Raw genomic sequence first — 44417 nt, 5'->3', positions numbered from 1 at the left:
CGGCGATGTTCTTGACGTCGCCCTTGTAGATCCAGACCTTCACGCCGATGGGCGCGATCGGTATGCGGGGAGTTTGCCGGGGGTGTTCCGGACCGTTACCCCGGACGGCTATCCGGGGGCTCCGGCCGCCCGCGGTCAGTGGATGATCCCGGTCCGGAGGGCCACGGCGACCATCCCGGCCCGGTCGCCGGTGCCCAGCTTGCGGGCGATCCGGGCGAGGTGGGACTTGACGGTCAGGGCGGACAGGCCCATTGAGACGCCGATGGCCTTGTTGGACTGGCCCTCCGCGACGAGGCGCAGGACCTCGACCTCGCGGCCGGAGAGCTCCCGGTAGCCGCCCGGGTGGCTCGGGGCACCCGGGGGGCGGCGGTGCATACGGGCGGCGGCAGCGCCGATGGGGGCGGCGCCGGGCCGGGTGGGGAGCCCGATGTTGGTGCGCGTACCGGTGACGACGTAGCCCTTCACACCGCCGGCGAGGGCGTTGCGTACGGCGCCGATGTCGTCGGCGGCGGACAGCGCCAGGCCGTTGGGCCAGCCCGCGGCACGGGTCTCGGAGAGCAGGGTGAGACCGGAACCGTCGGGCAGGTGGACGTCGGCCACGCAGATGTCGCGCGGGCTGCCGACGCGGGGACGGGCCTCCGCGATGGACGACGCCTCGATCACGTCACGGACTCCGAGGGCCCACAGATGGCGGGTCACGGTGGAACGGACGCGCGGGTCGGCCACGACGACCATGGCCGTCGGCTTGTTCGGGCGGTAGGCGACCAGGCTTGCGGGCTGCTCGAGAAGAACGGACACCTAGGCCTCCTGGGGGAGTGGCGGGACGAGCCGGCTCGGGGAAGGCAGCCGGTGCGAACCGTGCGGATGGTCACTGACTCCTTCGGCACGTCACCCGCCCGGCTTTAGGGAATGATCACGATTTGGTGAGTAACAATTCGGGCAATTCGGACGCACGATCGATCATCGGGTGATCAGAAGCCGCACCGGATGCTCCGAACTGCCACGCGGATGCGGGTCCGATCGGTCGTGACGTGCGCGAAAGCCGGCCGGACGCCCCGTGAGGCCTCCGCCGGGGGCCGTACGGCGCCCCGCCGGGCTCCGCCCGTACGAGTGGTGCCGCGACCGCTCTTACGGGTGGTGCGGACCGCGCCGCTGCGGCAGGGAGACCACGCCCGTGGCCGAGTCCGTCGGCCCCACCGGGGGCAGCCCCGCGATCTGGCACAGCAGCTCACACCACGCCGCCAGGTGCGCCGAGGTGTCCGGCACCCCGCCCACCCCCTCGCGCGGCGTCCACGAGGCTCTGATCTCGATCTGCGTCGCCGGCCGCCGCTCCCCGAGCCCGCCGAAGTAGTGCGAGCTCGCCATGGTCACGGTCCCGCTCGCCTCCCCGTACGTCAGCCCGCGCGCGTCCAGCGCCCCCGTCAGCCAGGACCAGCACACCTCGGGCAGCAGCGGGTCCGCGGCCATCTCCGGCTCCAGCTCCGCCCGTACGAGCGTGACCAGCCGGAACGTGCCCTGCCAGGCGTCGTGCCCGGCCGGATCGTGGAGCAGGATCAGCCGGCCGTCGGCCAGGTCGTCCTCCCCGTCGACCACCGCCGCCTCCAGCGCGTAGGCGTGCGGGGCCAGTCTCTGAGGCGGCTTCGTGGGGTCGATCTCGATCCCCGGACGCAGCCGCGCCTTCTTCAAGCCGTCGACCGCCCGCCGGAACGGGAGCGGGACGGAGCTCTCCTTCGCGCTGTCCATACCGTCAGCGCCATCTGAAAATCGTCCCTGAGCCGCAGCCATGCGGGGAAGACTAGGCGGTATGTGCGCCCGTACGGCGCAGGGACACCCGCGCCGGGCCGGGCACTTCTTCATACGTGCGAAGATTTGGGTCGTGAGCGCCAACGACCGCCCCCAGGGCACGCCGAGTCAGACGTACGATTCCGCCTTCCTGAAGGCGTGCCGGCGGGAGCCGGTGCCGCACACCCCGGTGTGGTTCATGCGGCAGGCGGGGCGTTCGCTCCCGGAGTACCGCAAGGTGCGCGAGGGCACGCAGATGCTGGAGTCCTGCATGCGGCCCGACCTGGTCACCGAGATCACGCTGCAGCCGGTGCGCCGCCACAAGGTGGACGCGGCGATCTTCTTCTCCGACATCGTGGTCCCGCTGAAGGCCATCGGCGTCGACCTGGACATCAAGCCGGGCGTCGGCCCGGTCGTCGCCCAGCCGATCCGCCGCCGCGAGGACCTCGCACAGCTGCGCGACCTCACCCCGGAGGACGTCTCGTACGTCACCGAGGCGATCGGCATGCTCACGGGTGAACTGGGCGCCACGCCGTTGATCGGTTTCGCGGGTGCGCCTTTCACCCTCGCGAGCTACCTCGTCGAGGGTGGCCCGTCGAAGAACCACGAGCACACCAAGGCCCTGATGTACGGGGACCCGAAGCTGTGGGCGGAGCTGCTCGACCGCCTCGCGGAGATCACCTCCGCCTTCCTGAAGGTCCAGATCGAGGCCGGCGCCTCCGCGATCCAGCTCTTCGACTCCTGGGTCGGCGCGCTCGCCCCGGCGGACTACCGCCGCTCGGTGATGCCCGCGTCGGCGAAGGTCCTGGAGTCCGTCGCCTCCTACGGGGTCCCGCGCATCCACTTCGGCGTGGGCACCGGCGAGCTGCTGGGCCTCATGGGCGAGGCTGGCGCCGACGTCATGGGCGTCGACTACCGCGTCCCGCTGGACGAGGCCGTCCGCCGCGTGGGCCCCGGCAAGGCGCTCCAGGGCAACCTGGACCCTGCCGTCCTCTTCTCCACCCCGCAGGCCGTGGAGGCCAAGACCGACGAGGTCCTCGCGGCCGCCGCCGGCCTGGAGGGCCACGTCTTCAACCTGGGCCACGGCGTCCTCCCGACGACGGACCCGGACGCGCTGACCCGCCTGGTGGAGTACGTCCACACCCAGACGGCCCGCTGAACCCTCCCCGTTCCGCGCACGTCCGCCTTCGGCCAACATCCGGCGGGATCGCGCGGCCCCGGCACGTCGCGGCGCGCGGTTCAGTAACCTGACCCGCCCCCGGACAGCAGGAGGCGGACATGCGGGGCGGAACGGTCGCCGTGGTCGGCGGGAGCATCGCGGGTTGCGCCATCGCCACGGCGGCGGCGCGGGCGGGCGCCGGTGAGGTGGTGGTGCTGGAGCGCACGAACGGGCGGCTCCAGGACCGTGGCGTGGGACTGTGCATCCACGACGAGCGGGCCGCGGAGCTCGGCGCGAACGGGGCCCTGCCCGAGGGGATCGCGGCGCACCGGCTGGAGCGGCGCCGCTGGGTCGTCCGGGACGACGCCGGCGGGCCGGGCGGCCGGGCGATCTGGGAGCAGCCGTTCCCCTTCCACTCCTACCACTGGGGCCTGCTCTGGCGGGGGCTGCGGGAGTCGGTCCCGGACTCCGTGGTCTACCGGCAGGGGGAGACGGTGACGGCCGTCGAGGCGGCCGGAACCGAAGGCGCCGAGCTGCGGCTCCCCGACGGCTCGGCCGAGCGGTACGACCTGGTCGTCGGCGCGGACGGCTACCGGTCGGTGGTGCGCGCGGCGCTCTGCCCGGAATCCCGGCCGCACTACGCCGGATACGTGTGCTGGCGCGGGAACTTCGACGCGGCCCGGCTCGCGGAGCTGGGCAGGGACGCGGACTCGGTGCCGGAAGCGGTGACCACGGTCTGCTTCCCCGGCGGCACGTGCGTCGTCTACCGCATCCCCGGCCCGGACGGCCCCCGGGTGAACTGGGTCCTCTACGCCCCTCCGCCGCAGGACGGACAGCTGCGCTTCGACGACCCGACGAGCTTCCCGCCGGGCGGCCTGACCCCCGAACTGGCGGGCCACCTCGCCGCGCTGCTCGACCGCGAGTTCCCGCCGTACTGGGGGCGGGCGCTCGCGCTGACGGACCCGGCGGACGTGTTCGTCCAGCCCATCTACGACCTGGAGACCGCGCGCACCGCAGCGGGCCGGCTGCTGCTGGCGGGGGACGCGGCGAGCGTCGTGCGGCCGCACAACACGAGCGGCGCCGCCAAGGCCCTCCAGGACGCGGCCGCCTTCGCCGAGGGCTGGCGCCGTGCCGACTCCGTCGGGGAACTGCTGCGCGCCTACGACGCCGCCCGCGGCGCCGCCGGCCGCGAACTGGTCGCGCTGGCCCGCCGGCTGGGCCGGGCCCAGGTCGAGCGGACCCCTGCCTGGGCCGCCATGTCCGGCCCGGAGATGGGCGTGTGGTGGCAGTCCCAACTCGCCGGCGCACCGGGCATCGGCGGCCAGGCCATGCCCCGGTAGCCGGGCCTGGATGTGGCCCGCCCGAGTGCACGCGTGCGGCTCAAGGACCGGGGCTCCGCCCCGCGCCCCGCTCCTCAAACGCCGGAGGGGCTGAATTCGGTGCGGCTGTGTGGGCTCGTGCGGCTCAAGGACCATGGCTCCGCCCCGCGCCTCGATCGCCGGCGAGGCTGGATTTGGCCCGCCTCAGGCTGCACGTCCGCGTGGCGCGACCTTGGGCCCAGGCGGGCTGGATTGCCCGGAGGGCAATTTCAGCCTCGCCGGCGTTTGAGGCGCCGCCGGAGGCAAACCCAGCCCCGCCGGGGTTTGAGGCGCCGGGTCAGACGCCCGCCGCGCGGACCGCGGAGACCGCCTTGCGGGCCGCCACCAGGATCGGGTCCCACACGGGGGAGAACGGCGGGGCGTAGCCCAGGTCCAGTGAGACCATCTGGTCCACGGTCATGCCCGCGGTGAGGGCGACCGCCGCGATGTCCACCCGCTTCGCGGAACCGGCCCCGCCAACGATTTGGACGCCCAGGAGGCGGCCCGTGCGTCGCTCCGCCAGCATCTTCACCGTCATGTCCGCAGCCCCCGGGTAGTAGCCCGCCGTGTTCGTCGAGCTGATGGTGGCGGTGACGAACCGCAGCCCCGCCTCCAGCGCGTCCCGCTCGCGCAGCCCCGTGCGCGCGATCTCCAGGTCGCACACCTTGCTGACCGCCGTGCCCACCACCCCCGGGAAAGTGGCGTAGCCGCCGCCCACTCCCGAGCCGATGACCTGGCCGTGCTTGTTGGCGTGCGTGCCCAGCGGGATGTGCCGGGTGCGGCCGGCGACCAGATCCAGGACCTCCACGCAGTCGCCGCCCGACCAGATGTTGTCGTGGCCCCGGACCCGCATCGACAGGTCCGTGAGGATGCCGCCCGACGGGCCGAGGGGGAGGCCGGCCGCCCGGGCGAGGCCGGTGCGCGGCTCGACGCCGATGCCGAGCACGACCACGTCCGCGGGGTACTCCTCGCCGTCCTCCGTGGCCACCGCGCGGACCCGGCCGTCCCCGTCCTCCAGGATCTTCGTCACCTCGGCGCCGGAGACCGTACGGATCCCCATGCCGTTCATCGCGCTGTGCACCAGCCCGCCCATGTCCGGGTCCAGCGTGGCCATCGGCTGCTCGCCACGGTGCAGCACGGTGACCTCGTAGCCCCGCCCGATCAGGGCCTCCGCCATCTCGACGCCGATGTAGCCCGCGCCGACCACCACCGCCCGGCGGCCCTCCGTACGCTCCAGCGTGCCCATCAGGCGCTGACCGTCGTCCAGGCTCTGGATGCCGTGGACCCCGTGGGCGCCGATGCCCGGGAGCCTGGGGCGGACCGGGCGGGCGCCCGTCGCCAGCACGAGCTTGTCGTAGTCCGTCCAGAATTCGGAACCGCTGTCCAGATCGCGGGCGCGGACCCGGCCCCCCGCGAGGTCCAGCTCCACGACCTCGGTGCGGGTGCGCAGGTCGATGCCGCGGGCCCGGTGCTCCTCGGGGGTGCGGGCGATCAGGTCGTCGCGCTCCTCGACCAGGCCGCCGATCCAGTACGGGATGCCGCACGCGGAGTAGGAGGTGAAGTGCCCGCGCTCGAAGGCGACGATCTCCAACTCCTCCGGGCCCCTGAGCCGCCGGGCCTGTGACGCGGCGGACATTCCCGCCGCGTCACCGCCGACCACCACCAGTCGTTCCCTCGCCGCCGTCGCCATCGCCCGTACCGCCCCTTCACCATCCGCCGGTTGGTGAACACGCTACGGCCGAACGTGCGTTCATTCGTGTACGTCGGCCCCGGCGGCCTCGTCGGCGGGGGTGTCCGAAGCCGCCGCCCGGGCCGCCGGCACCGGCGGCCGGACCGGCGCCGAGGCGGCCCGCTTCCGCGGGATCAGGCCCGCCCCGGCCGGCGCCGGACGCAGCCGCCGGTACAGCCGGTACCCGAGGGCCACCAGCACGGCCGCCACCGCGAACGGCAGCAGCGCGCCCACCGCCAGCGTCACGATGCGCACGATGGCCATGAAGACCGCCCAGCCGCCGCGCAGGGCGTCCATGAAGGAGGAGTCCTCCTCCTCCTTCTTCTCCTCGGCCACCGGCTTCGGCGCCGGTTCGGAGACCTCCAGCGTGATCGTGCCCAGCGAGGTCTGGTCCTTCAGCGCCGTCTGCTGCGCCAGCAGCGACTCCAGGTCGGACTGGCGCCGGCTCAGCTCGCTCTCCAGCATCACCACCTCGCTCAGGGCGGAGGCCTTGCCCATCATCTCCCGCACCCGGGCCACGCTGGCCTGCTGCGAAGCGACGCGGCTGCCGATGTCGGCGACCTTCTCGGTGACGTCCTGCGCGTCGACCTTGCGGTGCAGGAGCTTCCCGCTGCCCTCCATGGCGCCGAGCACCGCGTCGTAGCGCTCGCCCGGCACCCGCATGGTCAGGGTCGAGGTCATCCGGCCGTCCTGGCCGCGTTTGGTGGACTCGTTGCCGACGTAGCCGCCGGCGCCGTCCGCGGCCGCCCGGGCCGCGGAGAGCGTCTTCGGGACGTCGGTGGTCTCGATGCCGAGGGTCGCCGTACGGATGACGTTGGGGCGGACGACGACCGGCTGCTGCGCGCCCTTGTCTCCCGTGGCGGGCGCCGCGGACGGAGCCGCCGCCCCCTGGGCGCCCTCCTGGGACGTCCCGTTCCGGGCGGGCGCGACCGCCGCCTTGTCCGCCGCGCGCTCCGCGCCGTCGGCGCCGCAGCCGGTGAGCGCGAGCGCCCCGGCCAGGGAGAGGGCGGCCAGGGCCGCCGCGGAGCGCTGTCTGTTCCGGGTGTGCATCGCTGTAAACCCCCGAGTTTCGGCTGGTGTTGCCGTTTCGACGTCCACGGTCCCCTCGCGGGTTTCACTTCCGCGGTCCCGGGCCGGTCCCGATGCGGTCACGGTCCGGCCTCGGTGATCGGCCCGCGTGCGGTCTGAGACGATGTGTCCATGCACGAAGCGGACAAGCGTACGGACGGCCCCGCCGGCCCCGGCCCCGGCCACGTCGTCGTCATCGGCGGCGGCATCGCGGGCCTCGCCGCGGCCCACCGGCTGCTCTCCGACGGCGTCCGCGTCACGCTGCTGGAGGCCGGGCCGCGGCTCGGCGGCAAGCTGCGGGCCGGCGAGCTCGCCGGCGCACCCGTCGACCTCGGCGCCGAATCCGTGCTGGCCCGCCGCCCCGAAGCCCTGGACCTCGCCCGGGCCGTGGGCCTCGGCGAGGCCCTCCAGCCGCCCGCCACCGCCACCGCCCGGCTCTGGACCCGCGGCACGCTGCGCGACATGCCCCGCGGCCACGTGATGGGCGTCCCGGGCGACACGGGCCCGCTCGCCGCCTCCGGCGTCCTGTCGGCCGAGGGCCTCGCCCGCATCGCCGCCGACACCGAACTCCCGCCCACCGAGGTCGGCGACGACGTGGCCGTCGGCGAGTACGTCGCCGCCCGCATGGGCCGCGAGGTCGTGGACCGGCTGGTCGAACCGCTCCTCGGCGGGGTCTACGCCGGCGACGCCTACCGGATCTCGATGCGCGCCGCCGTCCCCGCCCTCTTCGAAGCCGTCCGCACCCACCCCACGCTGACCGAGAGCGTCCGCGCCCTCCAGAGCGGGGCCGCGAGCCGTGCCGCCGCCGAGCGGACCACCGTCACCGGAGCCGCCGCCACCGGCGCCTTCTTCGCCGGGATCTCCGGCGGCATCGGCCGGCTGCCGCTCGCCGTCGCCGACGCCTGCCGGGCCGCCGGAGCGCGGCTCCTCACCAACGCCCCGGTCAGCGGCATCCACCGCACCGCCACGGGCTGGCGGATCACCGCCGCCGACCGGCTCCTCGACGCCGACGGCGTGGTCCTCGCCACCCCCGCCGGTCCCGCCGCCGAGCTCCTCGCCGGCCTCGCCCCGGCCGCGGCGGCCTCGCTGCGCGAGGTCGAGTACGCCTCCATGGCGCTGGTCACGATGGCCTTCCGCCGCTCCGACCTGCCCGCCGCGATCGCCGGCGGAGACGCCAGCGGGTTCCTCGTACCGCCCGTCGACGGCCGGACCATCAAGGCCTCCACCTTCTCCAGCAACAAGTGGGCCTGGGCCGGGGCCGACCCCGAGCTCTTCCTGCTGCGCACCTCCATCGGCCGCCACGGTGACGAGGGCGACCTCGCCCGCGAGGACTCCGAACTCGTGGACGTCTCCCTCGCCGACCTGAAGGACGCCGTCGGACTGGCCGCACGGCCGGTCGCCTCCACCGTCACCCGCTGGGACGGCGGGCTGCCCCAGTACCCCGTCGGCCACCTCTCCCGGGTCGCGCGGATCCGTACCGCGGTCGCGGCCCTGCCCGGCCTCGCCGTGTGCGGCGCCCTCTACGACGGGGTGGGCATCCCGGCGTGCATCGCCGGTGCCGGCAAGGCCGCGGAGGCCGTGATCGCCTCGATCGGCACCCCTGGCACGGACCACTGATCGGCACTGGGACAATAGGCACATGACTGCACCAGAGAAGATTCCCAACGCGGGGAAGAAGGCGAAGGACCTCAACGAGGTCATCCGCTACACCCTGTGGTCCGTCTTCAAGCTGAAGGACGTTCTGCCCGAGGACCGCACCGGCTACGCCGACGAGGTCCAGGAGCTTTTCGACCAGCTGGCCGCCAAGGACATCACCGTCCGCGGCACCTATGACGTCTCCGGCCTGCGCGCCGACGCGGACATCATGATCTGGTGGCACGCGGAGACCTCGGACGAGCTGCAGACCGCCTACAACCTGTTCCGCCGCACCAAGCTGGGCCGCGCGCTGGAGCCGGTGTGGTCGAACATGGCCCTGCACCGCCCGGCCGAGTTCAACAAGTCGCACATCCCGGCCTTCCTGGCCGACGAGGTGGCCCGCGACTACGTCAGCGTGTACCCCTTCGTGCGCTCGTACGACTGGTACCTGCTGCCCGACGAGGACCGTCGCCGCATGCTCGCCGACCACGGCAAGATGGCCCGCGGCTACCCCGATGTGCGCGCCAACACCGTCGCCTCGTTCTCGCTCGGCGACTACGAGTGGCTGCTGGCCTTCGAGGCCGACGAGCTCTACCGCATCGTCGACCTCATGCGTCACCTGCGTGCCTCCGAGGCGCGCATGCACGTCCGCGAAGAGGTGCCCTTCTACACCGGGCGCCGCAAGTCCGTCGCCGATCTGGTGGCCGGGCTCGCCTGATACCTCCCCTGGGGGGAAGGACCGGAGGACTGACCTCCTCCGGTGGATCGGGAGGCCCTGCCCCCGAAACGACGCAGCCGGAGACCCCGCCCGGAAGTTCAGACGACAGGCGGCAGCAGTGCCCTGCGGGCACGTGCTGCCCCGTCGTCCAGCGACACCGGTGCGGGCTCCGGATGCGGCGCACACGTGACGCGCCACCCCGGGGTGGCGCCCGTCAGCAGATACCGCTCCACGTGCCGGTCCACGCAGCCGTTGCGTCCGCCGGACACCCCGTGGGCGCCCGCCCCGCGCTCCGTGACCAGCGCGGCCCCGGCGCCCAGCCGCCGCTGGAGTTCCAGAGCGCCCGGGTACGGGGTCGCCCCGTCCCGCTCCGCCGCGACGATCAGCGTGCGGGGGAGACCGGCTCCCGCCGGCCCGGTTCCGACGTCGACCGGCCGCTGCCGGGGGCGCACCGGCCAGTAGGCGCACGGCAGGTTCAGGAACGCGTTGGGCCAGGTCTCGAAGGGGGCCGTGCGGGCCAGTTCGGTGTTGTCGCGGTCCCAGGTCTGCCAGTCGCCGGGCCAGGGAGCGTCGTTGCACAGCACCGCCGTGTACACCGCCCTCGCGTTCTCGGCGCCGGCCGCCGCGGCCGGGTCCGGTGCGGCCTGCGCGGTCAGCGGGCCCGGATCGCCGCGCAGGAAGGCCGCCAGGGCCGCCGCCCGCTCCGGCCACACGTCGTCGTAGTACGCGGCCTGGAGGTAGGCGGCCTGGAGTTCCCCGGTCCCGACGGATCCGCCCGCGGGGGTACGGGCCACCGCGTCCCGGACGCGTTCGTAGCTCGCCTGCACCGCCGCCGGGGTGGAGCCGAGGCCGTACGCGCCGTGGTGGCGGGCGGCCCAGGCGCGGAAGTCGTACCAGCGGCGCTCGAACGCCGGTGCCTGGGCGAGGTTGTTGCGGTACCAGACGCGGCGCGGGTCGGGATCGACCGCCGAGTCGAGGACCATGCGGCGGACGCGGCCGGGGTGGAGGGTTGCGTAGACCGCGCCCAGGTAGGTGCCGTACGAGGCGCCCACGAAACTCAGCCGCTCCTCGCCGAGGGCGGCGCGCAGCACGTGCAGGTCGCGGACGTTGTCGAGGGTCGTGTAGTGGGCGAGGGCGGAGCCGGCCCGCCGGGCGCAGTCGCGGGCGTAGGCGCGCGCGGCGTCGACGCGCTGCCGCTTGTACGCGGGGGAGGGCTCGGCGGGGACCTGGGTGGGGCCGTGGGCGCGGGTGGCGGGGTCCTGGCAGGACAGCGGGGCGGAGCGGCCGACTCCGCGCGGGGCGTAGCCGACGAGGTCGTAGGCGGCGGCGATCCGCCGCCACCCGGGGGTGTCGGCGAGGAGCGGGAAGTACATGCCGGAGGCGCCGGGGCCGCCGGGGTTCTGGACGAGGGCGCCCTGGCGGGCGGCACCGTCCGCGCCGGTCGCCGGGACGCGGCTGACGGTGAGGGAGATCTGTGGCCCGCCCGGGCGGGCGTAGTCGAGCGGCACGCGGAGGGTCGCGCAGCGGACGGGGGCGGGGAGCTCCTCGACGGCGGGGCACGGCCCGAACCGGAGTCCTTCGTGGGCGGCCCGGCGGGCGACGGCCTCGGCCCCGCCCTCGGCGGCGGCGAACCCGCCCGCCCCGGCGTCCGGGGCGTCCGGGGCGGCAGTCGCGTGGGCGGTGGCGCCGAGGGTGAGGGCGAGTGCCGTCGCGATCGCTCCGGTACGGGCCCCGCGGATCAAGCCTCGCCGGCGCTTGAGGCGCGGGTCCGGGCGGAGCCCGGGTGGGGGCCCCTCCCGGACGAAGTCTGGGGGAGGTGGAAGGGCGGGTAGGGGACGGCCCCGCGCAGCGGTCCCCCCCCCCGCCCCCGCCCCCACCCGCACCTGCCCGGCCAGGGCCAGGGCAGGGGCCAAGACGAGCGGCTTCCGCATGACGGTCCCTTCGTATCGTCCGATGAGACGACCATCGGACGGGGGCCGAGTAAAGGATCGGCGGGCCGGTGTCGGCCTCAATGGCCCCGTTGCCGCGGGATCCACCCCCGGTTGCCGTATCCCAGGGCCGCCCGCAGCCCCGGATCGGTGATCACCCGGATCCCGCGCACGGCCACCGAGGTCAGCGACTGCGCGTCGCCGCGCTCCCGGTCCAGCGCGACGAGCAGCCGCTGGCCGGCCGGGGAGGCCCAGCGCGAGTACGGGTGGGCCTCGAAGCGGGCAATGGCCAGGCAGCCCGCGCCGAGGATCAGCGGCAGCGAGAACCAGGCCAGGATCATGGCCGAGGTCGTATCCCTGCCCGCCGGGAGGGCGAGGGAGACCGCGGCCATCGCGACGACCAGCAGGGTGGCCCCGCGCACGGCCCGGACGCCGTCGCCGATCCCGCGCCGGGACCCGGCGGGCAGCGCGAGACCGGCTTCGCCGAGCCGGTCCGCGAGGGCCCGTACCGCCTCGTCCCGGGCCACCGTGGACCGCAGGTCCAGTACGGGGGACTGCCCGTCGGGCCCGAACGCGCCGAGCACGGACCGCTCGTGGGCGTCGCGGCCGACGGGGTCGACGACGGTGGCCCAGCCGGTGTGGGCCAGCAGCAGCCGCCGCTGGCGCTCCATCGACAGCAGCGTCAGATCGGCCACCCGCCGTGGACCGCCGGCGAGGTAGGCGGCCTCGTACAGGTTCAGCTCGTCATGGCGGCGCGCGGCGGCTGAGCCGGTGACGGGCTCGGTGGCGCGGCCGGCGGCCGCCAGGAGGAGGGCGCACGACCACAGCACCCCCGCCCAGGCCACCAGCAGGAACAGGACCCAGAACATTCCCGCTTTCTACAAGCAGTTGATGTGCCTGGTCGGGCGTACGGCGGAGGTGTGAGCAGCTTGTGATGTGACCGTGATGGGCAGTCAGGAACTGCTGGAGCAGCTCGAACCGGACGAACTGCTGCAACTCGAACTGCTGCCGCCGCAACTGGAACTGCTGCTTCCGCAGCTGCTGCCGCCGGAGGAACCGCAGCCGGACCCCGAGGAGGAGCAGCTGCTGCCGCCGGAGGAGCCGCAGCCCGAACCGGAACCGCAGCCGGAGCTGCCCCCGCTGCCGCCATCGCTCCCGGCGCACCAGACGACGGGCAGGACATCGGGGGAGGAGCCGCACGAGGACCCGCACGAGGACCCGCCCGAGGAGTCCGGCCGGTGCGGACGGGAGCGCGACTGGGCCGCCGCCAGCCGGGTGGCGCGCGCGGCCGGCACCAGCTGCCCGCGCAGGAACGGATCCCGCAGGCCCCGCAGCCCGAACAGCGCGGTCTGCACGTGCGGGGTCGGGTCGTTGACGTACGAGGAGCGCAGGTCGCGCAGTGCCCGCATCCCCGCGGGAGTGAGCCGGCCCTTGGCGCGGGCCGCGCAGACCAGGCCCGCCACGAGGCCGGCCAGCAGGACGGGAAGCACCTTCACGACGAAGGGCACCTGGTCCACCCCGGGCCGCAGGACGTACGCCACGAAGGTGAGCGGGATCGACACCGGGATCAGGATCCCGCACACCACGGCCTGGATCACGGCCCAGCGCCGCCAGGTCCGGCCCCACCCGGGCGGCGAGAGCAGCCCGCGCGCGGCCAGCGCGTCCCCGGTCTCCTGCACGGCCGGGTCGAGCATGGCGGCGTAGCGGACCTGGTAGAGCCAGCCCGAGGGCGCGCCCTGGTGGGCCTGGAGGACGGCGCGCTCGGCGGGGTCGTAGGCGCGCGCACCCGGGCGTACCTGGACGATGCCGGGGCCGCCGACGACCAGCCGGCCGTCCGAGAGCATCGAGACGAGCGCGGCGTCCACGACGGTACCGGGGCCGCCCGCCATGAACGCGGCCTCGGACAGGTCGTGCAGGGCCGGCGCCGGGCCGGCCCACCGGGGCCGGGAGCGGCGCAGGCCGCGGATCAGCAGGCCGCCGGAGACGGCGACGCCGAGCCAGATCGCGAGGGCGAGGACGTTCATGCCGCCCTCCCCACCAGGGCCCGGGCCCAGCGCACGACCCGGCGGGGCGGCCGTGCCCCGGCCCGGTCCCGCCACCAGGCGGTGAGCCGGCGCCGGGCGGCCGGGTCGGCCGGCAGGTCGCGGATCAGCAGGTGCTCGGCGAAGTCCAGCGCGTCGCGGCGGTACCCGCCGGTCATGGGACGGCCCTTGGCGTACGCGAGGAACGCCGCGCGGTACGGCTCGGCGCCGCCCAGGATCCCCGGCAGCTCGGGCGCCACCCGGGCCACGACGTCGGCCCGCTTGGCGGCGAGCGAACGGGCCTGCACCCGGATCCGCTGCCGGTCGAACCCCTCGGGCACGGGCGTCCCGGCCACCAGCGCCGACAGCAGCGCGGCCTGCTCCAGCGCCACCCGCGTCCGAGCCGCCTCGGCGACGCCCGGCTCCGCGGCGCCGCCCTGGCCGGCGATGTGGGTTCCGGGGGTGGCCGAAGGCCCTGCCCCCCGGCCGGCCGGCGCCAGGTCGGGAGCCTGGGTTGCCGCGCTGCCCGCGCTGACGCCCCTGCCCGCGGCCACCGCGCGCCCCGCGGCCCCGCGGATGGCGGTCAGTTCCGAGGCCAGTTCCGCCTCCGGCGGGAAGTCGTCGTCCCGTTCCAGCAGGACGCCCGGCGGGTCCACCCGGGAGCCGAGTTCGGCGAGCAGGTCGAGCACCACCGGCGGCACCGGGTGCGCGTGCGTGTCGTGCCAGACCCCGCCCCGCTCGATCCCGCCCGCGACGTGCACGTACGCCAGCGCCTCCAGCGGGATCGCGTCCAGTACGGCGGCCGGGTCCTCGCCCCGGTTGACCCGGTTGGTGTGCAGGTTGGCCACGTCGATGAGCAGCCGCACCCCGGTCCGCTCGACCAGCTCCGTCAGGAACTGCCCTTCCGTCAGCTCCTCGCCGGGCCACGAGAACAGCGCGGCGATGTTCTCCAGCGCCAGCGGCACCGGCAGCGCGTCCTGCGCGATCCGCACGTTCTCGCACAGCACGTCCAGCGCGTCCCGCGTGCGCGGCACCGGCAGCAGGTGCCCGGCCTCCAGCACCGGCCGCACGGCCGACGAGCTGCGGACGAAGGCGATGTGCTCGGTGACGAGCGGCGCCCCCAGCGCCACCGCCCGCTCGCCGAGCGCCGCGAGCTTCCCCGGGTCGGGCCGGTCGGCGCCGCCGATGCCCAGCGAGACCCCGTGCGGCACGACGCGCGTCCCGCGGTCGAGCAGCCGCACCAGCGACTCGGGCAGGTGGCCCGGGCAGATGTTCTCGGCCACCACCTCGACCCAGTCCAGGCCGGGCAGCCGCTCCACGGCGTCCGCGATCTCCGGCCGCCAGCCGATGCCCACCCCCAGGTGTGCCATGGGCTTCATGTCCCCTCGCCCCCTCTCCCCGCGTCCCATCGGACCGTGTGCCGAAGTCATGGCCCCGTCGACGTCGGGCCAACCGTGGGCAAGGGACGTTCAGAGCAACATTTGAGGTTCCCCGGCACGGGCCGGGGCGGGTGGGGCGGCCCTACAGCCGGGCCCGCAGGGCCGGGTGGTCGGCGATCACCGTCGCGCTGCCCGGTGCGATCTCGGTGAACCCGGCGTCCCGGACCACGGGCAGGCCGCTCCCGCTCAGCTCCGCCCACCGCCCGCGCGGGGCCGTCCGTACGGCCAGCCGGAAGCCCGAGTCCTGCCACGCGGTCCGCTCCGCGGCCGTCAGCTCCCACCACGCCAGCTGGGCCGCGTGCCCGGCCTGGGCCATCGCCTTGCCGGCCGACATGTCGAGGTCGGGGTTGAGCCACAGCACCGGAACACCCGGCTCCACGGCGGCGTCCACCGGCTCCGGGTCGTCCAGGTCCGTACCGGACACCTGGAGCTTCGCCAGCTCCTTGGGCCAGCCGTCCAGCGGAACCGGCGGGAAGACCCGCACCTCCGAGGTGTCACCGTGCACCGTGACACCCGGCAGGGTCCCCGCCTTGCGCCACTCCGCGCCGCGCGCCCGCCGGACCACCTTGCGGATCCGCGCGTCCTGCCAGTCCCGGACCGCGGCGGCCCACTCGCCCTCGCCCAGCGCACGCTCGTCGGTCAGCAGGACCAGCACCGCGCGCGCCGCCGTCTCCAGCGCGTCCGTCCGGGCGGGCGGCTCGGTCTTCTCGATCCGCACCACCAGCGGCAGGACGAACTGCGGTGCCTCGTCGCGCAGGGCGTGCTCCCGCCGGAAGGGGCTGTCCGCCCCGACCGCCGGTACGTCCGTGGAGTGGTTCGTGTGCTGGCTGCTCATCCCGCCAAGGATGCCAGGGTCCGCCTTGAGGATGATGCCGAGGGGGTCCGGGCCGGGCGAGGATCGACGGCATGAAGAGTGATCTTTTCGCGTCCGAGAACCTGGTCCAGCCGGCCGTCGCCCCTGGCATGTCCCTGCAGAACGCCAAGTCCGTGAAGTACGCCGTCAACGGCGAGATGCTGGCCCGCCAGGGCTCGATGGTCGCCTTCCGCGGCAACCTCCAGTTCGAGCGCAAGGGCCAGGGCATCGGAGGCATGCTCAAGCGCGCGGTCACGGGCGAGGGCCTGGCGCTCATGTCCGTACGCGGCCAGGGCGAGGCCTGGTTCGCCCACCAGGCGGGCAACTGCTTCATCATCGACTTCGAGCCGGGCGACGCGCTGACCATCAACGGCCGCAACGTCCTGTGCTTCGACGCGACCCTCTCCTACGAGATCAAGATGCTGAAGGGCGCCGGCATGACCGGCGGCGGCCTCTTCAACAGCCTCTTCACCGGCACCGGCAAGCTCGCCGTGGTCTGCGACGGCAACCCGATCGTCATACCGGTCACCCCGCAGTCCCCCGTCTACGTGGACACGGACGCGGTCGTCGGCTGGAGCGCGCAGCTGGAGACCGGACTGCACCGCTCCCAGTCGGTCGGCTCGATGCTCCGCGGCGGCTCCGGCGAGGCCGTCCAGCTCAGCCTGCGCGGCGAGGGCTTCGTCATCGTCCGCCCGAGCGAGGTCACCGAGACGGCGGCCGCGCACTGAACCTGACCGGCGTGGGACGCCGCTACGGACGGCGCCGGCCCTGGGTGCTGCGGGGGGTCACCCTGGACCTCCCGCGCGGCGCCCTCGTCCGGATCGAAGGCGGCAACGGCGGCGGCAAGTCCACCCTGCTCAGGCTCGTCGCCGGGACCGACGCCCCGACCGAGGGCCGCATCGGCGGCCGCCCCGCCCGCACCGCCTACGTACCCGAGCGCTTCCCGGCGGCGCTGCCCCTCACGGCCGCGTCCTACCTGACCCACCTCGGCCGGGTCCACGGGCTGCCCCGCGCCGAGGCGGCCCGCCGGGCGGCCGGCTGGCTGGAGCGGTTCGGGGCCGCCGCGTACGCCCGCACCCCGCTGGCCGAACTGTCCAAGGGCAGCAGCCAGAAGGTGGCCGTCGCCCAGGCGCTGCTCGCCGAACCGGCGCTGCTCGTCCTCGACGAGGCCTGGACCGGGCTCGACGCCGCGGCCCGCGCCGAGCTGGACCTCGCCGTCGCCGAACGCACCGCGGCCGGGGGCACGGTGGTGTTCGTCGACCACGACCCGCGGCGGCTCGCGGGCGCCCCCGACGCGCACTACCGGGTCGAGGGCGGCGCGCTGGCGCCCGCTCCGGCCCCGCACCCGGCCCGGGCCGCGGCTCCCGCTCCGGCCCCGGGCGCGGAGCTCTCGTACGTCCGGATCCACGCGGCGGGCCCGCCCGGCAGCACCCCGCCCCCGGGCCTGGCCGGCCTGCCCGCCCCGGACGGGGGAGTCCTGTTCACGGTCGCCGCACACCGCTCCGACGCCGCGCTGCGCGAGCTGCTCACCGCCCGGCCGCCCTGGCACATCCGCACCGTGGAGGAACTCCCGTGACCGCCCTGCTCCGTTACCAGGGCGCCCTGCTCCTGCGCTCCCAGCGCTGGATCGCCCCCCTCGTCGTGTACGCCGCCTTCGTGGCCGTCGGGATCCGGCCGGGTGACCCCGTCCTGGACTCCCTCGGCTACGCCGCCGCCGGGCTGGTCCCGCAGACCGCCTGGCTGGTCCGGATCTGCGTCACCGGCGAACCGGACGCCGCCCGCGACTGCGCGGCCGCCGCGGCCGGTCCCGTACGGATCCACGCGGCAGCCCTGCTCACCGCCCTCGCGGGGGCGCTGCTCGCCGGAGCGGCGGGAGGCGCCGTGGCGCTGCTGCTCGGCGACCCGGCCGGAGCGGACCCGGCCCGGGCCGCGCTCGCCGGGGCCTCGGCGGTGGCCGCCTGCGCACTGACCGGCGCGGCCGTCGGAGCCCTGTGCAGCCGGCCGCTGGTGCGGCGCCGCGGCTACGCCGTCCTGGCCGGGGGCCTCGGCTCGCTGCTGGCCTGGGTCCTCGCCGTCTCCCCGGCCCGGAGCGCGGTGTCCGCCCTGGTCACGGCGGCGCGCTCGGGGACGGCCCCGCTGCCGCTGACGGCCCTGGCGGGCGCCCTGCTGCTGGCCGCCGGCGCGGGCGCGGTGGCCTGCCGCGTCGCCGCGCGGCGCGGCTAGGACCTCCCCGGCACGTTCGCCGGGGACGAGCCGCCCGCCACGAGGAGGCGGGGCGCTCCCGTGCCGTCCGACGGGACCGACCAGATGTCGCTCCCGCGGCCGTCGGGTCCCGGCAGGGCGTAGCCGAGGGTCGCGTCGTCCAGCCAGGCGGCCTGGTCGTCGACACCGCGCGGCTCGGCCGACGGGTGCTCGCGCATCGTCGCCAGGTCGAGGACGTACAGCCGCCAGGGCGACCGGAGGTCGTCGGACACCTTCTTCTTGAACGCGACGCGGGTCCCGTCCGGGGACAGCGAGGGGCATTCGACGTTCTCGCGCACCGCCTTCGCCGACCAGTTCCGCAGGTCGCCCTCGATGAGGAAGGTGCGGCCGCCGGTGGAGACGGTGGCGTAGAAGAGGTTGTCGTCGCGCGCGAAGCTCACGCCCCAGTAGTTGACGTCGGGACGGTGGTGGCGGACCCCGTCGAGGGTCAGCGGGATCTGCTCGATGGACTTGACGAGGTATCCGGTGCGCAGGTCCAGGATCGACGTCCGCGTCGAGAAGGCGGAGGTCGCGTACGAGTCGCCGGCGGCGAACGTCGTCCACGAGAGCAGCTGCCCCGAGGCGGAGACGCGGGCCCGGTTGGGGATGCCGGGCACGGTCACCCGGCGGAGCTCGCGCAGCTGCCCGTCGAGTACGAGTGCCTCGGTGCGGGCCGGGCTGCCGGGCAGTGCGCGCAGGCACAGGGCGTGGGCCCCGGCGGTGTGGAAGCGGTCGCAGGACGGTCCGCCGGTCACGCGCGCGGCGTCCGGGCCCGGCTGCCGCGCGATCCGGCCGGTGGCCGCGTCCCGGAAGTACAGCCCGGGCTCTTCGACGCCGAAGGAGGCGTCGGCGCCGGCCTGCCGGAGCGGCCGTTCGCGGTGGCGGGCGTGCAGGACGTAGCCGAGGGAGCCGCCCGCGAGGAGGAGCACGGCGGCGAGGACGAAGGCGAGGCGCAGCCGCCGCGAGCGGAGGTTCATGACGGCTCCGGGGGAGAGGAGGGGACGACGGCCGGGGCGGAGGCGGGCAGGATCCACCGGGCGGCCACGAGCGCCCCGGCCAGCGCGAGCGAGGCGGCCCACAGGGCGGGCCGCTGCCCCCAGACGGTCCACGCCGCCCCGAACCCGGCGGCGCCCACGAGCCGCGCCAGCGCCTGGCCGCTCTGCAGCACCGCGAGCCCGCCCGCCCGGCCGTGCGCGGGCAGCAGGGGAGCGGCGAGCGCCATCAGCACGCCGTCCGTGGCGGCGTAGAACAGCCCCAGCAGGACCGGCACGCCCGCCACGGCCAGCCAGGAGACGGGCGCGAGCAGCAGGACGTACGCGCCGAGCAGGGCTCCGTGCCCGAGCAGGAAGCCCGGACGCCGCCCGGCCCGGTCGGCGATCCGGCCCGCCGGGACGGCGAGCAGCAGGTACACGGCGGCGGCGCCGAGCGGCAGCAGGGTGAACAGGGCGGGCGGCAGGTCGAGTCCGCGCAGGAGCAGCAGGTAGAGGAAGGAGTCGCCGATGGTGGCGGCGCCGAGCAGGACCGCGGCGTACAGGACCCGCCGGAAGGCGGGGTCGCGAACTGCCGCGTGTCGGGGGGCGGACGGAGCGGCGGGCGCGGCGCCGGCAGCGGGGCGGACGGGCCGTGGCGTGGCCGGGACGTACACGGCGAGCAGCAGCACGCCCAGCAGGCCCGCGCAGAAGCTGACGGCGAACACCGCGTCGTAGGCGTCGGCGGTCGCCCACAGCACGGCGAACGCGGCGAGCGGGCCGAGGAGGGCGCCCGTGGTGTCCATGGCGCGGTGCACCCCGAAGGACCGTCCCAGGGTCTCCGGGGGGCCGCTGAGCGAGATCATGGCGTCGCGCGGCGCGGTGCGGATGCCCTTGCCCAGCCGGTCGGCGGCCAGCGCGGCGGCGATCGCGGCGGCCTGGCCGCCGGCGAGCAGCAGCCCGAGCCGGGACAGCGCGGACAGCAGGTACCCGGCCCCGGCGACCCGCTTGTGGCGGCCGCCCCGGTCGGCGAGGCGCCCGCCGAGCAGCCGCACGAGTGCGGTCGCGCCGTTGAACATGCCGTCCAGGAATCCGAACTGGAGCGGGGACAGGCCGAGGCCCAGGACGAGGTAGAGCGGCAGCACCGCGGTGACCATCTCCGAGGAGACGTCGGTGACGAGGCTGACCGCGCCGAGCGCGAGGACGGCGGCGGGGACGCGCCGCCGGGCCCCTGGGGTGCGGGGCGGCGCGTCCGGGCGGCCGTTGGCGGCCAGGTACATCAGTGGCAGCTGTACTTCGGGCCGGTGTCCTTGACCGTCCCGTCCGTGGCGACGTACGTCCACCCGTAGCCGGAGTCGGTGAAGTCGAGCTTCACCACGCCGTACGGACCGCTGATCCGCTTCTGGCTGTTGGGCTGGACCTGTTCGATCGGGTAGGGCTCGGCGCCGCCCATCCCGCCGACGATCTCCACGATCCCGTCGGCGGCCGCCCTGCCCTCGGGGTCCTGCGGGGCGAACCGCTCGTAGTGGTGGTCGTGCCCGTTCAGGACCAGGTCCGCCTTCGCGCCGTACAGGATCTTCCACACCGGCTTGGAGACCGGGTCGTTGCCGTGCCCGCCGGACGAGAACAGCGGGTGGTGCCAGTAGGCGGCCACGCACTGCCGGGAGTTGGCGGCGAGGTCGGCCTTGAGCCACTCGATCTGGGCGGCCTGGTCGAAGGAGTTGGAGTCGAGGGCGATGAAGTGCCAATTGCCCTCGTCGTAGCTGTACCAGCTCTTGCCCTGCGGGAAGGCGATGCTCCCGAAATACGACCTGTACCCCGCGAGGGAGCCGGCCGGGTCGTACGTCTCGTGGTTGCCCGGGACCGGCCGGGTCTTTGCCTTGAAGGCGCCCCAGCTCTTGTCGTAGTAGGCGCGGTAGTCGGAGAGCCGGGCGTCGTCGTACTGGTTGTCGCCCATCGTCAGGTAGAACTTCGGGTCGATCCGCTGGGCCAGAGCCGCCGTCTTGGGGTGCGCGCAGCCGCTGTCGGAGGCCGTGCACTGCGCGGCGATGTCCCCGGCCGCCACCACCGTGAAGGCGCCGCCGGGCGGCGGCCCGCCGTCGAGGGTGCCGTACACCTCGGCCTCGAAGAGCGAGTAGCCGTACGAGGTGCCCCGCGCGGTCCCGTGGAGGCGCAGGTAGCGGCCCTTGCCGGAGAGGCCGGTCCAGTCGTCGGTGCCGCCGTTGCCCGCGGTCTCGGTGGCGAGCGGGGTCCAGGCGGCGCCGTCGGCGGAGATCTCGACGCGGTAGGCCTTGGCGTAGGCAGCCTCCCAGGTCAGGCGGACCCGGGAGACGGTGGCGGAGGCGCCGAGGTCGACCCGGATCCACTGCGGGTCCTTGCCCTCGGCGCTGGCCCAGCGGGTGGCCGGGTCGCCGTCGAAGGCGTTCTTCGCGGCGAGCGACGAGCTCTCGACGGAGGAGGCGGTGGCCGGCTTCCCGCGCGATATGAGGGGGTCGGCGGCGGACCCGGCGGCGCCGGCCAGTCCGGGCCGGGCGAGGAGGAGCCCGCCGACGAAGAGGAGGGAGAGGAGGGAGAGGAGGGGGTGAAGTCTGCTGCGGAAGGTGTTCAGGTGCATACCTGGACTCCTTGGCCTGGAGGGCGGCGAGAGCTGGACACCGGTGCGGGGCGCCGCGCCCGGGCCCGCGGGCGGGCAGGGGGCAGCGCCACGGCGGCCGGGTCAGAGCTCTCGCTGAGCGCGTCATGCCCCGGGGATCGGGCACCGCGCCAAGCCGCCGCCCGGGACCATAACAGGAAGGAAAGTTTCCTACCAGACCTTCGGACCGCCCACTACGCTGGTACGCATGGACGAGCGGGACGAGCTGGATGCAACCGAGTCGTACTGCCCCGCCCCGGCGGCCCCGGCCGCGCGGGTGGCCGGGCCGCCCTACGCCGACTGCCTGGAGTGCGGCAAGCCCACCGAGTACGGGGTCGCGACCCCGGGCGTGGTGCTCTGCCCGGTGTGCGAGTGGCAGGACGCGCAGCGCTCGGCCTGCTCCGGCTGAGGGCGCCGGCCTACTTCCCGACGAGCTCGGAGACCTTCACGAACCGGTAGCCCCGCTTGCGCAGCTCCGGGACGATCTTCCGGACGGCCTCCTCGGTGACGGGGGCGGCGCTGCGCGTGCAGTGCATGACCACCACCGAGCCGGGCTTCACGCCGGCCAGCACCTGCTCGGCCACCGCGTCCGGGTCCTTGGCGAAGGCGTCCCCGCTGACCACGTCCCACTGGACGGCCGTGACCTTGGCCGTGGACAGGGCGCGCAGCGCCTGGTCGTCGTAGCAGCCGCCGGGGAAGCGGAAGTACGGGACGGTGTTGACCGCCCCCGCCTTGCGGAAGGCGTCGAAGGCCCGGTCCACGTCGGCGCGGGCGGCCGCGCCGTCGAGCGAGGGCAGCCCGTAGCAGGGGGACTTGAAGGCGTGGTGGCTGTACGAGTGGTTCGCGATCTCGAAGTTCGCGTCGGTGCCGATGGACTTCGCCTGGTCCGGGTACTCCTCGGCCCAGCGGCCCGTCATGAAGATCGTCGACGGAACCTTCAGGGTGCGCAGGGTCGCGATCAGCTGCGGGTTGTCGAAGTGCTCCCCGTCCGCGGCGCGCGGCCCCTGGTCGGAGGTCATGTCCGCGTCGAAGGTCAGCGCCACCGTCTTGTCGCCGTGCTGCTTCGCCCGCTCGAAGACCGGGGTCAGGCCGCCGGGGCCGGGCGCCAGCGTCGGCACCTGGTGCGGTGCACCGGCCTGCGGGGTGGCGGAAGTGGAGCCGGAGGGCGGTGCGGGGGCGGCCGCGGACGGCGCGGCCGGGGCGGGGGCCGTGGCCGCGTGGCTGCCCATACGGGCCTCACTGCCGGCGTCCGGCGTGCCGGTGCCGCCCCCGCATCCGGCGAGGGCGGCACTGAGGGCGGCGACGGCCGCCGCTTTGCGCACAGAAATGGTCACGCAGGCAAAATATATGACTATGTGGCGAGTAGCTGTCTGCGGCACTCGTCGACGTCGAAGTCACCCTCCGGATAGCGGGGGCCGATGGCCTCCAGATGCTCCAGGAGCAGCCGGCTGATCGCCCAGTTGCGGTACCACTTGCGGTCCGAGGGGACGATGAACCAGGGCGCGCCGTCCGTGGAACAGCGCTCCAGCGCCAGCTCGTACGCCTCCTGGTACGCGGGCCACAGGGCACGCTCCTCGATGTCGCCCGGGCTGAACTTCCAGTGCTTGTCGGGGTTGTCCAACCGCCGCAGGAGCCGCTCCCGCTGCTCCTCGTAGCCGATGTGGAGGAAGACCTTCACGAGGGTCACCCCGTCGTCCGCGAGGGACTGCTCGAAGCGGTTGATCTGCTCGTAGCGGCGGCCCAGCCGGCTACGCGGCACCAGCTCGTGCACCCGGGCGATGAGGACGTCCTCGTAGTGCGAACGGTCGAAGATGCCGATCTCGCCCGGCTGGGGGAGGGCCCGTTCGATGCGCCAGAGGAAGGGGTGGCCCCGCTCCTCGGGCGTGGGCGCCTTGAAGGCCTTGATGCGGCAGCCGGAGGGGTTGAACTGGCCGATCACGTGCTTGACGGTGCCGCCCTTGCCGCTGGTGTCCATGCCCTGGAGGACCAGCAGGACGCGGCGCCGGTTGCCGGCGGTGCTCGCCGCGTAGAGCCGCTCCTGGAGCGAGGCGAGCCGGTCCGCCATCGCGGCGGTGGCCGCGAGCCCGGCCGCCTTGTCGGCGGGCCCGGCGGGGAGGGCGGCGGGGTCGAAGCGGCGCAGGTCCAGCCGGTCCCCCGCGGGGGCGCGCAGCAGGTCACTCAGGGGTTCCGGCAGGGGTCTGGGGCCGGCCCCGGGCCGGGCTTCGTCCTTGGGCTTGTTCTTCTTCGCCACCGTACGATCGTGCAACGAATCGAACGGAACCGCGAGATCAGTGCTGCCAGGGCCCCGTCACCGCGAACGTGGTCCCCGGGGCATAGGCGTTGACGTACATCGTCCGGGCGTCGGGGGAGAAGGTGACCCCGGCGAACTCCCCCCACTCCGGGGCGCCGGCCGCTCCGATGTCGTCGGCGTTGCGGGCCACCGGGTAGACCTCGCCGTCGACGGTCACGCCGAACACGTACTGGGCCCCGCCGCCGTCCTCGCACACCATCAGGCCGCCGTCGGGGGTCAGGCAGATGTTGTCGGGGGAGTCCCCGGGCAGGGCGATGTCCGTTGCCGGGCCGAAGCGGACGTCCAGCCGGAGCCGGGCGCGCAGCGGGTCGTAGAACCACACCTGCCCGTGGTGGTCGGCGCCGGCCCCTTCGCGGCTGCGGGCGTAGCTGGAGACGAAGTGGACGCCGTCGCCGCCCCAGTAGCAGCCCTCCAGCTTCTGGGCGTGGGTGATCCCGCCCGGCCCGAAGTCCTGGAAGCGGATCGAGGTGCCGGCCGCGGACGGGTCCGGGACGGGGACCCACTCCACCGGGAACTCGGCGCCGGGCTCGTCCACGACCGACAGGTCCGCCAGCCCCGGTACGCGCAGCGCCTCCAGGGCGCCGCCGGCCCGCAGCGAGCCGAGGCCGCCGAGGGGCCGCTCCGGCAGGAAGCGGTAGAAGAGGCCGAAGGGCTCGATGAAGGCGTCCTCGGTCTCGTAGACGACCCCGCGGTACGGGTCCACGGCGACGGCCTCGTGCGCGAAGCGGCCCATCGCGGTGAGCGGGACCGCGCCCGAGCGGTGCGGGTCGGCGGGGTCCACCTCGAAGACGTAGCCGTGGTCCTCGGTGTAGCCGGAGGTGCCCGCGCGGTCCTCGGTCTCCTCGCAGCTCAGCCAGGTGTTCCAGGGGGTACGGCCGCCCGCGCAGTTGACGGCGGTACCGGCGAGGGCGACCCGCTCGCCGGTGACCGCGCCGGCCGGGTCGAGCTCCAGGGCGGTGCAGCCGCCGAGGGCCTGGGGGTCGTACGTGAGCCCCTCGACGGCGGGGACGCGCAGGGTGGCCGTGGTGCGGTTCTCGTGGTTGCGGACCAGCCGGACGCGGCCGCCCCCGGCGCCGAAGGCGGCCATGCCGTCGCAGTTGGCCGGCACGGTGCCCTCGCCGGAGCGGAGGGGGGTGCCGGCGCGGGAGAGGACCCGGTACGAGAACCCCGCGGGCAGGTCGAGCAGGCCGTGGGGGTCGGGCAGGAGGGGGCCGTAGCCGCGGGCCGTACGGGGGGCGCGGGCGCCGCCGATGGCCTGGCCGGTGAACAGGGCGCCGAGGGCTCCGCTGAAGGCGATTCCGCCGGCGGCGAGCAGGCTGCGTCGGGACACGGACATCGTCCCGTGGTACCACACCCCCCACCTACGGCACCCACCCCCCGCCGGGGGCTCCCCCCGTCAGCCCCACGCCCGGCTCCCTGGCGGGGGGCTCGGCCGGTCCCCTGGCGGGGGCGAGTTCCCGTGCCGGGGTGCGGGGCGGAGCCCCGGTCTTTGACCGGCACTCGGCCCAGTCAGGCCAGGCACATCCAGCCCCTCCGGCGTTTGAGGAGCGGGGTCCGGGGCGGAGCCCCGAATCCTTGACCCGCACCCACCGAGCCACACCGGGCACATCCAGCCCCTCCGGCGTTTGAGGAGCGGGGTGCGGGGCGGAGCCCCGGGGGATTGAGCCGCACCCGGCCCCGCCGGGGAAGGGCGGGGCGGGGGACCGGCTCCGCGGAGCGTCAGGCGAGCTTCGCGCTCAGCGTGATCGTCGTGCCCGTCAGGGCCTGGCTCACCGGGCAGTTCTTCTTCGCGTCCTCCGCCGCCGCGACGAACCCGTCGTCGTCGAGCCCCGGCACCTCCCCCTCGGTGGTGAGGTGGATCCCGGTGATGCCCTGCCCCGGCACGAACGTGACCGCCGCCGACGTGGTCAGCTTCGCCGGCGGATTCCCCGCCTTCGCCAGGACGTTCGAGAGGGCCATGTTGAAGCAGCTGGAGTGCGCCGCGGCGATCAGCTCTTCCGGGCTGGTCCGCCCGTTCGCCTCTTCGTCGGTGCGTGCCGGCCAGGAGACCTGGTAGCTCCCGAGCCCGGACGAGTCGAGGGTGACCTCGCCCTTGCCCTTGAGCAGGTCGCCTTCCCAGACGGCGTGTGCGTTGCGCGTGGCAGCCATGGTGGATCCCTTCGCAGAAGTGGAAACGGCCGGGTCCCCGGAAGGGCCCGGCATTCCCAAACCTACTGGGACACCAGGGGTTTCGCGTCGCGCGCCAGCGCGGTGAGCCGCGATATGGCGCGGAAGTATTTCTTCTTGTAGCCGCCGTTCAGCATCTCGTCACTGAACAGCCGGTCGAACGGGACCCCGGAGGCCAGCACGGGTATCTCCCGGTCGTACAGCCGGTCGGCCAGGACCACCAGCCGCAGCGCCGTCGACTGGTCCGGGACCGGGCCGACGTCGGTCAGGCAGACCGCCGAGAGCCCGTCGGTCAGCGCGCCGTAGCGGCTCGGGTGGACCCGCGCCAGGTGTTCCAGCAGGCCGGGGAAGTCGTCGAGGCTCGCGCCGGGGGTCGCGTACGCGGCCTTGGCCACCTGCTCGTCCGAGAACGGGGCCGGGGCCTCCGGCAGGCCGCGGTGGCGGTAGTCCTGGCCGTCGATCCGCAGCGGCCGGAAGTGCGCCGACAGCCCCTGGATCTCCCGCAGGAAGTCGGCGGCGGCGAAGCGGCCCTCGCCGAGCTTGCCGGGCAGCGTGTTGGAGGTGGCGGCCAGCGCCACGCCCTGCTCGACGAGGCGGCTCAGCAGCGAGGACACCAGCACGGTGTCGCCCGGGTCGTCCAGCTCGAACTCGTCGATGCACAGGAGGCGGTGCCCGCCCAGGGTCTGCACGGTCTGCTGGAAGCCGAGGGCGCCGACCAGGTTCGTGAGCTCCACGAAGGTGCCGAAGGCCTTGAGCGCGGGCTCGGCCGGGGTGGCGTGCCACAGGGAGGCGAGGAGGTGGGTCTTGCCGACGCCGTAGCCGCCGTCGAGGTAGACGCCGCGCGGGGCCGCGGGGGCCGCCGGCTTCTTGGCGAACCAGCGCCGCTTGCCGGAGCCCGAGGCGTGCGCCCCGCCCAGGCCGGCCGCGAAGCCGCTGAGCGCGGTGACGGCCTCGGCCTGGCTCGGCTGGGCCGGGTCCGGGTCGTACGTGTCGAAGCGCACCGAGTCGAAACGCGGCGGCGGCACCATCTCGGCCACCAGCCGTTCGGCGGGCACCCGCGGCTCGCGGGCGCACAGGGCCTGCGGGCCCGCGTCGTCGGCTATCGGGGGCCGGCCGGAGGCCATCAGTGGTGTGGACACAGCTCTTAACTCTACGGGGCGTGGCACACTGCACCGATGCGACGACTGTTCCCTGTGACCGATCAGACATCAGCCTCGCCGCAGGACCCGGCCGACCGCGAGTGGTCGCTGGACGAGCTCGCGGAGGCCTACGCGTATCCCGCGCTCGGACCGGACGCGCACTGGCTGCGGGCGAACATGGTTTCGACTCTCGACGGGGCCGCCCAGCACGACGGCCGCTCGCAGCCGATCTCCGGCGAGACCGACATGCGGATCTTCGGCACCCTGCGGGCCCTGGCCGATGTGGTGGTCGTCGGCGCGGAAACGGTTCGCCAGGAGGGCTACCGTCCCGCCCGGGCCCGGGAGGCCTTCGCCGCCCGCCGCGCGGCCGCCGGTCAGGGCCCCGCCCCCGCCATCGCGGTGGTCACCGCCGGGCTGGACCTGGACTTCTCGCTGCCCCTGTTCACCTCCCCGCTCGTGCCGACCCTCGTCGTCACCGGGGCCGCCGCGCCCTCCGACCGGGTGGCGGAGGCCGTCAAGGCCGGGGCCGAGGTCGTGGTCGCGGGCGAGGGGGCCGGCGCCGACCCGGTCCGGGTCGTACGGGAGCTCGCGCAGCGGGGGCTGCGCCGCCAGCTCACCGAGGGCGGGCCCCGGCTGCTGGGCCAGTTCGTGGCCGCCGACGCCCTGGACGAGCTGTGCCTGACGATCTCGCCGATGCTCACGGCGGGTGACGCCCAGAGGATCTCCGGCGGCCCCTCTGTCACGGTTCCGCACCGGCTCGCGCCCGCCTGTGTACTGGAAGAGGCCGGGTTCCTGTTCACGAGCTACCGTCGGATCTGACAAGCCGCGGAATTTGTCGTTCCGCTTAGCTTCCACTGGGCACATATACCTCCGCAGGCCCCGTGCGAGAGCGGGGCAGGATGGTTTCCGCAGGGGCCGGCCACCCGGCCTCGGCCCATGAAGGAGAGGGCGTCCGTGTTCACGAGCGTATTGATGATCGAGCAGCCGCTGACCACGGTGGACGTGGACTTCGTCACCACCCTGCACGGAGACGACCAGGTCTCCTTCGTCGTCCTCATGCAACCCAGGGGCGACCAGGACCGACTGCTGCGCGCCATCGACGACGTAGCGCTCGGCGAGCTCCCCGAGGCCATCCACGAGGGCGACGAACCGGAGGGCGAGGCCGCCCGCGGCCCGGCCGCCCACGCCCTCGCGCACTCCCTGAACGCCCTGCGGCAGAAGGGCGCCCGGGCCGTCGGCCAGATCATCGAGGACCACCCCCTCGACAAACTGAAGGCCGTGGTGGACGAGACGAACGCCGACGAGGTGATCGTCCTGACCGCCCCGCACTTCGTCGAGGAGTTCTTCCACCGGGACTGGGCCTCCCGGGCCCGGCACAAGGTCGGCGTTCCGGTGCTCAAGCTCTTCGCCCACAACGAATAGGCTTGGGTCCTCAGAGCCCACCGCACTCGATCCTGGAGCGACCTGAATGAAGCCCGGCCTGCCGACCGCCATGGAACGGCCCCACTTCATCGGCATCGGCGGCGCCGGCATGTCCGGCATCGCGAAGATCCTCGCCCAGCGCGGCGCGCAGGTGGCCGGCAGCGATGCCCGAGGTGACTCCGAGACCGCCGAGGCGCTGCGCGCCAACGGGGCCACGGTCCACAGCGGACACGCCGCCGGCAACCTCGCCGACGACGCCACCTGCGTGGTCGTCTCCAGCGCCATCCGCGCGGACAACCCCGAGCTGGCGCGCGCCGCCGAGCTGGGCGTCCCCGTCGTCCACCGCTCGGACGCGCTCGCCGCGCTGATGGACGGGCTGCGCCCGATCGCCGTCGCCGGTACGCACGGCAAGACCACCACCACCTCCATGCTGGCGGTCTCCCTGTCGGCGCTGGGCCTGGACCCCTCGTACGCCATCGGCGGCGACCTGGACGCCCCCGGCTCCAACGCCCACCACGGCGAGGGCGACATCTTCGTGGCCGAGGCGGACGAGAGCGACCGCAGCTTCCACAAGTACGCGCCGCAGGTCGCGATCATCCTCAACGCGGAGCTCGACCACCACGCGAACTACGCGTCGATGGAGGAGATCTACGAGTCCTTCGAGACCTTCGTCGGCAAGATCGTCCCCGGCGGCACCCTGGTCGTCGCCCACGGCCAGGAGGGCGCGGCCGAGATCGCCCGCCGCGTCGCCGGCCGCCAGGGCCTGAACGTCGTCACGTACGGCGAGGAGCACGAGGCCGACGTCCGCATCACCAAGATCACCCCGCGCGGCCTGACCAGCGAGGTCACGGTCGTCCTGGGCGGCCGGATGCTGACCTTCACCGTCTCCGTCCCCGGCCGGCACTACGCGCACAACGCCGTCGCCGCCCTCGCCGCGGGCGTGGCCCTCGGCATCCCGGCGCACAACCTGGCCTCCGCCCTCGGCAAGTACACCGGCGTCAAGCGCCGCCTCCAGCTCAAGGGCGAGGCCGCCGGCGTCCAGGTCATCGACTCCTACGCGCACCACCCGACCGAGATGACCGCCGACCTGGAGGCCATCCGCGGCGCCGCCGGGGACTCCCGGATCCTGGTCGTCTTCCAGCCGCACCTCTTCTCCCGCACCCAGGAGCTCGGCAAGGAGATGGGCCAGGCCCTCGCCCTCGCCGACGCCTCGGTGGTCCTGGACATCTACCCGGCCCGCGAGGACCCGATCCCCGGCGTCACCAGCGAGATCATCATCGCCGCCGCCCGGGCCGCGGGCGCTGACGTCACCGCCGAGCACTCCAAGGAGGCCGTCGCCGACGTGATCGCGGGAATGGCCAAGCCCGGCGATCTCGTTCTCACCATGGGCGCGGGCGACGTCACGGACCTGGGACCCCAGATCCTCGCCCGGCTGTCGAACTGAGGGAACCGAGGGAGCGGGAACGTCATGGCGTACGAGGTCGAGAAGACGGACGAGCAGTGGCAGGCGGAGCTGACCCCGTCCGAGTACCAGGTGCTCCGCCTCGCGGGCACCGAGCCGGCCTTCCGCGGTGAGTACACGGACACCAAGACGGAGGGCGTCTACTCCTGCCGCGGCTGCGGGGCCGAACTCTTCCGCTCCACGGAGAAGTTCGACTCCCACTGCGGCTGGCCGTCGTTCTTCGACCCGAAGGACACCGACGCGGTCGAGCTGATCGCCGACACCTCGCACGGCATGGTCCGCACCGAGGTCCGCTGCGCGACGTGCGGCTCCCACCTGGGCCACGTCTTCGAGGGCGAGGGCTACCCCACGCCCACGGATCAGCGCTACTGCATCAACTCGATCTCCCTGCGCCTGACCCCGGACTCCGCCGAGGGCTGACCGGCGCGGGCGCCCTGGGCGACGGCGGGCCGAGAGGGGTTGAGCCCCGGACACCGGTGGTGTCCGGGGCTCTTCTGTGTTCGCGTGCCGGGCCGCGTTCCGTGCGGTGTCGGGGACGTCGCGGTTGGATTGCGATCCGGTCTCCGGGCTGGGACGTATCGCCGTCGATAGCACGATTCGGCCACGGAAGATACCTATCCGCTTCTTCGGTGTGGCTGGTTATGATCGGCACCCTCACATCCCGCCGCAGCCGCACAGGTTGTGCCCGTCCCCACCCCAGGACGGTGCCAGGACCGGCTGTTGGGCCGCACCCGGTGCGCCCGCCCGACCGTTTCCCGTTTGTCCCCCGCTCCCGAGGAACGATGTCCCCCATAGAACCCGAAGGCGCACCAGGGCAGTCGACGCCCCGTCGGCGGCGTACCGTACGCCTGCGTACGCTGCTCATCCTGCTGGCGGTGATCCCCATCGTGGTGATGGGCACCCAGGTGACCGTGACCGCCGGGCGACTGCTGACGCAGTCGGATCGGCTGCGGGCCGATGTCGAGGCCGCGGAGCGGCTCGGCGCGCCGCTGTACACGCTCATGGTCGACCTGCAGGCCGAGCGGACGGTGACCGCCGCGCACTGGGCGGGCACGGCCGGGGCCGAACAGGAGCTGCGGGACCGGCGGGAGGCCACGGACCGGGCCGCGGCCGAATTCCGCGGGCTGGTGTCCGGTTCGGCGGCCCCCTTCAAGGAAGTGAACCAGCGGCTCGACGGCCTGGCCGCCTACCGCCAGCGCGCGGACGCCCGCAGCGGCGGCGCCGATGCCACGCTCGCCTCGTACAACGGCGCGATCGGCGCGATCATCCAGGTGTACCAGCAGGAATTCAGCCACGCGCAGGACGCCGACCTGGCCGAGGAGAGCCGGCCCGTGGTGCCCATGCTCTCGGCCACCGAGATGGTGGCGCGCGAGGACTCGATCCTGGCGCTGGCCGGGCCGTCCCGGGAGCTGAGCTCCTCCGCCTTCGACCAGTTCATCGGCGCCATGGGGGCCCAGCGGTACCTGTACGAGGCATGGATCTCGCCGTACCTCTCCGAGCGGGACCGGCGGTTCTACGAGCGGATCCTCGCCTCCCCGGACTGGAAGACGAAGACCCGTATCGAGAACGCGGTGGTCGCCGACCACAAGGACGTCGAATCCGGGGTCAAGCTGCCCGCCGAGGTCGGCGGCTGGCGGTCCGCGCACGAGAACTTCTCGGTGCAGATGGCCTCGCTCAACGTCGACCGGGCGCGGCAGGTGCTCACGCGCGGCGAGGCCAAGGCAGCGGAGCTGCAGACCGAGGTCGCCTGGCTGATCGGCGGGAGCGGCGGCGGGCTGCTGGTCGTCGTGCTCGTGGTCGTCCTCACCACGCGGTCGGTGCTCCGCCGCCTGCACGTCCTGCACGAGCGCACGGTGACCGTCGCCGAGGAGACCCTCCCCGACGTCGTCGCCCGGCTCCAGCGCGGCCAGACGGTCGACGACGCGGCGCTGCCGGCGGTGCGCGGCGACCGGGACGAGGTCGGGCGCGTCAGCGACGCGTTCGCCCGGGCCGTCGCCGTGTCCGTCGACGGTCACCGGCAGCTCGCGGCCGAGCGGCACGGCTTCGGCCTGTTCGCCGCGGGCATCGCCTCGCGCACCGGGAACCTGGTCAGCCGCCAGCTGAGCCTCACCGAGGACCTCCAGGACACCTTCGGTCACGACGAGGCGCTGCTCGCCCAGTTGATGCGGGCCGACCAGCTGACGGTGGGCATGCGGCGCCAGATCGAGAACCTCCTCATCCTGGCGGGCGGCGAGGTCCCCGACCCGCACACCGAGCCCATGCGCGTCGCCGACCTGCTCCGCGAGGCCGCCGCGGAGGTCGAGGACTTCCGCCGCATCGAGCGCCAGGCCCTGGACGAGACCAGCGTCGAACCGCACGCGATCAGCCAGATCAGCCACCTGCTCGCGGAGCTGCTGGACAACGCCACCCGGTTCTCCCCGCCGCGCTCGAAGGTGGTCATCCGCGCCGAACTGGTGGCGGACGGGCTGTCGGTCGAGATCGAGGACCGCGGGCCCCGCGTGAGCCCCGAGCGGTACGAGGAGATGAACAGGCGTCTGCACGAGGCCCCGCCGTACTCCGTCCTGGCACAGAACGCGCACCGGCTGGGCCTGTTCGTGGTCGGTCACCTCGCCGACCAGCTCCGGGCGACGGTCACGCTCCGCCGCTCGGTGTACGGAGGGACCTCCGCGGTGGTGATCCTTCCCGGGGAGCTGCTGGGGGCGACCGAGGGCGGCGCACTGCGCGAACCCGCGCGGCAGGAACCGGCAGAGGCACCGGCTGTCCAGGAACCGGCCCCGGCCCCGGCCGCCCCGGCACCGCGCCTCGCGGAGGAACGCAAGCCGGAGCTGGTCCTGCACACGGCCGCCGGACTGCCGACCCGCGCCACGAAGGCACCCGCGGGCGCCCCCGCACCCGCACCCGCGCCCGGACCGGCACCCGCACCCGCGCCCGCGCCCGCGCCGGCGGTCGGACCCACGAGGCCGGCCCTCCCCGAGCGCGTCCCGCAGACCCACATCGCCGAGCAGCTGCGCGCGCCCCGCGCACCGGAAACCGTCGTCCCGCAGGACACCGCGACACCCGAAGAGGTGGCCGACGCCTGGGCGGACTACGAACAGGGCACCCAGACAGTGGAAGAAGAGCTCCGACGGGATCAGCCATGACCACCTCATCGACCGACATGATCTACAGCGTCCTCGACAACAACCTGAGCAGGATCGCGGGCATCCAGGGAGCCGTGCTCCTGTCCAACGACGGCATCAAGCTGAGCGCCTACCTGCTGGACGAGCCCCAGGCCGAGCGCATGGCGGCCGCGGCCTCCGGCATCGCGGCCACGATGAAGGCGATATCCCGGGAGGTCGAAGGCGGCCGTGTCATCCGCCAGCTGGTGGAGATGGACGACCGCTACCTCTGCATCGTCGGGTGCGGGGAGGGCAGCACCCTCATCGTGGTGACCTCCCGCAAGGCGAGGCTCGGGGAGCTGGGCGGCGAGGCCGTACGGACCGCCCAGGCGCTCGGCGAGTGGCTGGGCACGCCCGAGCGCACCCAGGCCCCGACCCCGTAATGCCGCAGGACGAGCCACAGCCCGCACGCCGCCGCCGGACGCGGCTGTACGCCCTGACCGACGGCCGTACAGCCGCACCGCACACCGTCCTCACCATGGACACCACGATCACGGCGGCGGTCGCCGAGGACGCCTGGGGCGGTCTCCCCACCGAGTGGCAGGACATCCTCGCCATGTGCGCGGAGCCGGGAGGCCTGGCGGTCGCCGAGATCGCGGCGCGGATGCACATCCGGCTCACCCCGATGGCGCTGCTCCTCGGCGAACTGGCCGACCGCGGGCTGATCCACCACAGGCCGCCCCTGGAGGGCGCCGAGATCACCAACGTCCACCTGCTCATGAGAATCAGGGACAACCTTGCCCGGATATGACACCCCCGCCACCCAGGAAACGGCTCCGGTCAAGATCCTCATCGCCGGTGGGTTCGGGGTCGGGAAGACGACCCTGGTGGAGACGATCTCCGAGATCGAGCCGCTGCGCACGGAGGAGCGGCTGACGGCCGCGGGCGTCGGCGTCGACGACCTCGACGGCATCGAGTCCAAGGCGGTCACCACCGTGGCGATGGACTTCGGCCGGATCACCCTCACCGACGCCGGAGTCGTCCTCTACCTGTTCGGGACGCCGGGCCAGGAGCGCTTCTGGTTCATGTGGGACGACCTGCTGAGCGGGGCGCTCGGGGCGATCGTGCTGGTCGACACGCGGCGCCTGGACAGGAGCTTCCCGGCCGTCGACTTCTTCGAGAGCCGCGGGCTGCCCTTCGTGGTCGGCGCGAACTGCTTCCACGGCGAACAGCCTTACACCGCCGAGGAGATCGGGGCGGCCCTGCACCTGCGCGACCCCGCCACTCCCGTCCTCATGCTCGACGCCCGCTCCCGTACGGACGTCCGCGCGTCCCTCCTCGCGCTGCTCGACCTGCTCATCGCCGACGCGGGGGCCGCGGCGGCCGTCTGAACCGGCCGGGGCGACGGCTACCCCCGGCCAGGGCCCCGACCGGGACGGCGGTCAGGAGCGCCGCCTGGGCGAACCCGGCGACGCGGCCCTGGAGGTGGTCCGGGGCGATCAGCTGCCGGGTGGTCGTCATGGAGATCGCCCAGACGGTTGCCGCGACGCCGAAGACGAACTGGTAGGCGAGCAGGGCCGGGAAGGCGTAGGCGGCGTTGCCGGCCGGCAGGGCGGGGGCGGCCCCGGCGAGGCGCGCGTCCCGCAGGGGAGTTCCTCAGCCGCGGAGCGAGCCGAGGTGGTCCTCCAGGGTCCGGCGCGGGGTCCAGCCGCGGGCGCGGGACCGGGTCAGGTCCAGGACCACCGGGTGGGCCAGCTGGTCCACCGCGTAGCGGCTGAGGGCCGGTTCGGCGGTGGGCAGGGACTCCGCGATGCGGGCCGCCGCGCGGGCCAGCGGCAGCGGGAGGTGACGGATCCGGGCGCGGACTCCGTGGGCGCGCAGCACGGCGCCGACCGCCGCGTCGCGGGAGTACGGTTCGGCGTCGGCCACGTTGTAGGCGCCCGCCGGCCAGGAGGCCGCCGCCAGGCAGGCGTCGGCGAGGTTCTCCACCGCCGTCAGGCTGAGCCGCACGTCCGCACCCGGCAGCAGCAGGGTCCCGGCCCGCACCCGGGACAGGAGCCGGGGGAGCAGCTGGGTGTCCCCGGGACCGTAGACGGCCCGGGGCCGCAGCACCACCGCGCCGGCGGCCAGCGCCAGGGCCTCGCCCGCCGCCTTCGTCCGCCCGTAGGCGTTGAGGTGGCGCCCGCGCGGATGGTCCTCGCGGACCAGGCTGCGGTCCAGGTGCGGGTCGTAGACGCTGGCGCTGCTCACCCACACCACCGGCCGGCCGCCCGCCGCCCGCAGGAGGCGCCGCGTGCCGCCGACGTTCACCGCGTGCATCAGCGACTCGGCTGCCGAACCGGGGGCTGGATCGCCGACCGCAGCCGCGCAGTGCACCACCAGGTCCGTCCCCGAGAGGTCCGGCCCGCCGAGCGCGGCGTCCCAGAAGCGGTGTTCGCCCAGCGGGCCGGGCCGCCGGCCCACGCACACCACCCGCGCCCCGGCCGCTGCGGCCGCCCGGGCCACGTGCCCGCCGCAGAAGCCGCTCGCCCCGGTCACCGCGATACGCAGGCTCATGCGCGGGCCTCCACCGTCAGGGCCCGCCAGCCGGGCAGGGCCGCCCGCCGGTCCACCCGGGCCCGCGTCACGACCGGCCGGTACGGGGCCAGCGCCGCCAGTACGTCGGTCAGCTGGGCGCGCGCCAGCCGGGCCCCGGGGCACACGTGCGGCCCGGCGCCGAACACCAGCCGGGCGGTGCCCGCCCCGGCCGGCCGGCGGGCGTCCGGGTCCCGCCGGTGCGCCTCGGCCGCATGCCGGGCGACCAGCAGCAGCCGGTCGCCGCCGCGCACCGGGCAGCCGCCGACGGACCCTTCCGCGGCCGCCACCCGGGGCAGCAGCGGCGAGGCCGCGGTGACCCGCAGCAGCTCGTCGGCGAGCGCCGGGCGCAGCGCCGGGTCGGCGGCCTGCTCCCACAGCCCGGCGTCCGCGCACCAGGCCACGGCCCGGGGCAGCGCGGCGACCGTGGTGTTGACGGCGGCCACCGCCACCATGGCGGCCAGCGCCCCGTCCGCAGGCGTCAGCAACCGCTGGAGCCGGTCCGCGGCCCGGGCCGCGGCCGCCTCCGCGCGGGGGCGGCGCGGCCCCGGCAGGTGGCTGCGTACGGAAGCGGCCGCGGCCTCGGCGGCGGCCGCCGCGAGGACCCGCGGATCGGCGTCCGCGTCCAGCAGCGCGCAGACCACCGCCCCGGCGAGCTCCCGGGCGAGCCCGACGAGGTCCACCCCACGGCCGTGCGCGAGCGGCGCGAGGCGGCGTACGAGCAGCGGCTGCCAGACCGGCCGCAGCCGCTCGACCCCGGCCGAGCCCAGCTGCCCGGCGAGGTCCCGCCGGTCGGCCCGGTGCCCGCTGCCCTCCTGGTCGAACAGCACGCCCCCGCCGCCGCCCGCCAGCGCGGTCCGCGCCGCGCCGCCCGTCGTACCGGCCGCCGTACGGTCCAGCGGCAGCCGGGTCAGCGCCTCCCGGTAGGCCTCCGTGTCGTGCACGAGGAGGGTCCGCCCGAGCCGCCGTACGGGCCGCCCGCGGGTGGCGGCGAGGAGCCCGAACAGCACGGGATGGCTGCGCAGGTAGACGCGGCGGTCACGCCGCCGGGCCCGCGCGTGGGACGGGGTGCTCATGGGGTGCGTACCTCCTGCTGTGCGGCCCCGCCGGCGACGGGGGTCATGCCGTGTGGCTCAGGCGCCGCGCCGCCAGGGCCGAGGTGGCCGCCCGGTCCGGTTTGCGGGAGCGGCCCGACAAGGGGATCCGGGCGAAAAGGAGGGTGTCGGGGCGGGCCGTGCCCATGCGGCCCAGCGGGCCCGCCAGGGCGGTGCGCAGGGCGGCTTCGGCCGCGCCGCGCCGGGGCTGGACCACGGCCACGAGCCGTTCGTCGCCGTCGCCCGCCGGCACGCCGACCAGGACGGCCAGCTCCACCCCCGGGACGTGGAGGGCCGGTTCGTACAGGCCCGGGTAGATGTTCTCGGCCCGCCGCAGCACCATGTCCTTGACCCTGCCTTCGAGGACGATCCGGCCGGCCCCGTCCAGCCGCGCCCGGTCGCCCGTACGGACCCACGCGTCGGGCTCCTCGCCGAGGTAGCGGTCCCGGGCCGCGGCCCCGGCCAGGAGTAGCTGCCCGTCCGCGTCGGGCTTGGCGACGACCCCGGGCAGCGGGGCGCCGACCAGGTCGCCCGGTCCCTCGAAGGCCGACTTCTCCCGGGCCTCGACCGCGGCGGCGGGGAACAGCTCGGTCAGCGCGTACACCCCCCACGCCTCTGCCGCGCCCGCGCCCCGCACCCGCTCCAGCAGCTCCGCGCTCGCGGGGGCCGAACCCGTCCACACCCGCCCGTGGAACCTGGCCCCTGCGGCCAGGGCGTCGCGCAGCTGCGGCGGGGTCAGATAGGTGTCCTGCGGCCGCAGCCGGTCCAACTGCCGTGCCAATACCTTCGGTTCGCGGGCCGGCAGGGCGACGGGCGCGCCGCGCGTGAGCGCGGGGACCAGGACGAAGAAGGTGCCGCCGAGCACCGGTTCCTCCCCGCGGGCGTCGAAGAGCGAGGCGACGGTGGCCATGCCGGCGGCCAGGCCGGACCGGCTGTGGACCACGGCCCGGGGCCGGGAGGTGGTCCCCGAGGTGAACACGATCACCGCGTCCCCGTCGTGGTCCCCGTGCACCGGAACGCCCGTACGCGGCGCGGCCGGATCCAGCGCGGGCGCGCAGCCGGGCAGCCGCCGCCCGACCGTGGCCACCGGCCCCAGCTCGGCCAGGTCCGGCAGCGCGAGGTGCGCCCGCCGGGCCAGCGGCCGGGCCCAGCCCGCCACCGCCTGCGCGGCAGCGTCGGCCAGCACCAGTGAGGGCCGGGCCAGCGCCAGCCGCGCCCGCAGTACGTCGGGCCCCGCGCCCGGGTCGAGCACGGCCCCGCGCAGCCCGAGCCGCCACAGCGCGAGCAGCACGGCCAGGGCCCGCGGCCCGGGGCGCACGGCGACGCCGACGGTGTCCCCGGCGCGCAGGCCGCGCGCGTGCAGCGCGGCCGCGAACGCGTCGGACAGCCCGGCGAGTTCGCCGCGGGTGGCACGGATCCGCGGCGCCCCGGTCCGGGTGGCGGTGAGCACGGCGGGCCGCTCGGGGCGGCTGCGCAGCGCGTGGTCGAGGCGGTCCAGCATCAGCGGGGATCCGTTCCGTGCGTGCCGCTGCCCTGGTCGAGGTACCAGCGGGCGGTGCCGGCGAGCCCGTAGGCGCGTAGGCGCCGCGTGGAGTTCTCCACGACCATGTCCCGGCGGTGGGTGATCCGGTCGGTGTGGCGGCGGACGGCGTTGAGGAAGAGCCGGTCGGTCGGCGAGGGGCGCCGGGGCATGCCGCCCACGGCCAGGTACAGCTCGGCCGTGATGGCCATGTTGTTGCCGGCGTGCATGCGGTAGGGGGCCCGGAAGCCCTTGCGGCGGGCATGCCCGGGCCGCAGCCGCCCGAAGAGAGCGGCGAGCGCCACGAGCAGGGCGAAGCCGGCCCGGCCGAGCGGCCCGTGCTCGTCGCGCCGGGCCGTGACCCGCCCGCACACCAGCCCGGGGCGTTCGGTGAGCGCGGTGCGGGCCGCGCGGGTCCAGCCGGGCCGGGGCAGGCAGTCGGCGTCCGTACGGGCGAGCAGGGCCGCGCCGCGGCCGATCGCGTACCGGAAGCCGGTGTCCACCGCCGAGCCGACCCCCTTCTCCGGCTCCTCGATCACCTCCACCGGGAACGGCGCGCCCGCCGCGAACTCCCGGGCGATGGCGCCGGTGCGGTCGGCGGAGGCGTTGTCGACGACCAGCAGGGTGAAGTCCCGGTCCCGCTGCGCGGCCAGCGCCCGCAGGGTCTGCGCGAGGCGGGCCTCCTCCTCGTGCGCGGGCACCACGACCCACATCCGCCGCGCTCCGCTCACGACTTCTCCCAGACCATCGTCATGATGCTGATCCCGCCGCCCAGGCCCACGAACAACACCCGTTCCCCGGAGCCCAGTCCACCGAAGATCCGGTCCAGCTGGATCCCGATGCTCGCGCTCGCGACGTTGCCGAGCTCGGGCACGGTCACCACCAGCTTCCCCGCCGGCACCCCGGTCAGCTCCGCGAACCGTTCCACGTACGGCACGGTCACCTGGTGCACGAGCACCTTGGCGAAGCCGTCCCACTCCATGCCCGTGCGGTGCAGCGTCCGGTCGATGACGGCCGTGCCCACCTTCTCGAAGACGCCCCGCAGTTCGTGCCCGTCCCCGCGGAAGTAGGTGTGCTCGTCCCCGCGCGGGTGGCGCGAACCGCCACCCGGGATGCCCCCCACCTCCCAGTGCTCGGAGTGGGTCTCGCTGTCCACGTCGAGGATCCCGCCCCGCTCCACCGCCTCCACGACCACGGCCGCCCCGGCGTCACCGAAGGTGTAGCCGGCGAAGCCGTCGCGGAACTGCGCCAGGTCGGCGGGGGAGTGCCGTACGGCCCGGCTCGGGGTCTCCCCGGTGACCACCAGGGCCCGCCGCGCCCGACCCGACAGGACCATCGACCGGACGAGGTCGATCCCGTTCACGAAGCTGTTGCAGGCGTTGGTCACGTCCAGGGCGTGGGCCCGCGAGCCCAGTGCGTCCTGCACGATGTGCGCGGTGGCGGGCTCGACGAGGTCGCGGGAGGCGGAGGCGAAGAGCAGCAGGTCGATGTCGAGCGGGTCGAGCCCCGCCGCGTCCAGCGCCCGCCGGGCGGCGCCCACCGCGAGCGTGGAGGCGTACACCCCCTCGCCCGCGACCCGGCGGGTGACGATCCCGGTGGCCTGCCTCAGCAGGGTCGGCGGCAGCGTGAGGCCGCTGCGGCGGGCCACCTCCCGCATGAGGTCGTCCGAGGACAGGACCTCCTCGGGCAACAGGGTGCCGACGGCGGTTATCCCGGCGCGCGGCCGGCGGTCACTTGGCTGGAAGGGCATGCCCACACGATGACAAGCCGTCATCTCCCGGTCCTGAGTACGGATGCTCAGATCGGTCCGGCGGCCGGATGAGTACCCCCCGTCACCAGCACCTACGTGAAGTGGAGTGGTTCCGGGGGCTGTTGCGCGCAGGGTGGTTCCCCTACCGTCTTCGCCAGACGCGCGGGCCGGCGGCGAGCGACCTTCCGTTCTCCGGCTGTACGGCCAGGTGTCAGACAAGGATCTCCGTCCGGTCCCCCTGGGCCGCTGTCCTTGGGGCGCCCCTCGACTCCCCCCTCACCCGCAGAGGTCGTCACGCCATGGCAGAACTCAACCGCCGCAGGTTCCTCCAGATCGCCGGTGGCACCGCCGCCGCCGCGATGCTCAACGAGAGCATCGCGCGCGCCGCCGCCATCCCGGCGCAGGGCAGCACCGGGACGATCCAGGACATCGAGCACATCGTCGTCCTGATGCAGGAGAACCGTTCCTTCGACCAGTACTTCGGTGCGATGAAGGGCGTCCGCGGCTTCGGCGACCCCCGCCCGGTCCTCCAGGACAACGGCAAGTCCGTCTTCTACCAGTCCAACGGGACCAAGGACATCCTCCCCTTCAACCCGCAGGTCAACGACCTCGGCATGCAGTTCGTGGAGGGCCTGAACCACGACTGGGCCGGCGGCCACCAGGCGTACAACAACGGTAAGTACGACAAGTGGGTCCCGGCCAAGACGGCCACGACCATGTCCTACATGACCCGGAACGACATCCCGTTCCACTACGCCCTCGCCGACGCCTTCACCGTCTGCGACGCCTACCACTGCTCCTTCATCGGCGCCACCGACCCCAACCGCTACTACATGTGGACGGGCCACACGGGTAACGACGGCACGGGCGGCGGCCCGGTCCTCGGCAACCAGGAGGCCGGGTACGGCTGGAAGACCTACCCCGAGCGCCTGGAGTCCGCCGGGGTCTCCTGGAAGATCTACCAGGACATCGGCGACGGCCTGAACGCGGCCGGCTCCTGGGGCTGGATCACCGACGCCTTCCGCGGGAACTACGGCGACAACTCGCTGCTGTACTTCAACAGCTACCGCAACGCCCAGCCCGGCAGCGCCCTGTACGAGAAGGCCCGGACCGGCACAAACGTCAAGGCGGGCGACGGCTACTTCGACCGGCTGCGCGCCGACGTGACGGCCGGCACCCTGCCCCAGGTCTCCTGGATCGCCGCCCCCGAGGCCTTCAGCGAGCACCCGAACTGGCCGGTCAACTTCGGCGCCTGGTACATCTCGCAGGTCCTCGACGCGCTCACCTCGAACCCCGCGGTCTGGGCGAAGACGGCCCTGTTCATCACCTACGACGAGAACGACGGCTTCTTCGACCACGTGGTCCCGCCGTACCCGCCGGCCTCCTCGGCGTGGGGCCTGTCCACGGCCGACGTGTCGAAGGACCTGTACGCCGGGGGCGGCGGCTACGCGGCCGGCCCGTACGGTCTCGGCCCGCGCGTCCCGATGATCGTGGTCTCCCCGTGGAGCAAGGGCGGCTACGTCTGCTCCGAGACCTTCGACCACACCTCGGTGATCCGCTTCATGGAGAAGCGGTTCGGGGTGCAGGAGCCCAACATCTCGCCGTGGCGCCGGGCCGTCTGCGGCGACCTGACCTCGGCCTTCGACTTCAGCCAGGCCGACGCGACCCCCGCGGCCCTGCCCTCCACGGCGGGCTACATCCCGCCGGACCACAACACCCACCCGTCCTACCACCCGGTCCCGCCGGCCACGGGCACCCTGCCGAAGCAGGAGGCCGGCGCCAAGCCCACCCGCGCGCTGGGCTACAGCCCGTACGTGGACGGCAAGGCCACCGTCAGCACGGGCAAGTTCACCCTGACCTTCTCCAGCGGCCCCTCCCTGGGCGCCCACTTCCACAGCACCTCGGGCAACCGCACGGACGGCCCCTGGCCCTACACGGTCGAGGCCGGCAAGACCCTCTCGGACACGTGGAGCACCAGCAGCTCCACCGGCAACCAGATCAACCTCACGGTGTGGGGCCCCAACGGATTCCTGCGCACCTGGAAGGGCCCGGCGAAGAAGGCCGGCCCCGAGGTCACGGCCCGCCACGTGGACGCCGCCGGCAACCTGGCCCTGACCCTGACCAACTCCGGCTCGGCCGCGGTCAACCTCACCGTCACCAACGCCTACGGCGGCGCGTCCCAGACCTTCAAGGTCCTCGCCGGCGGCACGGTCTCCCACACGGTGGACCTGCGCACCACGGGCCGCTGGTACGACGTCAAGGTGGTCTCCGACGCGGACACCACCTTCCTGCGCCGCTTCGCCGGCCACGTCGAGACGGGCGCCCCGGGCGTCTCCGACCCGGCGATCAAGACCGTCTGATCCGCCCCCGCCCGTGAAGTCGACGCCGCGTCGACTTCACGGGCGTGTGACGGCTGGTCCGGCGGGCAAGAGGTACGGCGTCGGTCTTCTCCACCCCGTCACCGAGGGAGAACGCATGGCCATCGCCCACCGCAGGATCGGCACCGGGCCCGTCCGCGTCATCGTGCTGCACGACTGGTTCGGCACCTGCGCCAACTGGGGCTCCGTGCTCGACTACCTGGACCCGCACGGGTTCTCGTACGCCTTCCTCGACTACCGCGGCTACGGCGACCGCCGGGACGTCCCCGGCCGCCACACCCTCCCCGAGATCGCCGACGACGTGCTCGAACTGGCCGACCAGCTCGGCTGGGACACCTTCTCCCTCCTCGGCCACTCCATGGGCGGCAAGGCGGCCCAGCAGGTCCTGGTCCGCGCACCCGAGCGCATCGAAAAGCTGATCGGGCTCACCCCGGTCCCGGCTGCGCCCTACGCGATGGACGACGCGACCCACGCCCTGTTCTACGGCGCCGCCGAGGACCCCGAGAAGCGCCGGACCATCCTCGACCTGGTCACCGGCCACCGCGCCAGCCGCCACTGGCTGGAGCGCATGGTCGCCCACTCCCTGGCCGTCTCCCGCCCCGAGGCCTTCGCCGGATACCTCGCGAGCTGGCAGCCGCTCGACCTGTCCTCCGCCGTGAAGGGCAACACCGTCCCGGTGCTCGTCCTCGTCGGCGAGTACGACCTCGCGCTCACCGCCGACGTCATGCGGGCGACCTGGCAGCTCTGGTACCCGAACTCCCGCATCCGCACCCTCCCGGGCGCGGGCCACTACCCGCCGCACGAGACCCCGGTGGCCTTCGTCACCGAGGTCGAGGCCTTCCTCGCCGGATAACGCCTGTAGGGGCACGAGGAGACCTCGTGCCCCTACAGGGCCAACAGGGTGAGTGACGGGACTTGAACCCGCGGCCACCTGGACCACAACCAGGTGCTCTACCAACTGAGCTACACCCACCACGAAGGGCGGCGGACCACCCGTTCGATGTGCATGCACAGCATAGCCGATCAGCGGGGTGGTCCTGCGACGCGTTATTCCGCTACGGCGGCGGCAGGGCGCGCGGCGGTGGCGTGGGTCACAGCGGCCGCGGCCAGGGCCCGGACGATCGGGTGCGGCTGCGTCCCGTCCCCGTGCAGCTCCGGCTGGAACAGCGTCGCCAGGAAGAAGGGGTGCCCGGGCAGCTCGACGATGCGCACCTGGCCGTCCTCGTCGTGCCCCGACAGCCGCAGGCCGTGCGCGGCGAGCGCGGGCAGGTGCCGGGGGGCGGGCCCGTAATTGCAGTGGTAGTGCTCCATGGACCGCTCCGCGCCGAGCGCGGACTCGGCGAGGGAACCGGGCTCGGCCCGTACGAGGCCCTGGTGCCCGACGAGCGAGCAGGCGAGCGGGGCGATCAGCAGGTCCGCCGCGCCGGGGTCGTTCTCGGCGTGCGCGGCGTCCGTCAGCCCGCAGACGGTGCGGGCGTACTCCAGCAGCGCGTGCTGGAAGCCGCCGCAGGTGCCGAGGAAGGGGATCCCCTCCTCCCGGGCCACCCGGATGGCGGCCAGCGCGCCGGCCTCACTGACGTAGGGGCTGCCGGGCAGCACCCACACGGCGTCGAACCGCCCCAGCGTCCCGGCGGAGGCCTCGGCGGCTGCGTCGCCGGTGGGAATCCAGTAGGCGTCGAGCACGAGCCCGTCGCGGGAGGCGAGGGCGTCGAAGAGGAGGGGGATCCGGGTGTGGGACTTCACGTGCGGGGAGCGGTCGCCGACTAGGGCGATGCGGGCTACTGCGGGTGCGGTGGTCATGGGGATCATCCTGCGGGGGCCATGCGGTTCAGCGCCAACGATTGTTCGCGCACGCACGATAAGCGTTGCTGATGACCGTGCCGGGGCTCCGCCCCGGACCCCGCGCCTCAAACGCCGGCGGGGCTGGATTTGGCCGGCCTGAGTCGGCAGGTGCGGCTCAAGGCCGGGGCTCC

41 protein-coding genes and 1 tRNA gene are annotated in these 44417 nt (G+C 74.4%); 18 read left to right on the top strand and 24 right to left on the bottom strand.

The window, feature by feature from the left end:
• Positions 1-135 precede the first annotated feature (135 nt).
• Together ACFTXQ_RS04715 and ACFTXQ_RS04710 are read right to left on the bottom strand one after the other, a co-directional pair.
• Positions 136-798 carry a response regulator transcription factor gene (locus ACFTXQ_RS04715; RefSeq protein WP_007267191.1) on the bottom strand — a complete coding sequence of 221 codons (663 nt, stop codon included), beginning with the start codon at positions 796-798 and terminating at the stop codon, positions 136-138.
• A 330-nt stretch (positions 799-1128) separates the two neighbouring features.
• Entirely contained in the window at positions 1129-1785 is a 657-nt protein-coding gene (locus ACFTXQ_RS04710) for a DUF3000 domain-containing protein (RefSeq protein WP_382635857.1), read from the bottom strand.
• Between the two features lie 91 nt (positions 1786-1876).
• Between ACFTXQ_RS04710 and hemE the strand changes: the two genes are divergently transcribed.
• The gene (hemE, locus tag ACFTXQ_RS04705) at positions 1877-2941 is read left to right on the top strand and encodes a uroporphyrinogen decarboxylase (RefSeq protein ID WP_382635856.1); all 1065 of its coding nucleotides are present in this window, start codon (positions 1877-1879) and stop codon (positions 2939-2941) included.
• Between the two features lie 119 nt (positions 2942-3060).
• Entirely contained in the window at positions 3061-4281 is a 1221-nt protein-coding gene (locus ACFTXQ_RS04700) for an FAD-dependent monooxygenase (protein ID WP_382635854.1), read from the top strand.
• A gap of 316 nt (positions 4282-4597) precedes the next feature.
• On the opposite strand, the gene ACFTXQ_RS04695 is transcribed toward ACFTXQ_RS04700, so the two are convergent.
• Positions 4598-5989, bottom strand: coding sequence for an FAD-dependent oxidoreductase (locus ACFTXQ_RS04695; protein ID WP_382635852.1), 1392 nt, complete (start codon positions 5987-5989; stop codon positions 4598-4600).
• 60 nt (positions 5990-6049) lie between these two features.
• The gene (locus ACFTXQ_RS04690) at positions 6050-7078 is read right to left on the bottom strand and encodes a DUF4349 domain-containing protein (RefSeq protein WP_382635850.1); all 1029 of its coding nucleotides are present in this window, start codon (positions 7076-7078) and stop codon (positions 6050-6052) included.
• Positions 7079-7228: 150 nt separating this feature from the next.
• On the opposite strand from ACFTXQ_RS04690, the gene hemG reads away from it, so the two are divergent.
• Both hemG and hemQ read left to right on the top strand, forming a co-directional pair.
• Complete coding sequence (hemG, locus tag ACFTXQ_RS04685) at positions 7229-8713, top strand: protoporphyrinogen oxidase (protein WP_382635849.1); 1485 nt, start codon at positions 7229-7231, stop codon at positions 8711-8713.
• Between the two features lie 22 nt (positions 8714-8735).
• Positions 8736-9449 carry a hydrogen peroxide-dependent heme synthase gene (gene hemQ / locus ACFTXQ_RS04680; RefSeq protein WP_382635848.1) on the top strand — a complete coding sequence of 238 codons (714 nt, stop codon included), beginning with the start codon at positions 8736-8738 and terminating at the stop codon, positions 9447-9449.
• A 98-nt stretch (positions 9450-9547) separates the two neighbouring features.
• On the opposite strand, the gene ACFTXQ_RS04675 is transcribed toward hemQ, so the two are convergent.
• The 5 genes from ACFTXQ_RS04675 to ACFTXQ_RS04655 form a co-directional block, all read right to left on the bottom strand.
• Positions 9548-11188, bottom strand: a complete 1641-nt coding sequence (locus tag ACFTXQ_RS04675) for an alpha/beta hydrolase (protein ID WP_382636249.1) — start codon at positions 11186-11188, stop codon at positions 9548-9550.
• Positions 11189-11457: 269 nt separating this feature from the next.
• On the bottom strand, positions 11458-12246 hold the full coding sequence (locus tag ACFTXQ_RS04670; RefSeq protein WP_382635847.1) for a TIGR04222 domain-containing membrane protein: 789 nt from the start codon (positions 12244-12246) through the stop codon (positions 11458-11460).
• Positions 12247-12330: 84 nt separating this feature from the next.
• A complete protein-coding gene (locus ACFTXQ_RS04665) occupies positions 12331-13401 on the bottom strand; it encodes a TIGR04222 domain-containing membrane protein (protein WP_382635846.1) in 1071 nt (356 codons plus the stop codon).
• Entirely contained in the window at positions 13398-14777 is a 1380-nt protein-coding gene (locus ACFTXQ_RS04660) for a DUF692 domain-containing protein (RefSeq protein WP_382635844.1), read from the bottom strand. Before ACFTXQ_RS04660 ends, ACFTXQ_RS04665 begins: the two co-directional genes overlap by 4 nt.
• Positions 14778-14919: 142 nt before the next feature.
• Positions 14920-15672: an aminoacyl-tRNA hydrolase gene (locus ACFTXQ_RS04655; protein WP_382635842.1), complete on the bottom strand. Its 753-nt coding sequence runs from the start codon at positions 15670-15672 to the stop codon at positions 14920-14922.
• A 71-nt stretch (positions 15673-15743) separates the two neighbouring features.
• Here ACFTXQ_RS04655 and ACFTXQ_RS04650 point away from each other — a divergent pair, with 71 nt between their 5' ends.
• From ACFTXQ_RS04650 to ACFTXQ_RS04640, 3 genes are read left to right on the top strand one after another with little or no spacing between them, the layout of a single operon-like run.
• The gene (locus tag ACFTXQ_RS04650) at positions 15744-16418 is read left to right on the top strand and encodes an AIM24 family protein (protein ID WP_382635840.1); all 675 of its coding nucleotides are present in this window, start codon (positions 15744-15746) and stop codon (positions 16416-16418) included.
• Positions 16415-17266, top strand: a complete 852-nt coding sequence (locus tag ACFTXQ_RS04645) for an ATP-binding cassette domain-containing protein (protein WP_382636246.1) — start codon at positions 16415-16417, stop codon at positions 17264-17266. Before ACFTXQ_RS04650 ends, ACFTXQ_RS04645 begins: the two co-directional genes overlap by 4 nt.
• Positions 17263-17913, top strand: coding sequence for an ABC transporter (locus ACFTXQ_RS04640; protein WP_382635838.1), 651 nt, complete (start codon positions 17263-17265; stop codon positions 17911-17913). Before ACFTXQ_RS04645 ends, ACFTXQ_RS04640 begins: the two co-directional genes overlap by 4 nt.
• Here ACFTXQ_RS04640 and ACFTXQ_RS04635 read toward each other — a convergent pair.
• From ACFTXQ_RS04635 to ACFTXQ_RS04625, 3 genes are read right to left on the bottom strand one after another with little or no spacing between them, the layout of a single operon-like run.
• Positions 17910-18908 (bottom strand): hypothetical protein, encoded by a 999-nt coding sequence (locus tag ACFTXQ_RS04635; RefSeq protein ID WP_382635836.1) that lies wholly within the window; start codon positions 18906-18908, stop codon positions 17910-17912. The genes ACFTXQ_RS04640 and ACFTXQ_RS04635 overlap by 4 nt on opposite strands.
• Complete coding sequence (locus ACFTXQ_RS04630; RefSeq protein WP_382635834.1) at positions 18905-20179, bottom strand: MFS transporter; 1275 nt, start codon at positions 20177-20179, stop codon at positions 18905-18907. Before ACFTXQ_RS04630 ends, ACFTXQ_RS04635 begins: the two co-directional genes overlap by 4 nt.
• Complete coding sequence (locus ACFTXQ_RS04625) at positions 20179-21513, bottom strand: discoidin domain-containing protein (RefSeq protein WP_382635833.1); 1335 nt, start codon at positions 21511-21513, stop codon at positions 20179-20181. The genes ACFTXQ_RS04630 and ACFTXQ_RS04625 overlap by 1 nt, the downstream gene beginning before the upstream one ends.
• Positions 21514-21739: 226 nt before the next feature.
• Here ACFTXQ_RS04625 and ACFTXQ_RS04620 point away from each other — a divergent pair, with 226 nt between their 5' ends.
• Entirely contained in the window at positions 21740-21940 is a 201-nt protein-coding gene (locus ACFTXQ_RS04620) for a hypothetical protein (protein WP_382635831.1), read from the top strand.
• Positions 21941-21950: 10 nt separating this feature from the next.
• Here the strand turns inward: ACFTXQ_RS04620 and ACFTXQ_RS04615 are convergent, their stop codons facing one another.
• From ACFTXQ_RS04615 to zapE, 5 genes are all read right to left on the bottom strand, one after another.
• Complete coding sequence (locus ACFTXQ_RS04615; protein ID WP_382635829.1) at positions 21951-22865, bottom strand: polysaccharide deacetylase family protein; 915 nt, start codon at positions 22863-22865, stop codon at positions 21951-21953.
• 17 nt (positions 22866-22882) lie between these two features.
• Positions 22883-23782, bottom strand: a complete 900-nt coding sequence (locus ACFTXQ_RS04610) for a PPK2 family polyphosphate kinase (RefSeq protein ID WP_382635827.1) — start codon at positions 23780-23782, stop codon at positions 22883-22885.
• Positions 23783-23819: 37 nt separating this feature from the next.
• Positions 23820-25178, bottom strand: a complete 1359-nt coding sequence (locus ACFTXQ_RS04605) for an alkaline phosphatase PhoX (RefSeq protein ID WP_382635825.1) — start codon at positions 25176-25178, stop codon at positions 23820-23822.
• A 383-nt stretch (positions 25179-25561) separates the two neighbouring features.
• Positions 25562-25990 carry an OsmC family protein gene (locus ACFTXQ_RS04600; RefSeq protein WP_382635823.1) on the bottom strand — a complete coding sequence of 143 codons (429 nt, stop codon included), beginning with the start codon at positions 25988-25990 and terminating at the stop codon, positions 25562-25564.
• A 62-nt stretch (positions 25991-26052) separates the two neighbouring features.
• Positions 26053-27132: a cell division protein ZapE gene (gene zapE, locus ACFTXQ_RS04595; protein WP_382636244.1), complete on the bottom strand. Its 1080-nt coding sequence runs from the start codon at positions 27130-27132 to the stop codon at positions 26053-26055.
• Positions 27133-27183: 51 nt separating this feature from the next.
• Here zapE and ACFTXQ_RS04590 point away from each other — a divergent pair, with 51 nt between their 5' ends.
• The 8 genes from ACFTXQ_RS04590 to ACFTXQ_RS04555 all read left to right on the top strand — a co-directional run bounded on the left by ACFTXQ_RS04590 (position 27184) and on the right by ACFTXQ_RS04555 (position 34520).
• Positions 27184-27966, top strand: a complete 783-nt coding sequence (locus ACFTXQ_RS04590; protein ID WP_382635821.1) for a pyrimidine reductase family protein — start codon at positions 27184-27186, stop codon at positions 27964-27966.
• 135 nt (positions 27967-28101) lie between these two features.
• On the top strand, positions 28102-28569 hold the full coding sequence (locus ACFTXQ_RS04585) for an indole-3-glycerol phosphate synthase (RefSeq protein ID WP_382635819.1): 468 nt from the start codon (positions 28102-28104) through the stop codon (positions 28567-28569).
• Between the two features lie 46 nt (positions 28570-28615).
• Positions 28616-30013 (top strand): UDP-N-acetylmuramate--L-alanine ligase, encoded by a 1398-nt coding sequence (gene murC, locus ACFTXQ_RS04580; protein WP_382635817.1) that lies wholly within the window; start codon positions 28616-28618, stop codon positions 30011-30013.
• A 24-nt stretch (positions 30014-30037) separates the two neighbouring features.
• A complete protein-coding gene (gene msrB, locus ACFTXQ_RS04575; protein ID WP_382635815.1) occupies positions 30038-30451 on the top strand; it encodes a peptide-methionine (R)-S-oxide reductase MsrB in 414 nt (137 codons plus the stop codon).
• A gap of 362 nt (positions 30452-30813) precedes the next feature.
• The gene (locus tag ACFTXQ_RS04570; protein WP_382635814.1) at positions 30814-33171 is read left to right on the top strand and encodes a nitrate- and nitrite sensing domain-containing protein; all 2358 of its coding nucleotides are present in this window, start codon (positions 30814-30816) and stop codon (positions 33169-33171) included.
• A complete protein-coding gene (locus ACFTXQ_RS04565) occupies positions 33168-33572 on the top strand; it encodes a roadblock/LC7 domain-containing protein (protein WP_382635812.1) in 405 nt (134 codons plus the stop codon). Before ACFTXQ_RS04570 ends, ACFTXQ_RS04565 begins: the two co-directional genes overlap by 4 nt.
• Entirely contained in the window at positions 33572-33940 is a 369-nt protein-coding gene (locus ACFTXQ_RS04560) for a DUF742 domain-containing protein (protein WP_382635810.1), read from the top strand. The genes ACFTXQ_RS04565 and ACFTXQ_RS04560 overlap by 1 nt, the downstream gene beginning before the upstream one ends.
• Complete coding sequence (locus ACFTXQ_RS04555) at positions 33927-34520, top strand: ATP/GTP-binding protein (protein WP_382635809.1); 594 nt, start codon at positions 33927-33929, stop codon at positions 34518-34520. The genes ACFTXQ_RS04560 and ACFTXQ_RS04555 overlap by 14 nt, the downstream gene beginning before the upstream one ends.
• A gap of 265 nt (positions 34521-34785) precedes the next feature.
• Here the strand turns inward: ACFTXQ_RS04555 and ACFTXQ_RS04550 are convergent, their stop codons facing one another.
• The 5 genes from ACFTXQ_RS04550 to ACFTXQ_RS04530 are packed head-to-tail and all read right to left on the bottom strand — an operon-like array spanning position 34786 to position 40066.
• Positions 34786-35685 (bottom strand): NAD-dependent epimerase/dehydratase family protein, encoded by a 900-nt coding sequence (locus ACFTXQ_RS04550; protein WP_382635807.1) that lies wholly within the window; start codon positions 35683-35685, stop codon positions 34786-34788.
• Positions 35682-36779, bottom strand: coding sequence for a cytochrome P450 (locus ACFTXQ_RS04545; protein WP_382635805.1), 1098 nt, complete (start codon positions 36777-36779; stop codon positions 35682-35684). Before ACFTXQ_RS04545 ends, ACFTXQ_RS04550 begins: the two co-directional genes overlap by 4 nt.
• 43 nt (positions 36780-36822) lie before the next feature.
• On the bottom strand, positions 36823-38298 hold the full coding sequence (locus ACFTXQ_RS04540) for a class I adenylate-forming enzyme family protein (protein WP_382635804.1): 1476 nt from the start codon (positions 38296-38298) through the stop codon (positions 36823-36825).
• Positions 38298-39047 (bottom strand): glycosyltransferase, encoded by a 750-nt coding sequence (locus ACFTXQ_RS04535; protein WP_382635803.1) that lies wholly within the window; start codon positions 39045-39047, stop codon positions 38298-38300. Before ACFTXQ_RS04535 ends, ACFTXQ_RS04540 begins: the two co-directional genes overlap by 1 nt.
• Positions 39044-40066 (bottom strand): 3-oxoacyl-ACP synthase III family protein, encoded by a 1023-nt coding sequence (locus ACFTXQ_RS04530; protein WP_382635801.1) that lies wholly within the window; start codon positions 40064-40066, stop codon positions 39044-39046. Before ACFTXQ_RS04530 ends, ACFTXQ_RS04535 begins: the two co-directional genes overlap by 4 nt.
• 299 nt (positions 40067-40365) lie before the next feature.
• On the opposite strand from ACFTXQ_RS04530, the gene ACFTXQ_RS04525 reads away from it, so the two are divergent.
• Both ACFTXQ_RS04525 and ACFTXQ_RS04520 read left to right on the top strand, forming a co-directional pair.
• Entirely contained in the window at positions 40366-42426 is a 2061-nt protein-coding gene (locus ACFTXQ_RS04525; protein WP_382635800.1) for a phosphocholine-specific phospholipase C, read from the top strand.
• A 115-nt stretch (positions 42427-42541) separates the two neighbouring features.
• Positions 42542-43297: an alpha/beta fold hydrolase gene (locus ACFTXQ_RS04520; protein WP_382635799.1), complete on the top strand. Its 756-nt coding sequence runs from the start codon at positions 42542-42544 to the stop codon at positions 43295-43297.
• A 47-nt stretch (positions 43298-43344) separates the two neighbouring features.
• Here the strand turns inward: ACFTXQ_RS04520 and ACFTXQ_RS04515 are convergent.
• Positions 43345-43417: transfer RNA gene (locus ACFTXQ_RS04515), tRNA-His, on the bottom strand.
• 74 nt (positions 43418-43491) lie between these two features.
• Entirely contained in the window at positions 43492-44244 is a 753-nt protein-coding gene (locus ACFTXQ_RS04510) for a hypothetical protein (protein ID WP_382635797.1), read from the bottom strand.
• Positions 44245-44417 lie beyond the last annotated feature (173 nt).

Origin of the sequence: Streptomyces sp. NPDC057010 (assembly GCF_042673805.1) — a bacterium.
GTDB lineage: Bacteria > Actinomycetota > Actinomycetes > Streptomycetales > Streptomycetaceae > Streptomyces.
Note: the sequence above shows the minus strand (reverse complement) of the source record. Positions and strands in the feature narration are given on the sequence as shown.

Bases quoted from the DNA above. Each gene is read 5' to 3' on its own strand.
- ACFTXQ_RS04710 (WP_382635857.1), bottom strand. From the start codon at position 1,785: ATGGCTGCGGCTCAGGGACGATTTTCAGATGGCGCTGACGGTATGGAC.
- ACFTXQ_RS04700 (WP_382635854.1), top strand. From the start codon at position 3,061: ATGCGGGGCGGAACGGTCGCCGTGGTCGGCGGGAGCATCGCGGGTTGC.
- ACFTXQ_RS04695 (WP_382635852.1), bottom strand. From the start codon at position 5,989: ATGGCGACGGCGGCGAGGGAACGACTGGTGGTGGTCGGCGGTGACGCG.
- ACFTXQ_RS04690 (WP_382635850.1), bottom strand. From the start codon at position 7,078: ATGCACACCCGGAACAGACAGCGCTCCGCGGCGGCCCTGGCCGCCCTC.
- hemG (WP_382635849.1), top strand. From the start codon at position 7,229: ATGCACGAAGCGGACAAGCGTACGGACGGCCCCGCCGGCCCCGGCCCC.
- hemQ (WP_382635848.1), top strand. From the start codon at position 8,736: ATGACTGCACCAGAGAAGATTCCCAACGCGGGGAAGAAGGCGAAGGAC.
- ACFTXQ_RS04670 (WP_382635847.1), bottom strand. From the start codon at position 12,246: ATGTTCTGGGTCCTGTTCCTGCTGGTGGCCTGGGCGGGGGTGCTGTGG.
- ACFTXQ_RS04665 (WP_382635846.1), bottom strand. From the start codon at position 13,401: ATGAACGTCCTCGCCCTCGCGATCTGGCTCGGCGTCGCCGTCTCCGGC.
- ACFTXQ_RS04660 (WP_382635844.1), bottom strand. From the start codon at position 14,777: ATGAAGCCCATGGCACACCTGGGGGTGGGCATCGGCTGGCGGCCGGAG.
- ACFTXQ_RS04655 (WP_382635842.1), bottom strand. From the start codon at position 15,672: ATGAGCAGCCAGCACACGAACCACTCCACGGACGTACCGGCGGTCGGG.
- ACFTXQ_RS04650 (WP_382635840.1), top strand. From the start codon at position 15,744: ATGAAGAGTGATCTTTTCGCGTCCGAGAACCTGGTCCAGCCGGCCGTC.
- ACFTXQ_RS04635 (WP_382635836.1), bottom strand. From the start codon at position 18,908: ATGAACCTCCGCTCGCGGCGGCTGCGCCTCGCCTTCGTCCTCGCCGCC.
- ACFTXQ_RS04630 (WP_382635834.1), bottom strand. From the start codon at position 20,179: ATGTACCTGGCCGCCAACGGCCGCCCGGACGCGCCGCCCCGCACCCCA.
- ACFTXQ_RS04625 (WP_382635833.1), bottom strand. From the start codon at position 21,513: ATGCACCTGAACACCTTCCGCAGCAGACTTCACCCCCTCCTCTCCCTC.
- ACFTXQ_RS04620 (WP_382635831.1), top strand. From the start codon at position 21,740: ATGGACGAGCGGGACGAGCTGGATGCAACCGAGTCGTACTGCCCCGCC.
- ACFTXQ_RS04605 (WP_382635825.1), bottom strand. From the start codon at position 25,178: ATGTCCGTGTCCCGACGCAGCCTGCTCGCCGCCGGCGGAATCGCCTTC.
- ACFTXQ_RS04600 (WP_382635823.1), bottom strand. From the start codon at position 25,990: ATGGCTGCCACGCGCAACGCACACGCCGTCTGGGAAGGCGACCTGCTC.
- zapE (WP_382636244.1), bottom strand. From the start codon at position 27,132: ATGGCCTCCGGCCGGCCCCCGATAGCCGACGACGCGGGCCCGCAGGCC.
- ACFTXQ_RS04590 (WP_382635821.1), top strand. From the start codon at position 27,184: ATGCGACGACTGTTCCCTGTGACCGATCAGACATCAGCCTCGCCGCAG.
- murC (WP_382635817.1), top strand. From the start codon at position 28,616: ATGAAGCCCGGCCTGCCGACCGCCATGGAACGGCCCCACTTCATCGGC.
- msrB (WP_382635815.1), top strand. From the start codon at position 30,038: ATGGCGTACGAGGTCGAGAAGACGGACGAGCAGTGGCAGGCGGAGCTG.
- ACFTXQ_RS04570 (WP_382635814.1), top strand. From the start codon at position 30,814: ATGTCCCCCATAGAACCCGAAGGCGCACCAGGGCAGTCGACGCCCCGT.
- ACFTXQ_RS04565 (WP_382635812.1), top strand. From the start codon at position 33,168: ATGACCACCTCATCGACCGACATGATCTACAGCGTCCTCGACAACAAC.
- ACFTXQ_RS04560 (WP_382635810.1), top strand. From the start codon at position 33,572: ATGCCGCAGGACGAGCCACAGCCCGCACGCCGCCGCCGGACGCGGCTG.
- ACFTXQ_RS04550 (WP_382635807.1), bottom strand. From the start codon at position 35,685: ATGAGCCTGCGTATCGCGGTGACCGGGGCGAGCGGCTTCTGCGGCGGG.
- ACFTXQ_RS04545 (WP_382635805.1), bottom strand. From the start codon at position 36,779: ATGAGCACCCCGTCCCACGCGCGGGCCCGGCGGCGTGACCGCCGCGTC.
- ACFTXQ_RS04540 (WP_382635804.1), bottom strand. From the start codon at position 38,298: ATGCTGGACCGCCTCGACCACGCGCTGCGCAGCCGCCCCGAGCGGCCC.
- ACFTXQ_RS04530 (WP_382635801.1), bottom strand. From the start codon at position 40,066: ATGCCCTTCCAGCCAAGTGACCGCCGGCCGCGCGCCGGGATAACCGCC.
- ACFTXQ_RS04525 (WP_382635800.1), top strand. From the start codon at position 40,366: ATGGCAGAACTCAACCGCCGCAGGTTCCTCCAGATCGCCGGTGGCACC.
- ACFTXQ_RS04520 (WP_382635799.1), top strand. From the start codon at position 42,542: ATGGCCATCGCCCACCGCAGGATCGGCACCGGGCCCGTCCGCGTCATC.
- ACFTXQ_RS04510 (WP_382635797.1), bottom strand. From the start codon at position 44,244: ATGACCACCGCACCCGCAGTAGCCCGCATCGCCCTAGTCGGCGACCGC.